Below are 55,666 nucleotides of genomic sequence, written 5' to 3'. Positions count from 1 at the left end.
CAGACGTGGGTGGTGGCTCGGCGCCCAGCCCCCACCCCCCCCGCCGACTCCTGGGCCCGGGCGTGGCCCCGGGCGCCTGTCTGCGGGCCGGGCGGGGGGGGGGGGGGGGGGGGGGGGCGCGGGGCCCCCCCCCGGCACACACCGTTAGGAACCGTTATGGACGTGCTGATCGGCCAGCTCTTCACCGGGCTGAGCCTGGGATCAATTCTGTTGCTCGCCGCGCTCGGCCTTTCGCTGACCTTCGGTCAGATGGGCGTGATCAACATGGCGCACGGCGAGTTCATCATGGCCGGCTGCTACACGACTTACGTTGTGCAGAAAGTGTTCTCGTCGGCAGGTGTCTCGCTGGTGGTGTCGCTGCTCATCGGGTTCCTCGTCGGCGGCCTGCTCGGCGCCGCACTCGAGATGGGCCTGATTCGCTGGATGTACGACCGGCCGCTGGACACCCTGCTCGTCACCTTCGGTGTCGGCCTGGTGCTGCAACAGCTGGCCCGCGACATCTTCGGCGCACCGGCCAAGAATGTGCTCGTCCCCGAATGGCTCGGCGGCGGCATCACCATCATGGGCGCGGTGGTGCCGAAGACGCGCATCTTCATCCTCGTGCTCGCGGTCGTCGCGGTGACCACACTGGCCACGGTGCTCAAGACGACACCGCTCGGCCGCCGCATCCGCGCAGTGGTGCAGAATCGCGGATTGGCCGAGACCAGCGGCGTTTCCAGTCGCGTCACCGATATCAGCACGTTCTTCATCGGCTCCGGTCTGGCCGGTGTCGCGGGTGTCGCGCTCACCCTGATCGGTTCGACCAGCCCCACCATCGGACAGAGCTATCTCATCGACGCGTTCCTCGTAGTGGTGATCGGCGGCCTCGGGCAGATCAAGGGCACGGTCATCGCGGCGTTCGCGCTCGGCCTGCTCAATTCCTACATCGAATACTCGACCACCGCGTCCATCGCCAAGGTGATCGTCTTCGTCATCATCGTGATCTTCCTGCAGGTCCGGCCGCAGGGCCTGTTCACGGTCCGGACAAGGAGCCTCGCATGACCACACTTGTGCAACGGTGGCGCGCACACTCCTCGCTGACCACACTCGGTGGGTTCGCCGTCGCCGCGATCCTCTTGTTCGCGGTCGCGCCCGCCATGCTCAGCGACTTCCGGCTGAACCTGCTCGCCAAGTTCCTGTGCTTCGCCATCGTCGCGGCGGGCATCGGATTGGCCTGGGGCCGTGGCGGAATGCTCACCCTCGGTCAGGGCGTGTTCTTCGGCATCGGCGCGTACATCATGGCGATGCATCTGCAGATGGCCGACGCGGCCAGGCTGCACAACGACGTGCCGGAGTTCATGGAGATCGCGGGCATTCGCGAATTGCCTTCGTTCTGGCAGCCTTTCGCCTCGGGTCCGGTCGCGCTGATCGGCATTCTGGTGCTGCCCGCGCTCGTCGCGGCGGCGCTCGGGTACGGCGTGTTCAAGCGCCGCGTCAAGGGCACCTACTTCGCTATCTTGAGCCAGGCGCTCGCCGCCGCGCTCGCTATCCTGCTCACCGGTCAGCAGAAGATCGGCGGCTTCACCGGCCTTTCGGACTTCCGCGCCTTCTTCGGATTCAAGCTGTCGGATCCGGCCAACCGGCAGATGCTGTTCTTCATCGCGGCGGGCACGCTGCTCGTGGTCGTCGCGCTGGTCCGCCAGCTGATGCGCAGTCGCTACGGCGAACTGCTCGTGGCCGTGCGTGATCAGGAGGAGCGGGTGCGCTTCCTCGGCTACGACCCGGCCAACGTCAAAATCGTCGCCTATGTCGTCGCGGCCTTCTTCGCGGGCATCGCGGGCGCGCTGTTCACCCCCATCGTCGGCATCATCTCACCCGCCGATATCGGGGTGGTGCCCTCCATCGCCTTCATCATCGGCGTCGCGATCGGCGGCCGGACCACCCTGCTCGGGCCGGTGCTCGGCGCGATCGGCGTCGCGTGGGCGCAGACCGCGCTTTCGGAGGAATTCCCGTCCAGCTGGACCTACCTGCAGGGCGTGCTGTTCATCGTGGTCGTCGGGTTCATTCCGGCAGGCCTGGCCGGTGTCTGGCCGATGGCGAAAGGCGCTCTGGAGGGCAGATTCCGGCGAACCGCACCGGCGACGCCCGCCGCACCGGCGCCGGTCATCGCGAGTGCCGCACTGCCCGATGACGCACTGGTCGAGGAGAAGGTGAAGTCCCGATGACCGAGACAACCCACGAACCGAAGCTCGGCGGCAATGCGGGCATGTCGAGTGAGTACCTCGAAATCCGCGGTCTTTCGGTGAGTTTCGACGGCTTCAAAGCCGTGACCGACGTGGATCTGACTGTGTTGCAAGGTGATCTGCGCTTCCTCATCGGCCCTAACGGCGCAGGCAAGACCACGCTCATCGATGCGATCACCGGACTCGTGCCCGCCACCGGGTCGGCGCAGAAGTCCGGCGTCGAACTGCTCGGCAAGAAGGTGCACCAGATCGCGCGTCTCGGCATCGGCCGAACCTTCCAGACGGCAAGCGTTTTCGAACAGCTCAGCGTCCTGCAGAACCTCGATATCGCGGCGGGCGCGGGCCGCTCGGCGCTGACCATGCTGCGGCGGCGCACCTCGGTACTGCCGAGTATCGAAGAGGCGCTGGAGATCACCGGCCTCGGCGAGCTGCGCGACAAGCCTGCCGGTGTGCTCGCCCACGGGCAGAAACAGTGGCTGGAGATCGGCATGCTGCTGGTCCAGAACGCCTCGGTGCTGCTGCTCGACGAACCGGTCGCGGGCATGAGCGCCGAAGAACGTGAGGAGACCGGAAACCTGTTGCGCCGCATCGGCGGCGAACGCATCGTCATCGTGGTCGAGCACGATATGGATTTCATGCGCGCCTTCGCCACCTCGGTGACGGTGCTCGCCGCGGGCAAGGTGCTCAGCGAAGGCACGGTCGAGCAGGTGCAGGCCGATCCGAAGGTGCAGGAGGTCTACCTCGGCACCGCGGCGGCCATCGGGCTGGACGGGACCGCCGAAAAGAGCTCCACCGCAGCGAACAAGGAGGCCGCCGATGCTTGAACTCGTCGATATCCACTCCGGCTACGGCCGGACCGAGGTGATCCACGGGGTTTCGGTGACCGTCCCGGACGACAGCGTCGTGGCGATCATGGGACACAACGGCGCGGGCAAGACCACCCTGCTGCGCACCGCCGTCGGCCTGATCGGCGCCAAATCGGGCCGGATCGAGTTCAACGGCGAGACGATCACCAAGATGTCACCGTCGCGCCGGGTGCGGCGCGGCATCGCGTATGTGCCGCAGGGACAACAGAGTTTCCCGCAGCTGACCACCGCGGAGAACCTCCAGGTCGTCGCCGATGGCCGCAAGCGCGGCAAGGCGCTGATCGATGAGTCGCTCGACCTGTTTCCTGCCCTGCGCGAGCTGCTGACCCGCAAGGCCGGCCTGCTCTCCGGCGGCCAGCGCCAACAGCTGGCGATCGCGCGGGCCCTGATCACCGAGCCGAAGCTGCTCATCCTGGACGAGCCGACCGAGGGCATCCAGCCGTCGGTGGTCGCCGAAATAGAGCGCACCATCATCGATCTCACCCGGCGCGGCGGACTGAGTGTGCTGCTCGTCGAACAGCACATCGGCTTCGCGCTGCAAGCCGCCCAGCACTACTACATCCTGCAATCCGGGCGCGTTGGCTCCGATGGTGCGGGCGGTGCGAGTGCGGAGACCGCGGTTCGCTCGGCGATGGCGATCTGAGCTGGCCGCCGTGACGCGCAGGGGCCGAGTCCCGCTGAGCGAGAGGGTGTATCACTCGCTGCGGCGGGACCTGGCCACGGGAGCGATCGTGCCGACCGAACGGCTCGGCGAGGAGCGTCTCGCCGAGATATACGGTGTGTCCCGCACCCCGGTGCGGGAGGCGCTGGCCCGCCTGCAGGCCGACGGCCTCGTCGAGCGGCACACCGACGGGCTGTACCCCTACCGGCCGCGCCTCGAGGAACTGAACAACCTGTACGAGCTGCGGATCGTCTTGGAAACCAGGGGGATTCAGCGCATCCTCGATGTCGCGCACGCCGCCGAACGAGTGGAAAGCAGGTTCGACCCGGCACCCGCACACGATCTGGCACTGGTGCGTGCGGAACTCGACACCTGGCGCCGAATGCTCGAGGATCCGCCCGAGCCGGGCCCGGCACTGGTTGCCGCCGACGAGCAGTTCCATACGACACTGCTCGCCGCGGCGGGCAATACGGCGCTGGCCGACGCGCTCACCGGCGTCTACGTCCGGGTGCGCCCGGTCCGCACCTTGGATCTGCCGACCCCCGATCGCATCGCCACCATGACCGCGGAACACATCGCCATCGCCGAACAACTCCTGTCCGGCAACCCCGGCCGGGCCCTCGGCACCCTCACCGCCCATATCGACAGTTCACGAGCCCATGTTCTCTCGCGTGCCCAGCAGGCCCTCGACCTGACCAAACTCGCTCGCGCCGTGCGCGATTGACGCTCGGCCGAGCCGATCCGGGCAGACTCGAGCGATCAGCAATCCGGCTGGAGGGGCCAGCATTCGACCGGATGATACGGCGGCGGCGAGGGTGTCGAGCTCGTCATCCCACCGCCCGGTTCGGGGTGCGCGCGACCGGAATCGTGCGCGATACCGGTGATGATCGCGCCGATGACGACGAAAATCCCGATGACCGCGAGTGCGACGACAACCCAGGAGGCAATGCTCTGGCGTCGCGTCGGCTCGCCGGGGATCGGCGCGACCCGCGGCGGTCCGGTCTCCGGCAAGCCGATCAGGTTCGGGTCGGGAAGTACCGCGTCGAACCCGTCGGCGATGAGTTCGGCGCGTGAGGGGCCGTTGTCCACGCCGAGTGCTCGGTAGGCGGCGAAGACGCGGTCAGCGGTCCAGTTGCGCGGGCCCGCGGAGAAGCCTTCCAGGTAGATGCGCAGTTCGGTCGCGTCGCGAGCATTGGCGGCGAGGACATCGATACCGGGGCGCAGGTTGGTGCGCGCCGGGCGCACAACGACGCCGCGGAACGGGACGAGCACCACCGCACCGCACACATGACCCGGGTCGAGCAGCGCCCGCTCCAGTCGGCTCTTCACCGCGTACACCGCGTGTTCCAGCTGGTCGGACGGGCTGACCGCGCCTTCGTCGTCCAAGTCGGCCCGCGCATCGCTGATCGTCCACGGCCCGTCGGCGGGAATACTGAGAATGCCGCTCTGGCGGCGCCGGAAGCCCCTGACCTCGATCACCGTGATGCCGCGTGCGGTGAAGAGCACCGCGTCGACCTGCCGGGTTCCGTTGTCGCCCACATCCAGGTCGACCACCGCCAGGCACGTCGTCGGGAAGAGTCGCAAGGACTCGACGAACTCCTGTTCGGCCCCGGAAAGGGTCGCTCCGGTCTTGATCTTCACCAGCATCGCGTTTTCCTGCCCGCCTCATTCGGATCGACCCGGTCCTCCCGCCGCACGACCGCGCCGGTACTGATGATGACGCGCTATCACCACGAAGACCACCGAAAACCCTAGAGCGGCACAAACAATGCCTTGACGCGGACCGGCCGGTCGCCTTGTTGACCCGTATCGGACGGTTGCCCGGCCCGGCTCGCGGCGCGGCGGGACGACGCCTCGGAGCCCGGACTTCCCGGACCTCACCGGCCCGCTTTAGTACGCTCGGATCGGCCCGTCCCCCTCGGGCCCCGCAATCAGGATCCCCGCAGCGCAGGCGCGCTACCGGAGATCGCGGAGGAGGAGGCGCAAGCATGGTTTCGGCGTGGCAACCACGGGTTTCACCTGGCCGGCTCCGGGAGCTGGGTCCCGTCAATTGGCTTGTCTGGCAGGTGCTCTCCCGCGCCGCGGGGACCGACGACGCCCATCTGTTCAGCACTCTCGGTCGCACCAAGGGCTTATTCCGGGGTTGGCTGCACTACTCGGGCAAGCTGATGCCGGGCGGCAGACTGCCGCGGCACGAGTCGGAACTCGTGATCCTGCGCGTCGCGCACCTGCGTGCCTGCGAATACGAGATGGACCACCACATCCGCCTCGGCAAACGCGCCGGCGTCACGTTCGAAATCCTGGATCGCCTCCGCATCGGACCGTCCGCGCCCGAATGGTCGGACAAGCACCGCGCCCTGCTGGGCGCTGTCGATCAATTGGTGGAGTCTCGCGATATCGACGATGCCGCCTGGTCGACCCTGGCCGAGCATTACGACGAGCGTCGTCTCATCGAAATCGTCCTGCTCGTCAACCAGTACGAGGGCCTGGCCTCCACCATCACCGCCCTGCGCATCCAGCGCGACGAGGTATAGCGCGGCCGATCGCGCGGACTAGCGTACGGTGCTGTCGTTCACCGGCTTTCGATCAACGTCGCCAAACCGTCCAAGACCCGGGTCAGCCCGAATTCGTAGGCGTGGTCGGCGCTGTAGGCGGCGTCGTGGGCCCGGCCCGCGGCGGCGCCGACGCGCGCGGCGAGCGGGTAGCGGTCGGCGTCGAAGACCTGCGCCAGGACCGGCGCGGCCCGGGCCCACCATTCGGAATCCGTCATGGCGCTGTCGGCCGCCGCGCGGGCGGTGTCGATGGCGATGCGGGCGACCGAGGTGACGAAGCCGAGCACGAAGGTGAGCGCGGCATCCATCTCGACGTCGCCGAGGCCGAGGCCGTCGAAGGCCCGCAGTTCGTGGTCGTATTTGGCGGCGAGACCGGGGCCGAGCGGCGGCCGAGTGGTCGGCAAGTAGGCCACCCATGGATGCAGGGCAAGCAGCGCACGGTTCTCCGCGGCGATCGTGGCGACCCGGTCACGCCAGGGCAGGTCGGTCAGATCCGCGCGCGACATCTCGCCATAGACGGTGTCCAGCATCAGGTCGATCAGCTCCGCCTTGCCGGGCACATAGGTGTAGGTGGCCATCGGTGTACGGCCGAGCCGGTTGGCGACCGCGCGCATAGTGAGAGCGCCGATCCCGTCCGCGTCGGCGATCGCGATGGCCGCGGTAACCACGGCCTCGACGCTGCTGCGCTGCTTCGGTCCACGTGCCGCGCCCTGGTCTCCTGGCGCGCGCCAGAGCAACTCCAGAGTTCGCGCGGGATCGCCCGCGCCGCTGCGTTCTTTCGACTGCTTGTCCGCCACACCTTCTCCTCGGTCGTGCGGCCCACGGCCCGAACCTCTCGATGATATCGATGTGATGCAGGTCATAGTGCGGCACGGCGGGAATCTCTCTACAAAGTAGAACGTACTTAGTACAGAGATTGAGTGCAGCCCAGAGGAGAGCCCATGAACATCACCGCTTCCGCCATCTCGCTCAATGTCGCCGACCCGCGGGCGTCGGCGAAGTTCGTCGTCGACCACCTCGGTTTCACCGAGAAGATGTCGACCGACGGATTCGTTTCGCTGGATCGGCAGGACGCGGGCCTGAACCTGATCTTCCTGCGGACCGGATTGGAAACTTTCAAGCCGAAGAGCGTGGCAGGTCACGCCGGCGAGGGCTTGCTCGTTGTATTCGTCGTTGACGACATCGACGCGGAGTACGCGCGGCTGCAAGCCGAGGGTGTGCCGATCGTGACGCCCATCGAGACCGAGGAGTGGGGTGAGCGCTACTTCCAGATGAGCGATCCGAACGGGATCATTCTGCAGTTGGTCCAGTGGGTGTGACCGATCCGAACGGTTGCAGCACCCGATAGACGGACACCCTCGCGAGTGAGCAGTGGAAATCCACTACCCCCCCCCCCCGCGAGGGTGTTCGCCCGCGCCGATCAGGCGAGACCCGCGCGGAACACCTCGACCGCGGGCGTAGAGGGGCGGCCGATCAACTTCTGCAGGTCACCGCTGTCCACATCGAGAATCCCGGAGGCGATTCCGGCGTCCGCGTCGGCCAGCGCCGCGGCGTAGCCCGCGTCCAGACCCGCCTGCCGCAGCACGGCGCTGTAGTCCGCCTGCGGCAGGTTCTCATAGCGCACCGGCTTGCCCGATGCCTCCGAGATCACCTGCGCCAGTTCGGCATAGGTGAGACGCTCGTCGCCGCCGAGTTCATAGACCTTGCCCTCGTGCCCGTCGGTGGTGAGCACGCGCGCGGCCGCCTCGGCGTAGTCGGCGCGCGCGGCGCCCGCCACTCGCCCCGCATCGGCGGCACCGTGCAGCACCCCGGTTTCGACAGCGTGGCCCAGCCCGCCGAAGTAGTTCTCCCAGTACCAGCTGTTGCGCAGCACGGCATGCGGGACCGTCGATTCCGCGAGTACGGCTTCGGTGCCCTTGTGCTCCTGCGCCAGAATCAACGGGTTTTCGGTGGCGCGCGGAATGCTGGTGTAGGCAAGCAGTTTCACACCGGCCCGCTCCGCCGCCCGAATGACGTTGGTGTGCTGGGCCACTCGTTCGCCGAACTGATTGCCGGAGATGAGCAGCACGCGGTCGACGCCGTCGAGCGCGCGGTCGAGCGCGTCCGGGTCGTCGTAACCGGCCTGCCGGACATCGACGCCGCGCTCGGCCAGGTCGGCGATCTTCTGCGGGTCGCGCACGATCGCGACGACCGGCGTCGACCCGTCGCGCAACAGCGCCTCCACCACGAGACGGCCAAGGTGCCCACTTGCTCCGGTGACTGCCACGGTCATGACTACCTCCATGTATGTACTGATCTGCAAGCACTAACTAATAGTAAGTACTATTCACTACTACACCACTATCGTCAAGTTGGGTACCATCGGATCCATGAGTACACAGCGCATCCAGTCGGCGGAGACCGACGATCCCGCGCTGGAAGCCGACGTTTTCGCTAGAAACTGCGCGTCACGTCCAGTTTTGCAGAACGTGGCCAGCCGCTGGGGCATTCTGGCCCTCGTCGCGTTGCGCGAGGGGCCGTACCGATTCAGCGCGCTACGCCGACGCGTCGACGGCGTCAGCGAGCGCATGCTGTCGCAGACCCTGCAGGCTCTCGAACGCGACGGCATGGTGCACCGCGAGGTCCACGAGACCATCCCGCCGCGCGTCGAATACACCCTCACCGATCTCGGCGCCGACGTGGCCGAGCGCCTGGAATCCTTGATCCAGGTGCTCGAAACGAACATGCCACGGGTCCGCGATGCCCAGGCGGCCTACCACCGCGAATGACCGGCGGACCTGCGATCGGTCGACGACTCGCGGGTCGGGCCGCTGCCGACACGCGGGGGAAGCACCGTCGAGGGTGACCTGTTGAGGTGTTCATGGAACTGTCCTCCGCACTCGACTTCGCGCGCGCGACCAAGCGATCGGTGCTCACCACCATCCGCCGCAACGGCCGTCGCCTACTACCGCGCGGGCTCCGGCGAACACCCCGACTGGGACGATTACCGCCGAGCCATGGTCACCGACCGCCGCGCCCTGGTCCGCCTGACCCCCACCCACGCCTACGGCATGCTCTGACCGCGCGGCCTGCCCACGAAACGAAAACGACGGTGGCCGGTCCGCCACAGCGAACCGGCCACCGTCGAGGCGCGGGGTGAACCGATCAGAAGTTGATCATGTGGCCGGCGAGGCCGTGGAACGCTTCCTGCAGCGCCTCGCTCAACGTCGGGTGGGTGTGGACGTTGCGGGTCAGCTCGTTGACCGTGAGGTCCCACTTCTGGGCGAGGGTGAGTTCCGGCAGCAGCTCGGAGACGTCCGGGCCGATGAGGTGCCCGCCGAGGAGTTCACCGTACTTGGCATCGGAGACCAGCTTGACGAAACCGGTCGGGTCGCCGAGGCCGTGGGCCTTGCCGTTGGCGGTGAAGGGGAAGGTCGCGACCTTCACGTCGTAGCCTTCGTCGCGGGCCTGCTGCTCGGTGAGGCCGAAGCTGGCGACCTGCGGCTGGCAGAAGGTGGCGCGCGGCATCATGCGGTAGTCGCCGAGAGTGACGGTCGGCGCGCCCGCGATGGTTTCGGCGGCGACCACGCCCTGTGCCTCCGCGACATGGGCGAGCTGGAGCTTCGCGGTGACGTCACCGATGGCGTAGATATGCGGCACATTGGTACGCATGTTGTCGTCGATGGCGATGGCGCCGCGCTCGAGCGCGACACCGGTGTTCTCCAAGCCGTAGCCCTCGACCCGAGGCGCGAAGCCGACGGCCTGCAGCACCTTGTCGACGGTGACGGTCTCGATCGAACCGCTCTTGTTGTCCTTGATGCTGACGGTCACCTTCGATCCGTCGTCATCAATGGACTGCACGGCCGCACCGGTGGAGATGGTGACGCCGAGCTTCTTGTACTGCTTGGTGATCTCCTTGGAGACGTCGGCGTCCTCGTTCGGCAGCGCGCGGTCCAGGAACTCCACGATGCGCACGTCGACGCCGTAGTTCTTCAGGACGTAGCCGAACTCCATGCCGATCGCGCCCGCACCGACGATCAGGATCGAGCCGGGCAGTTCCTTGGTGAGGATCTGCTCTTCGTAGGTGACCACGTTCGCGCTCAGCGAGGTGCCGGGCAGCAGCTTGGTGACGGTACCCGCGGCGATGATCGCGTTGCTGAAGGTGATCGTCTCGGTGCCGCCGTTGGACAGCGCGACCGAGAGCGTGTTCGCGTCGGTGAAGGTGCCCTTCCCGTCGAACTCGTCGATCTTGTTCTTCTTCATCAGGAAGTGGACGCCCTTGACGCGGCCGTCGGCGACCTTGCGGCTGCGATCGAACGCGACGCCGAAGTCGAAGCTCACCTCACCGGAGATGCCGAAGGTCTTGGCCTCCTTGGTGAAGATGTGCGCCAGTTCGGCATTGCGCAACAGTGCCTTGGAGGGGATACAGCCGACATTGAGGCAGACGCCGCCCCAATACTTCTGCTCGACGATCGCGGTACGGAGGCCAAGTTGTGCCGCACGGATGGCGGCGACATAACCGCCAGGACCGGCACCGAGAACGACAACGTCGTAATGGGAAGTCACGCCACCGAGCCTAACTCCGCCGCCAGGACTTCACCCACCGGTCCCCCGCAACAGTGAGAAGCACGACGCATCGACCTGCCGGATCGTCGGCGTGAACAAAATGAACGGATCAAGAGGGGTGGTCACGAGCAGCTGGCCCACAGCGCGTGCGACCCGGCCTGCGCCTGCTCATTACTGTGAACGGGTGGCTGATCGCGGAGCAGGTTTCGACGGTCCGCGCACCGCACAGCGATCGGTGCCGTTGGCGCTCGACCCGTTGGACGAGACCGCGTCGACCCATTTGATCCGGTTGGTCCTCGCGCAAGCACGGCGCGCGGGTGTCGGCGCCGAACAACTCGCGACGGTGCACGGCATCGACGACGCCGCCCTCAGCGGGGAGCTCAATCGAATTCCGCTGCGTTCGCTGATCCGGCTGTGGGAGTTGCTGGCCGCCGCGCGGCCGGGGCCGGGCGGCGGTGTCGCCGTGGCCGCGGCCGCCCCGCTCGGCACCCTCACCACCTGGGACTACCTCGTCACCACTGGGTCGACGCTCGCCGGTGCGCTGCGCGCGGCCCAGCCGTATCACCGCCTGGTGACCGCGGCGGCCGAAGGCTTCGATCTGCATCACGACGGCGACCTCACCGTCGGCTTCCGCACCACCGCAGGCGATCCGGCGGTTGCGGCCATGGTCAACGAGTATGTGCTCGCCTACTACCTGCGGCGGGCCCGTGAGGCCACCGGCCGCGCCGTCATCCCGACCTCGGTCACCTTCGGTCATGCCGCGCCGCGCGATCACACGGCGCTGACCGACGCCTTCGGCACCGACCGCATCGACTTCGACGCGCCCGCCGACACCATCACCTTCGCCGCCGCCGACGCCACCGCACCCTTGCCGCGCGCGGACCCCATGCTCGCCGACCTGCTGCGCAGCCACGCCGATCTGGTGCTGGCGACAGCTCGCCCGATCACCGGTCCGCTCGATGCCTTCCGCATCGCGGTGGCGGCCGCCATCGCCGATGACGACGCGTCGCTCGCCGCGGTCGCGCGCAGGCTGGCGGTCAGCCCGCGCACCCTGCAACGCCAGCTGTCCGAGCAGGGCACCACCTGGCGGCACGAATTCGATCTCATACGCTATGAACAGGCGAAAACCCTATTGGAAGAAGGCCGTTCGACCACCGCGACCATCGCGAAGCGGCTCGGATTCACCGATGATCGCGCGCTGCGCAAGGCTTTCCAGCGATGGGCGGGCTCGTCGCCGTCACAGCTGCGAACCTCGGGCCCGCCTTAGCCGCCGAACCGCCTGTTTCACCAGGTCACAAGGCTGGCGCGAATGGACCGGTTGGTGACACCGCAGGACCTGGGAACCCGGTCCGCGAGTCCATAACGTCTTCGGTACCGGATCGGCACGGTTCGGATCTACCGAAGAAAAGGCAGTGTCATGCAGACCATCACCGAGGACGACGTCACCACCCTCCCCCGCATCTCCCGGGAGATCCAGCTGGCCGCGCGGCCGACCGGCGCTCCGACGGCGGAGCACTTCGCGCTGGTGCAACGGCCGATTCCGGAGCTGGCCGACGGGCAGATCCTGGTGCGCAACACGTGGATGTCGGTCGACCCGTACATGCGCGGCCGGATGGACGATCGGCCGTCCTACATCCCGCCGTTCCAGCTCGACGCGGCCCTCGAGGGTTCGGCGCTGGGCGAGGTGATCGCCTCCCGCAGCCCGGCCATCCCCGTCGGCGCGACGGTCTCGCACTTCGCGGGCTGGCGCGAGTACGCGGTGCTCGATGCCGCGACCACGACTCCGATCGCGCCGGAACTGGCTGCGACGCATCACTTCTTGGGCGCGCTCGGCACCACCGGCCTCACGGCCTACGCGGCGCTGACCGACGTGGCGCCGGTCCGGCCCGGTGACACCGTGTTCATTTCCGCCGCCGCAGGCGCGGTGGGCAGCATCGCAGGACAGATCGCGAAGGCGCTCGGCGCCGCACGGGTGATCGGCTCCGCGGGCGGGCCCGCCAAGACCACGCTGCTGCTCGACGAATTCGGCTTCGACGCCGCCATCGACTACCGGGCGGGCGACCTGGCCGGACAGCTCGCGGCGGCGGCGCCGGAGGGCATCGATGTGTATCTGGACAGCGTGGGCGGCGAGCATCTGCGGGTCGCGGTGGAGGCCATGCGGCCCAAGGGCCGGATCGCGCTCGTCGGGGCCATCAGCGGCTACAACGGCGAAGCCACCGAAGCGGGGCCCGACCTGTACAAGGCCGCGACCAAGGAGGTTTCGCTGCGCGGCATGCTGGTGAACAGCTACTTCCCGATCTTCGGCGAGTACATCGGCAGGGCGGCGGCCTGGCTGGCCGACGGCACCATCCGCACCAGAGAGACCGTCTACGAGGGACTCGAGCAGGCTCCCGCCGCTTTCCTCGGCGTCCTGTCCGGCGCCAATACCGGCAAGATGCTCGTCCGCCTCGGCTGAGGAGGACCGCGGGGATGTGTGGCGCGACCGTTCGACGCTCGCGCCACACCCGGCTGCGGTCAGTCCTGCCAGACCTGCTGTGCGGCACGCGCGAAGTTGCCGCCGAAGATCGCGGCTCGGTCGGCGGCGCTGAAACCACGGCGCGCCAACAGCTCGTCGAGTCCGGGCAGTTCGCTCCGCCCGAGCAGGTCCTCGGGCGGAACCCATTGCAGTGGACCCCATTTGGTATAGGCGTCGGAGAACGCCGCTGAGTTGTTCAGCAGTTCGTTGTTGAAGTCCACGGCGTCGAACGAATAGTCCGAGCCGATGCCGATATGGTCGATACCGACCAGCTCGACGCCGTATTCGATATGCGCGGCCATTGCTTCCACTCGCTGGGCGCGTTCCCCGGGACCATTGTGCCCGAGAAAGATTCCCACGCCGTTGATGCCGATCACGCCGCCGGTGCCCGCGCACGCCATGGCCTGTTCGTCGGTGATATTGCGCGGGTGCGCCCACAGCGCGTCGAAGTTGGCGTGGCTGTAGATCATCGGCGCTTCCGTGCACGAGGCCAAGTCCAGGCCCGTGCGCCGGGAGCAGTGCGCGCCGTCGACGAACATGCCGACCGCGTTGAGCGCGCGCACCAGATCACGGCCGTAAGCGGTGAGTCCGGTGTCCTCGGTGTCCAGGCACCCGCAGGCCGCCTCGTTGGCGTGGTTGTAGGCGGGCAGCAGCGAACGGACGCCGAGGTCGTAGAACACTTCCACATTGTCGAGCTGCCCGCCCAGCGGGCCCGCGTCTTCCAGGTCGAAGGCCAGCGCGATGGTCTCCGTATCGGCGGCGACATCGTCATAGCTATGCACGAGACGAAATCGGCCATCCACCAAGGCATCCCGGCGAAACTGCCGTGCGAGCGCCAGCGAATCAGCGGTCGACTGCCTGGAGTATCCGATATTCACCGACAAATAGGAACCGACCGGGTACCTGGCCAACTCCTCGATTCGCGCCGAGGGCAGCAGCGGCAGACAGCAATGCTGTTCCCACAGAAATGGAGACAAGCTCGGGCTCCTGTTCGCTCGGTGCGGAAATGCCGATACTACGGAGCGCAATCGGGTGCGTACCTGTGGCCCGACCACCGCGTAACGACATGTCCGATTCGACCGATTTATCGAAATATTCACCCCAACTGCCGAAGGCGGTGCGGCCATGCGTCGCATAGTGCTCTTGATTGCCTCGGTCGCGACTTGCGCGGGCCTCTGGATCATTCCGGGACCGGCCGCTGCGACTCCCTCGTGCGGATATGTCTGGGGTTCGCTCGATAAAGAGAACCCCGCCATGTCCGCTGCCCCGCTCACCGACATCCGCTCCGGTCGACACGACTGCTACGACCGACTGGTATTCGATCTCGCAGGCTCGGCCATCGGCTATCGAGTCCGCTACGTCGACAAAGTCGTGATGGACGCGTCGGGCGCGCCGGTTCCCTTGCGCGGCGGCGCATTCCTGCACATCGTCGTCCTCGCGCGCGCCGACGACACCGCGGGCAACAGCACCTACCGCCCGTCGAACCGAAGCGAACTCGTCGATCTGACGAGCTACCGCACCTTCCGCCAGGCCGCGTGGGCAGGCTCGTTCGAGGGACAGACAACTGTCGGACTCGGGGTCCGCGCACGACTGCCTTTCCGGATTTTCACCCTCGAAGGCCCAGGTAGCGGGTCGCGGGTCGTGCTCGACGTCGCCCACTTCTGGTAACCGGACCACCCACCGCCGCGCCGCTCGGCAACAATGTGGACATGAGCGGTGTTGAGCAGAGTGTGAACGATCCGTATCTGTGGCTCGAAGAAGTGACCGATGAGCGGGCCCTGGACTGGGCCCGCGCGCACAACGATGTGGTCGTGGCGCGTTTTGCCGCGTCCGAGCGGTTCACCGATCTCGAACGCCGCATCCTCGACATGCTCGACACCGACACCAAGATCGCCTATCCCGGGCGGCGCGGGCGCTGGCTCTACAACTACTGGCGCGACGCCGCCCACCCGCGTGGGCTGTGGCGGCGCACCACGTTCGCCGAGTACGCCAAGGACGCACCGGACTGGGAGGTGCTGATCGACCTGGACGCGCTGGCCACCGCCGAGGACGAGAACTGGGTGTGGGGCGGCGCCGCGGTGCTTCGCCCGGAACAGTCGCGCGCCCTGATCAGCCTGTCGCGTGGCGGCGCCGACGCGAAAGTCGTGCGCGAATTCGATATCGAGAAGCGGGAATTCATCGACCCCGCCCACGGCGGTTTCCACCTGCCCGAGGCGAAATCGGAAGTGCGGTGGATCGATATCGATTCGGTGTACGTCGGCACCGATTTCGGACCCGGCTCATTGACCGATTCCGGATACCCGAGGATCGCCAAACGCTGGCAGCGCGGCACCCCGCTCGCCGCGGCGGAAACGGTGTTCGAGGGTGAAGCGGGCGACGTCGCGGTGTCGGCGGGCTACGACCGCACACCCGGCTACGAGCGGCATTTCGTCGGGCGGGCCACCGACTTCTTCAACGAAGAGGTCTACCTGATCGAAGATGACGGCAGCCTGCGCTATCTCGACGTGCCCACCGATGCCAGCGAATCCTGGTACAAGGATTGGCTGCTGATCCGGCTGAAGTCGCCGTGGCAGGTGGGCGACGCGAGCTACCCCGCGGGCGCGCTGCTGGCCATCGACTTCGAGAAATTTCTCTCCGGCGCAAGGGAATTCGAGGTGATATTCACTCCCGACGCGCACACCTCGCTGCACGGCTACGGCTGGACCGAGAACCACTTGCTGCTGATCACCCTCGAGGACGTGCAGACCAAGCTCTACGTCCTCACTCCTGGCTCCGGCGGCTGGACACGGGAGCCGCTGGCCGACACCCCGCCCATGGCCACCACCAGCGTGATGAATCTGGACCCGCTGGAGGGCGGTGACGAGTTCATGCTGACCACAAGCGGATTCACCAATCCCGCGACGTTGCTCGCCAGCGCCGTCGGCGGCCGGACCGAACAACTCAAGCAGGAACCGGGCTTCTTCGATGCCTCCGGCATCGAGACCGAGCAATTCTTCGCCGAGTCCGACGACGGCACGATGGTGCCGTACTTCGTGATCCGCCATCGGGACCGCACGGCCGGCCCCGGCCCGACCGTGATGTCCGGCTATGGCGGCTTCGAGGTGTCGCGCACCCCCGCCTACAGCGGAGCCTCCGGCATGGGCTGGCTGGAGCGCGGCGGCACCTGGGTGATGACGAATATCCGCGGTGGCGGTGAATACGGCCCCGAGTGGCACACCTCTGTGCAGAAGGCCAACCGGTACAAGGTGTACGAGGACTTCGCCGCCATCGCGAAGGATCTGGTCGCCCGCGGCATCACGACCGCCGACCAGCTCGGTGCGGTGGGCGGCAGCAATGGCGGCCTGCTCATGGGCGTGATGCTGACCCGCTACCCGGAACTGTTCGGCGCCATCGTCTGCCAGGTGCCGCTGCTGGACATGAAGCGCTATCACCTGCTGCTGGCGGGCGCCTCGTGGATGGCCGAATACGGCGACCCGGACAAGCCGGAGGAATGGGAGTACATCAGCAAGTACTCGCCGTACCAGAATGCCGACGCGGAGGTCGCCTATCCGCCGATTCTGCTGACCACGTCCACTCGCGACGACCGCGTGCATCCCGGCCATGCCCGCAAGATGGCCGCACTGCTGGAGGAGCAGGGCCATACCTTCTGGTACCACGAGAACATCGAAGGCGGCCACGGCGGCGCGGCCGACAACAAGCAGTCGGCATTCCAGGCCGGACTCATCTACGAGTTCTTCACCCAGATGCTGATGGAGCGGGGCGGATCCCGCTGACGGACACTCGGCCACCGCCGGTCGGCCCGCTCGGCGGGCGGTGGTCGTTTCCCGATCCGGGTCTACGATGTAGATGACATCTACTTTGTAGAGGAGCGGAGGAGCAAGCGTGGCCCACCGATCGCTGTCTGCGGCCCGGTTGCTGGATGCCTGCCACGGGGCGTGCGTATGAGTGACCGGAAGCGGCCGGCGCCGGGCGTCCGGACCACGTTGAACCGCGACTACATCGCCGCGGTCGCACTGACCGTCATCGATGAGGCGGGCCTCGACGGTTTCACCATGCGGAAACTGGGGGCCGCACTCGGCGCGGACCCGATGGCCGCCTACCGCCACTTCACCGACCAGCAGGACCTGTTCGACGCCATCGCCGCCGCGATGTTCGCCGAACTGGAGATGGAAACCCTTCCCTGGCAAGAGGATTGGCCCGAGTTGATGCGCACCTACGCGTATCGGCTTCGCTCGACGTTGCGACGGCACCCGAATGCGGTGCCCATCTTCGCGACTCGGCCGGTCCGCAGCGCCACGTCCGTCGAGACCGGAAACTGGATGCTGGAACGCCTGCAGGGTGTCGGCTTCCCGGCGGCCATCGCCCTCCAGCTGGCCCGATGCCTGCGCGAGTACGTGATCGGCCACATCCTCAGCCACACGGTGGCCACCGTGGCAGCGCAGCGCGGTCGCAAACCCGCTGCGGATTCCACCCACCACGCGCGCATCGCGGCCGTCGACGCGGTCACGAACACCGATCATTTCGAAATCGGCCTGACCGCCATGCTCGACGGATTCGGCAAACATCTCGATTGACCGCGCTCAGCCTCCGGTGGCCTGCTGCCAGGAGACATCCACAATCGCTGTCGCCAAGGCGAGTTCGTCCGCATCACGGGCGTGTAGACCATCACGTCGTGTCCGACCACCGGGGGCGCAACGTAGTCGGATGGGTCGGTGGGGCACCGCGAAGCGGCCGCTCGCCGACGATATGACGCGGCAATCGCGAAGGCGCATGACGCCAAGAGCGCGGAAACGCAGGCACCCGGATAGCATGAGGCGTGTGTCCAATGAGCAACGGCAGCAACTGAATCGGGAAATCATCGCGGAATTCCGCGCTAATGGCGGCGCCGTCGGAGGGCAGTTCGCGAACATGAGCTTGCTGCTGCTGACCACGACCGGCGCACGCACCGGCGAGCAGCACACCTGGCCGCTGGGCTATCTGCGCGACGGCGACCGGGTGGTGGTCTTCGCGGCCAACGGCGGGCGGTCGAACAAGCCGGGCTGGTATCACAATCTCGTGGCGAACCCCGAGGCCACGATCGAGGTCGGCACCGAATCGTGGCCGGTGGTCGCGTCGATCGTCGAGGGCGTGGAGCGGAAGCGGTTGTGGGACAGCGAGTTGGAAGTTGCGCCGTTCCTTGCCGACTTCCAGAACGCGGTGCCGTGGGAGATTCCGGTCTTGGCGCTCACCCCGGCCGACGGCAGCGCGGCAGGCTAACGATCGCGCAGCCACTTCTCGATCTGATCGACTGTGCTGCGGTACTGACGAATCCAGCCGTTGTGCCCCAGTGATTCCGGCTGATGCCAGGTCGTCACGTCGGCCTTGGGCATCTTCTCCAGCAAGTGTGCGGCGGAGCTCGGCGGTGCGAGGTCGTCGCCGGTCATCGTGATGGACAGGATCGGCAGCTTCAGTCTGCCGATCCGCTCCTCGTAGTCGATATCCGCGCCGACCGGTACGAAGCGGCCGGTGCGCGACAGGCGGGCCCAGTCGGAGATCAGCACCTTCGACTGCCTGCCGAAACCTCCGACCGAGATCCGGTCACCCGGCCAGAAGCCCGCGATGTTGGCGGTCAGCGAGATCGCCGTGGTGCCCATCAGCATCCCCGGACCCGAAAATCCACGGAAGCCACGGTGATACGGCGATCCGGAGGCGACCAGGATCAGGCCGCCGAGCCTGCCTCGGATCCGCGAGGCGTACAGCACGGCGAGCTGGCCGCCCATGCTGTGTCCGAGCAGGTACGGCGTGCTGGCCGGGAAGCGGTCGCGCACAACCTCGAAGATCGCCGGGAAATCGACCGATGCCAGCTCGTGATAGCCATAGGTGCTCGAGGAGCTCGGCCGCGGCCTGCTGTCGCCCTGGCCGCGCATCTCCCCGATCGCCACGTCGAACCCGCGCTCGGCCAATCCCGCGGCGAACAGTTCGTAGTATCCGGCCGGGACACCGAGCCCAGGGACCATCACCACGACCGGGCGCGGCGCATCCGGGGTCACCGGATGGCTGTGTGCACCGCTCGCCGGGATCAGCCGCACCGGAACGACACTGCCGTCCGGCATCTGGATGGGAACTGTCTCCATGCCGCGACGCTACCGCGCCGGAGGCCGCATAGCCGTCTCCAGCGAGGCGCTACGCGCCGACCGCGCCCATGATCACCCGGCTGAGCACTCTGATCACGTCGTCGAGCGGTGGCCGCGGGTCCGCGCCGCTCCAGGAATCGACCACGTAATTGACCGCGCCGATGATCGCCAGTACGCGCATCTCGTAGTCGCCCGTGGGGATTTCGCCGTGCATGGCGGCGTCCTCCGCGGCACTGGCCAGCAGCGAACCCCAGACCCGGCGCAATTCGAGCCGGAACTTTTCCACCTTCGGCCCCGCGCCGACCACTTCGACCAGCGCCACGCGCGCCTTGCGCGGATCGGACCCGATGGCCTCGACATAGGCGCGGACGGCCGCGTCGATGATCTCGAGTGCGGTCGCGTCGGCCTTCTTGTCCAGCGCGGCGGCGACCGCGTCGCGCGACTCCTTATCGATCTGCTGGTAGAGCTCGAGTAGTAGGGATTCGCGACCGGTGAACTCCTCGTAGAACTGCCGTGACGAGAGTCCGGCGTCCTTACAGATAGCGCCGACCGAACTATTGGCGTAGCCGTCGCGTGCAAAGACCGTAAGGCCCGATTCCAGAAAACGCGCACGCCGCTGACGCTGCCGGTCCTCTACGGGTTGCCCGGCATACATTCGTCCCGTATTCGCATCCTGTGACATTGGGGCAGACAATACCTAAGGGCCCGATCCCCTCGTCATGGATCGGGCCCTTCTGGAAAACCTACGAGCGGCCGCGTGTTAGCCGAAAGTTGGCGGCTCGGTTACTAATGCGCCGACAGGCTCGCCGAACCCGTGGCAATCAGCTGAAGAAGAGGGCCAAAGACTGCGTTAGAAAGGAAGAGGCTCAAGGTATTGCTCCGATCTCAGGCGATGCGACCACTCGGTCACTAGCTGTTTGCCGCAACGGACGATACAGAGTGCTCCGCTCCAGGGGAAGTATTTTGCAGGAATTTTTTAGAATATTTTCCGGCGGTTCGCTGCCGGATGTTCGCGCCCGGATCGACACTCTCCACGGCGACTGATTCGCCTGCCAAACCTCACATGGTCAAAGCCGACTCGCAACCCGAACGGCGGCGAAGGCGCGGGCACGGACTGTTGCCGTGACGCAATTCCGCGCCACGGCAACCACAGTGCGAAATACGTTCGGCCCGAACAATATCGACGCCGGTGCCGGAAAGGCTTGTCGAAGCGTATCTTTCGCGGTTACTTCGGCGTCACGTCAGCTGCTGCCGCCGCCGCAGCCGCTGCTGCCGCCGCCACAGCTGGACCCACCGCCACAGCTGGAACCACCGCCGCAACCACCGCTGCCGCCGCTGTCACCCCCACTGCCGCCCGCGCTCCAGGATCTCCGGCCGCGCCGCCTCGCACTCTGCCGACCTCTGCGCCGCGCATTGACGCTGAGCAGCACGATGACGGCAATGATCATCACCGCCAGCAGAATCCCGTGGTCCCCCAGCCATACAGCAGCGAACAAAACCAGTGCGATGCCGACTACAAGATCTCTCCCCATCTCCCGAGTGAACCCGATGGGGCGGCTGCCGTAAAGCAACGATTCGGTACGGCGACCGGATCGAACGCAAGCGCCGGTCCCCGAGAGCGCGGGCACGCCGAGGCAGTGCATGAGCAGGCCGGGCGCAGGCGCCCGCTCGAAGTGATTCCGGTGCCATCAGCGTTCGAGACGCGGAAGCACCATGAGCGCCAAGGCATCTCCGATGCCGGACGAGGCGGATGTGCTGCGCGCGTACACGCACGGCGTGGATTTCGCCGCGCAGCTGCCGTGACTTCCCATCAGTCCTGGAAAAAACCGGCCTCAGCGCGCCGTGTCGGCGAGCACCGCGTCCAGCAGACCGGGAAAGCGCTCCGCGAGATCGTCGCGCCGCAATTCGACGAGCCGGTTGCGCCCGGACGCGAAGGTCGTTGTGACGCCCGAGTCCCGCAGCACCTTCCAGTGGTGCGACAGCGTCGCGGCGGTGATCTCGACATCGAACTTGTCGACGCCGCAGCTGAGCGGTTCACACACCCCCGCAAGCGCCCGGACCAGCTCCAGCCGCACCGGATCGGCGAGCGCGCTCAGCACCCGGACCAGGTCCAGGTCGGCGGTGCTCGGCTGCGGTAGCTGGCGCAAATCCATTCTCCGATCGTTTGACAACAATCGAATCATATCTCAGCATACTAAGATGCTTCGACAATCATCGAACAATCTTGCTCGATCTCTCCTGCCACTCGCCGTCGGCACCTTCGTGCTCGGCACCGACCTGTTCGTGCTCAACGGCATGCTGCCGCGCATCGCCGCCGACCTGAACGTCTCCGTCGCCACCGCCGGCCAGCTGACCACGATGTTCTCCTGGACCTACGCCATCGCATCGCCGGTCATCGCGGCCGCCACGGGACCCTGGGATCGACGCTGGCTATTAGGCGGCGGCGCAGTACTTTTCGTGCTCGGCATGATCGGCCAAGCCGCGGGCGAGACGTTCACGATCATGGCGGCGGCGCGCATCGTGGCCGCGGTGGGCGCGGCGGCATTCCAGGCCAACGCCTTCGCCGTCGCAGGCGTGGTCGCCGACGACACCAACCGCGGCAAGGCGCTGTCGGTGGTCGCCGCCGGACTCACCCTGTCCAGTGTCGCGGGCGTGCCGATCGGCATCTTCGTCGAACGCTGGATCGGCTGGCGTGGCGTGCTGTGGGCGATCGCCGCCGCAGGCGCCGTCGCGGCGGTGCTCGTGTTGTTGCTGCCGCGAGTCACGCTCCCGAAAACCGGTCTGCGAGAACGCATCAGTGTGCTCGCGCGCCGACCGGTACTGCGGGTGCTCATGGTGACCACGGCCGCCACGACGGCGACGTTCACCACGTTCGTCTACCTGCCTGTCGTCGTCGCGCCGTCGGTATCCCAGCAGCTGCTCGCGTGGCTACTGCTCACCATGGGCATCGGCCAGGTCATCGGCAACGCGCAGGCAGGCCGCGCCGTCGACCGCTACGGGCCACAGCGCACGCTGATCTTCGGCATCGTCGGCACAGCGGCCGGGTTGATCCTGTTCGGTCCCGCCATCAACACCGCGTGGACCGTCTTCGCGGTGCTCGCGATCATCGGCCTGTTCGGCGCGACAATCATGGTTCCCCAGCAGACCCGCCTCTTCGGCATCGCCGCCGACGCGCCCACCGTCGCTCTCGGCCTCAATGGCTCCGCCATCTACCTCGGCAGCGGAATCGGCTCCGTAGTCGGTGGCGCGGTGCTGGATTCGTTCGGCGCGTCCTGGCTGCCGTTCGTCTCCGCTCTCATCGCGTGTGCCGCGTTGGCGATGACAGTCGCGAACCGCACGCCCCGACCCGCAAGGGCCACGGCCCCCGCAGCGGCCTGAACCGCCCGTATCCGATCGGCCGATCCACCACCGCCGCTGGATCGGCCAACTGGTGTTCAGTCCCGCCGCCCGTACGGCAGGCGGCATTCGAGCGTGGCGCCACTGATGCACGATGTCGCTCATGCACGGTGTCGCATCCGGGTAGCGATCTCCGTGCGATTCCGGGCGTCGAGCTTGCGGAGTGCACTGCGTACCTGGGTCTCCGCGTCGCGCTCCCACAGCACCGGACACTCGGCGATGTGACGGTTGAGCCGCTCGGCGCCAGATCGGCGACCTCGGTCTCGCGTAGGGTCAACGGATTCGCGCTGCGGCCCGATCGATGTCGGCAAGCAACGTGTCCGCCGCTCGCAGCCGATAGTCCAGGCCGAGCCGCCGGAACTCCTGCGCCGCTCGGGTCGCCGCAGTTCGGGCCGCACGCAGGTCGGCCTCCGTGCCGCGGTCGAGGAGGGCCCCGGCCAAGCCGAGCCTGTCGAGGGCGAGGAAGGGGCGCGCCCCGATACGGGCGTCCATGTCGATCGCATGCCGGTAGTGGTCGATCGCCGTGTCGTTGCGTCCCGCGGTGCGGGCCAGGTCGGCGATGGGACGGGCGATCGAACCGGCACAGAACACCGCACCGCTGCCGTCGCCCATGTAGTAGTCATCGGCGACGCCGAGCACCCGGTAGACACGGTCGGCGGTATCCCTGTCCTCCAGCAGAACAGCGACAACGCCGATCGTGTAGAGCAGACCGAGCCACCGCGGCCCGACCTCGAGCGTATCGGGCAGGGTCCGGAACTCCGCGAATCCGGCCCGCGCCTCGGCCATGTCCCCGGCCAGCGCGTGCATCATCGGCGAATACACCCGGACCAGTGGAATTTTCGGCGCGAACCGGAACGCGTCGAGATGCTCGGCGATCTCGGCCACGTCGAGATATCCCTGCATTACACAGAATTGGCCGCGAATCGCGTGGTCGGAGCCGATCAGTGAATAGTCGCCGATGCGCAGGGCGAGCGCGTGGGCCGCCGCGTCACTGTCCGCGGCGGCGGCGAGGTCGCCGACCAGAGCCGCGCGGGTCGCGCGGAGTCGATACAGGTGCCAGTGCGCCACCGGCAGTCGCCAGAGGTCCGCCACCTCTTCGATCCGGTCGAGTGATCTATCGACCATGCCGAGGTCACCGAGCTGAAACCCCGCGTCGGCGGTCCACAGGTGTCCCCATAGTTGAGCGAGGGGTTGCTGTGCGCGAGAGCCGATGTCGATGGCGCGGGCCGCGAGGACGCGGCGTTCGGCGAGGTAGGGCGGTGCCGACAGCGACAGGTGCCTGGCGTGGATCGCCGCCAGCAGCGCATCGGGGTCGTTGCTGCGCTCGGCCTCGGCCATCGCCGCCGCGGAAAGTTCCCTCGCTCGTTCGCATTCGGCCATATCCGCGGCGGATAGGGAACGCTGCGCCAGCAGCCGAGCGCGCAATGCGGTGTCCGCGTCGGGCGACAGTTGCCGTAAAGCGTTGACGCACAGCCGATCTACGCTTGCCATCACCCGAGGAGTCGTGATGCCGGTGACCACGAGCCCTGCCGCACCCACGAGATCGAAGCGGTCCGCCTGATCGGCGAGTTCGCCCGCGCGCACGGAATGCGCCACGCTGTCATCGATCCGCCCCGCCGCGAACTCGCTGCGCGCGAGGTCGAGCCACAACTCGGCGAGCGTTGCTGCCGGGGTGATCTGTCCGATCGTGTCGATGACCCATCGCTGGAATCGAATCGCCTCGTCGTCAGCCAGGCTTACGCGCGCGGCCGCGGCGGCTATCGCGGCCCAGTACGCACAGTTGACACCGGCGTCCCGGCCGCTCGCCTTGCGCCAGTGCGTCGCGATCGGACCCGCCGCGGCGGGATCGTCGTCGGCGTGCACGGCGAGCAGTTCGGCGGCCGCTCTGTGCAGCGCCATGCGCTCCGACGGGACGAGTTCGGCGTAGACGGCATCGCGGATCAGCGCATGGACGAACGCGAACCCGCCTTCGTCGAGCCGCCGGACCACGCCCGCGCCGATGGCCGCATCCAGCGCCGCATCGATATCGGCGCCGACGACCAGCCGCAGCAGTTCTGGTTCGATCCGCTCGCCGAGCACGCTCGCCGCACCCAGCACCGCTCGGCTCGCCGGATCCAGCCGATCCACCTGAGCGAGGGCCAGTCGGCGAAAGCCGGTATGTGACAACGGATCCAGCGGCGTGACATCGGAACCTGCTGTGCCGGAATCAGATTCGATGACCAGCCGGATGTACAGCGGATTCCCGCCGGTTCGCGCGTGCAGCCGATCCACGTCGGCATGGCCCGGGGTCGGACACGCCTGCTCCAGCCAATAGCGGATCTCCTCGACCGACAACCCGGACAGCGCCATCGACCGGGTGTGCGGCATCCGAAGCAACCACGGCAGCTGCTCGAGGTAGACCGCGGTGGCGAGATCGCGCGCAGTGGTCACCACCACCAACCGCAGCCGCGGCAGCTCCGCCGCGATATACCGCAACAGCAGCAGCGAGGTCCGGTCCGCCCAGTGCAGGTCCTCCAGGATCAGTGCGAGCCCGGCGGGCTCGGCCATCTGCTCGAGGATGTCCGCGACTGCGGCGAACATCCGGAACCGTCGTGCGGTGATATCCATGACCGGACCGACCGCCAGGTCGGCCGACAGCGATTCGGCGAGTTCCGGAATGTCGCGGATCAACCGAACCCACGGCCACAGTGGCGGCATCCCCGCATCGTCCACCGCGAATCCCCGCCCGACACGCATACCGCAGTCGGCGGCCAGTTCCACCGTTCGCTCCGCAAGCCGGGACTTGCCGATCCCGGCGGGACCGTCGATCAGGACCAGGCGTCCAGCGCCGCCTGCCGCGGACAGCACCGCGGCCCGCAGCCCGGCGACCTCGCGATGGCGACCGACGAACGCAGCCTGCATAGCCAGCAGTATCCCCGCCTGCGGTGGCATACGCCGGAGTTCGGTACCACGAGTACGCACCGGCAGCGATTCGCTCGCGCCCGCGAATTCCGGCACGGGGAACGGCATAACGCGGACCCCAATTCATGATCGACCGGCCGATCACGATCGATCCGACTGCGCTGCTCCCAACCGGCGCGGGGATAGGTAGCGGCTCGCTGGGCGGCGGGTCCGGTTATTCCGGTCGTATCGCATCGAGCAGGTCCGCGCAGCGATCGAGCAACTCCATCAGGGTTGCCCGCTCTTGCGTCGTGAAGCCTGTGGCCAGCGCGCGCTCGACTCGTACCGCTCTGGCGTCCGCATCCCGCATGACCGCCGCGCCCTTCTCGGTGAGGCGAGTCTCGAGCACGTTCTTGTGCCATTCGTGTGGCGTCCGCTCCACGAGGCCGCGGTCCTGCAGGTTGGTCAGCACCGTATTCATGGTCGGCGGGGTGACGCCGCACAGGCGGGCGAGCGCGGCGGCCGAGATACCGGGGTGCTCCGTCAGGAACAGCAGGGCCGCGTACTGCGGGACGGTCACGCCGGCGGGCTTCAACGCCGCGTTCTTGGCCGCACTGAGCGCCTGCTCAGCCCGCTTGATCGGGGATCCGATGCGCTCCGATGCGGGCATAGACGTCATGGCTGCATCGTATCCGCCCATGCTCTCATTAGTGTCTTGACGATCATTAGAGCTCTAATATACATTCGTGCTCGTTCTCAGATGTGAATACATCTGATTGATAGACCCGATGAGAGGCACGACCATGTCCCGCACGATCCGCCGCCGCCACTTTTCGACCATCGCCACCGCCGTCGCACTGACCGCCGTCGCCGCCTGTGGCACGACCACGGATGCCGCGAAAGCCACCGACCAGGCCACCGCCTCCCGGATCAGCACCGCCTACGAATTGCCGAGCGACCGCGTCTACCCCGAGGGCATCGCGATCGACACCCGCAACGGCGACACCTATGTCGGCTCATACGCCAACGGCGCGATCTACCGAGCCACGCCGGGCGCCCGCCGGGCCGAGACCTTCCTCGCAGCGGGCACCGACGGCCGCAAGACCGCCAACGGCTTGAAGGTCGATCGAGCCGGACGACTGTGGGTGACCGACTCGACCATGGGCGTCGCGGTCTACGACACCGGAACCCGCGCCCTGATCGCGCGCTTCGACGTCCCCGCCGCCAACCCGCACATGGTCAACGATGTCGCGATTGCCCAGGACGGCACCGCCTACCTGACCGACAGCCTCTCCGCCGTCGTCTACCGCGTCACCGAGGCCCAACTGGCCGACGCCGTGGCACGCGGCGGAAAAGCGGACCTGACGGCACAGTTCGATATGAATGCCAGCATCGCACCGCACAGCGCGGGCTCCATCACCCTCAACGGCATCGTGTCCGACGACTCCGGGCACTACCTGCTGGTCGTCGATATGACCTCAGGCGAGCTGTACCGCATCGCGACAGCACCGAATTCACCAGACCCGATCCGCAAGGTCACGACGCACGGCGGCGACCTCAAGCACGGCGACGGCCTGGAACTGCACGGCGACACACTGTGGGCCGCGCAGAACACCACCAACACCATCACCCGCTGGAAGATCACCGACGACGGCGCCACCGCCACCCTGGAGGACTCCATCACCGACGAATCCCTGCGCATCCCGACCACCTTGGTGCGCGCGGGTAACCAGACCCTGGTCGTGTCCTCGCAATTCGACAAGGGCGGGCCGATGGGCCCTGGCACCCCGGGCCCGTTCGCCGTCCTGACCGTCGACGGAATCTGATCACCGCCGAGGGCCGGTCCGCCACCGCGCGGACCGGTCTTCGGTCGTTTCTCGCGCGTCGCGAGCTCACCATCGCCAGGAACACCGACAGTTACCGGGCATTAGAATTTAGGTTAGCCTGCCCTGCATGACAAGAGTGGATTCGCGTGGCGCGAGTGCCCTCGAGGCACCCGGCGATCGTTCGAAGTCGTCCGGCCGGATCACGTTCGCGAACCGACCGCGTTGGCGCAAGCGGAAGCCGATTCGCCGCGTGCTGATCCGCACCCATCGCTGGTCCGCGCTGACGCTCGGGCTCCTGCTGGTGATCCAGTGCACGACCGGGGCGGTCCTGCTCTACCACAGCGAACTCTTTCGAGCGAGCCATGGATCGTTCTATCAACGGACCGATGCCGCGCCGGTCGTCACGGCCGAACAGGCCGTCGACCTCGTGCGCGCCGCCGACCCGGACTTCGACATCGGCTGGGTCGGCTCCGACGACGGCGTGATCGCCGTCGGCGACCGCGGCTTCACCACTGCCTACGCGGTGGACCCCGGCGCCGGCCGGATCAACGCGCGTGCCGGGCTCACCGACGGCGTGCTCGGCTGGCTGGTCAACCTGCACGACTGCGCATTCGGTTGCCTCCGCTATGTGGGCTCCGTCCCCGCCGTGAACGGCAAGGCGCCGATTCTCGATGTGACGTGGGCCTACCTGATTCTCGGCGGGCTCGGAATCCTGCTCGTCCTGCTCGCGGTGTCCGGCGCCGTCGTGTGGTGGCCTTCGCTGAAGCGCCTGCGCCACGGTTTTCGCGTCCGGACGAATAAAGGCCGTTTCGCCAGGGACCGCGACCTGCACAATGTCATCGGCATCCTCGCCGTCCCCTTCCTGCTCATGTGGGGGATCACCGGCATCGCGTTCGAATTTCCCGCCGTGGAGAAGGCGTGGCTCGCCGTCACCGGCGGAGACCCCGTCACCGAGATGCCCGAGGACACCTTCACTCCGCGGCCGACCGCGCCACAGCGCCCAGCGGTGTCCATCGGCGAGGCGAGCACTATCGCACTCCAGCAGGTACCGGGCCGACTCGCCTATCTGATGCTGCCCGGCGAAAAAGCCGACTACTACCGCGCCTCGATAGCAGGCGCCTATGCACCTTACGAACACCGCGCCTTCTACAGCGGCGATGTCCTGGTCTACATCAACGCCAGAGACAGCGCCGATATCAAGGTGGTCGATTCCAGTCACAACCGTCCGGTGGCCAATACGTTCTACGACAAAGTCTTCCGGCCCGCCCACTTCGGGTGGCTGGTCAACGGCTGGTGGCGCATTGCCTGGCTGCTGCTCGGCCTGACGCCCGCGGCCCTCGCCGTCACCGGCATCTCCACCTGGCTGGTCAAACGACGAACCCGACGAAACGCCCGTACCCTCCGCACCAGCAGCGCCTCGGTGGCGTAAGCTCGGCCGATCGCAGGCAAGCGAAACTGGGGTGGCGACCTCTGGTCGAGTGACATACGCTTCGCCACGGAGGAAACCGCCTCATGGAGGGACAATTGACCACTCCGAGCACGGTGAAGCAAGGCGAAGCCGGAACCAGCGTGGCGCAAAAGGTTCCACTCACGCAGCTGATCCACTTGATGGCCGAATACCAAAAGCTCGGCACGCACCGCCAGACATTTCGACCGGCGGCGCCTGCGAAAGACAACTTCGTACGCGGCTGCGGGATCGTGGCAGGCGGGTTTGCCACGATCGGCGCCATCTGCGCGGTAGTCGGCGCGTACCCGGGCAGCATTGCGGTCAGCATGCTTGCCCTCGTCCCCGCGTCGATGGCGTTCGTCTGGGGCAGGAGCAACCGGCACAACCGCGCCGCGCGCCTGGACCTGTTCGACTCCGGCATGACCGTGTACCGCTCCGGCGAGCAGATCGCCGGATTCCGCTGGGACAGCGCAGAAGTACGCCAGCAGGTGATTCCGTTCCAGAGCACCGCGCCCTCGGACTACTCGTTCACGATGAACGGCCCCGGCGACGTCGCGGCCGCATTCGACGACGGACTGTTCGGCGACGCGCGCGAGTGGGCCAAGGCGATCCAGTCGGCGATCACCGCAACCCAATTGCCCCGCGCGGTCATCGCCATCGACGACGGTGCGACCGTGAATTTCGGCGAGATCGCCCTGCACCTGGGGGCACTCATCTTCCGCGACAAAATCTTCGCGTGGGAGCAGATCCAATTGATCGACGCCCGTAGCGGATTGGTCCGTATGAAGGTCGACGGCAACTGGGTATCGCTCACCCCGGTCGGCAGGATCCCGAACTTCTACATCTTCAACGAACTCGCCGAACGACTGCGCCAGGCTGCCGCCGACGAGATGGCGGCAGCCGGGTCGACCGCCGCGGAACCGGCCGAGGCCTTGGCTGCGGCGGCTCCGAGCGCGGACGCCCGAGCCGCGGATGTCGACACGCCCACCGCCGCAGCGACAGTCGAGCAGGCCGATGCCGCGCCGGTCGCCTCGTCGCCCTCGAGCTTCAGGTCGTCGAGAGCAGGAGCCGACTGCAGCAGAGCCACGCCACCACCGGCGACGATGCCCTCTTCGACGGCGGCCTTGGCGTTGCGCACGGCATCTTCGATGCGGTGCTTGCGCTCCTTGAGCTCGACCTCGGTCGCGGCGCCTGCCTTGATGACCGCAACACCGCCGGCCAGCTTGGCCAGACGCTCCTGCAGCTTCTCACGGTCGTAGTCCGAGTCCGAGTTCTCGATCTCGGTGCGGATCTGAGCAACGCGGCCCTTGATGGCCTCCGCGTCGCCCGCGCCCTCGACGATGGTGGTCTCGTCCTTGGTGATGACGACCTTGCGGGCCTGGCCGAGCAGCTCGACGCCAGCGGTCTCCAGCGAGAGGCCGACCTCTTCGCTGATGACCTCGCCACCGGTGAGGATGGCGATGTCGGCGAGCTGAGCCTTGCGACGGTCACCGAAGCCGGGCGCCTTGACCGCGACGGACTTGAAGGTGCCGCGGATCTTGTTGACCACCAGGGTCGACAGGGCTTCGCCCTCGACATCCTCGGCGATGATCAGCAGCGGCTTGCCGGCCTGGATGACCTTCTCCAGCAGCGGCAGCAGGTCCTTGACGGTCGAGATCTTCGAGCCGACGAGCAGGATGTACGGATCCTCGAGGACCGCTTCCTGACGCTCCGGGTCGGTGACGAAGTAACCCGAGATGTAGCCCTTGTCGAAGCGCATGCCCTCGGTGAGCTCCAGCTGGAGACCGAAGGTGTTGCTCTCCTCGACGGTGATGACGCCTTCCTTGCCGACCTTGTCCATGGCCTCGGCGATCAGCTCACCGATGGACGAGTCGCCTGCGGAGATACCAGCGGTAGCAGCGATCTGCTCCTTGGTGTCGATCTCCTTGGCGGTGTCGAGCAGGCGCACGGTGACGGCCTCGACGGCCTTCTCGATGCCACGCTTCAGGCCGAGGGGGTTGGCACCGGCCGCGACGTTGCGCAGGCCCTCGCGCACCAGCGCCTGGGCGAGCACGGTGGCGGTGGTGGTGCCGTCGCCTGCGACGTCATCCGTCTTCTTGGCGACTTCCTTGACCAGCTCGGCGCCGATCTTCTCGTACGGGTCCTCCAGCTCGATCTCCTTGGCGATGGAAACACCATCGTTGGTGATCGTGGGGGCGCCCCACTTCTTCTCCAGAACGACGTTGCGACCCTTCGGGCCCAGCGTCACCTTTACCGCGTCGGCGAGGGCGTTGAGGCCCCGCTCGAGACCGCGGCGGGCCTCTTCGTCGAACGCAATCATCTTGGCCATTGCGAAGTGATCCTCCAAGTAATGAGGCTGACACGCAGGGCGACCGCTTGTCGGATCGCCCCATTTACGCTGGCCAGGTTCGGTGCCCGCGACGGACGACCGGGGGTGTCGATGGAACCCGGTCTCACCGTCCCGACCTGGCACTCACAGGTAGAGAGTGCCAAAGCCCTTTTTAGCACTCAGGGGTGTCGAGTGCAAGGTACGGCGACACCGCACCCGCTCAGTCTCGGTCGTCGACGCGCAGCACCAACGCCACGAAGGCGTCGGTACGACGCTCTTCGGGCGTGCGCGGCTCACCGCCCTCGACCGTGACGAGCTCGGCATCGTGCAACAGCAACTCTGCCTCGACCCGCATGACAGCTCGGATGAATGGCGGTGCCACCTCCGGGGGAAGATCGCCGTTGACGATGTACTCGCCGTCCGGCCCCGACTCCGTGGACACGTAGGACAGCGCATGTATCAGGTCAGCGCGCCGCTCCCCTGCCACTAGGTCGGAATCCGTGTCATCCGCCATTGCTATAGCTTAGCGGCCGTCGATCTTGACCGCCGTCCAGATCGCGCGTCGGCGCGCCGTGCCAGAGCCAAGGCACGGGCAAGAAAGACCAGGTCGCGCGGCCCGCTGTCCGGAGCCGACCGCAAAACCGCTGTCCGCCAACATCGGACGATTCCGCGCGACGCGCCGAGTGGAAGACACGGAACTAGAGTGGCGACGTGAGTGAAGCACCGGGCTGGGACGCCATCGACGGCGCCCTCGCACAGTTGTACGACGGCGTCGAACCCACCCATTGGGCGCCGGAACTGCCCTGGTCGCTCGGCGGTCCCGATCCGCTCGACGGCATCAGCGTGTATCCGCGCACCGACCCGGTCCCGCACTGGCACTACCTCAGCTATGGCATGAGCGAGCTGTACGAGAAAGAGTGGGACAACCCCGCCGAATCGGGCTGGGGATTCGAATTCACCTTCCGGCTGGTACGCCTGCCCACCGATACCGTGCCACCGGTGTGGCCCGGCGACTTCATGCAGAACCTCGCTCGCTACGTCTTCCAGTCGGGCAAGTGGTTCGAGCCCGGCCACGCCATCAAGGCGAACGGGCCCATCGCCGCCGACCGCGCGGACTCGACCGTCCACGCCGTCGGATTCGCGGTCGACCCGGAACTCGGCGGCATCGACACCCCGAACGGCAGCCTCCAGTTCCTGCAGATCGTCGGTCTGACCATGCCCGAGTACCGGGCCGCGCAGGGCGGGAACCTGCTCACCCTGCTTGCCGAGCTCGCGCCGCGACTGCCGCTGTTCGTCACCGATGTCGAGCGCGAACCGCTGATCACCGAACCGCCGCCGAAGGTGGACTGGCCACGGTGGGGCGGCGGGCTACGCGGCAGGCAGTAGCCGCGGCCGGGGGTAGATTTCGCGGCGGAGCATGATCACATTCGACTCGATCCCGAAGGGGGACGTCGATGCCCGACCTGGCGTTCGAATCGCTCTACCGGCACGGGTTCGCGCGGGTGGCGGTCGCGGTGCCACGGGTACGGGTCGCGGACCCTGCCTACAACGTCGAGCAGACGCTGCTGCTGGCCCGCCAGGCGGCTGACGCCGGCGCGGTGCTGACGGTGTTTCCCGAGCTCGGGCTGTCCTCCTATACCGCCGACGACCTTTTCCATCAGGATGCGCTGGCCGACGCGGTGGACGCGGCGCTGGCACGCCTGGTCGCGGCGAGCGCGGACATCGACACGGTGCTGGTGGTCGGGGCACCGGTCCGGGCGCAGGGCAGGTTGTTCAACTGCGCGATCGCGGTAAGCGGGGGTGTTGTGCTCGGCGTGGCGCCCAAGAGCTACCTGCCGAATTATCGCGAGTTCTACGAGAAGCGGCAGTTCGCGGCGGCGCGGGAGAACTTGGCAGACCAGATCACGATCGCCGGTCGGCGGGCGCCGTTCGGAGCCGATCTACTGTTCACCGCGACCAATCTCGACGGATTCGTCTTTCATCTGGAGATTTGTGAGGACGGCTGGGTGCCGCTGCCGCCGAGCGGGTTCGCCGCACTCGCCGGCGCGACCGTGCTCGTCAACCTCTCGGCCAGCAATATCGTCATCGGCAAGGCCGACTATCGGCGGGCGCTGTGCACCTCGCACTCGGCGCGCTATCTGGCCGCCTACCTGTATTCGGCTGCGGGACACGGTGAATCGACGACCGATATGGCGTGGGACGGACAGGCGCTGGTCTGCGAGAACGGCGATCTGCTTGCCGAAGGCGAGCGGTTCGCCGATCATCCGCAGTTGATCACCGCCGACCTCGACCTACCGCGCCTGGCCGCGGATCGATTGCGCACCACCAGTTTCGCCGACAATGTGCATGACCACCGCGACCATCTGGTTCGGCTACGGCGCATCGAGATCGAGGTGCCGGTGCCGACCGCCACCGTCGAGCTACGACGCGAAATTCCGCGCTTCCCTTACGTTCCCGCCGACCCGACGGCACGCAACGAGCGCTGCGCCGAGGTGCACCACATCCAGGTGGAGGGCCTGAGCACCCGGCTGCGGGCCACCGGAATTCAACGCGTTGTCATCGGGGTCTCCGGTGGGCTCGACTCCACTCAGGCGCTGATCGTGGCGGCCAAGACCATGGACCGGCTCGGGCTGCCGCGGACCAATGTGCTCGCCTACACCATGCCCGGCTTCGCGACCGGGGCGCGCACTCGCAACGACGCACACCGGCTGATGCGCGCACTCGGGGTGAGCGCACAGGAGATCGACATCAGGCCCTCGGCCACCCAGATGCTGCGCGACCTGAATCACCCTGCTGCCGACGGTGTTCCGCAGTACGACATCACCTACGAGAATGTGCAGGCCGGTGAGCGGACCGCACATCTGTTCCGGCTGGCCAATCAGCACCATGCGCTCGTCGTCGGCACCGGTGATCTCAGCGAACTCGCTCTCGGCTGGTGCACTTTCGGCGTCGGCGATCATATGGCGCACTACAGTGTGAACGCCTCGGTCCCCAAGACGCTGATCAAATACCTGATCGCCTGGGCCGTGGACACCGATCAGTTCGGCGCGGACGCGGGCGAGGTGCTCGCGTCGATCCTGCAGACCGAAATCTCGCCGGAACTGATTCCCACCACCGATTCCGACGCGACCGGGCCCGGTCAGAGTTCCGAGGCCACCGTCGGCCCGTACGAGTTGCAGGACCTCCACCTCTACAACCTGCTGCGCTTCGGCTACCGCCCGAGCCGCATCGCCTACCTGGCGTGGCAGGCCTGGTCGGACACCGCCCGCGGCAGCTGGCCCGATCTCATCCCCGCCGACCAGCGCAACGCCTACGACCTGCCGACCATCAAACACTGGCTCGCGGAATTCCTGCGCCGCTTCATCCAGACCAGCCAGTTCAAACGCTCGACGCTGCCGAACGCCCCCAAAGTCGGCTCCGGCGGCTCACTGTCGCCGCGCGGCGACTGGCGCGCTCCCAGCGACGCCTCGGCCGCCGCCTGGCTCGACGAACTCGCCCGCAACGTGCCCGACCGGTGATATTTCAGCCGGCCCGCAGATACCTGCCTGCGGTGTCGCACTGAGAGGCGTTCGGGAGACCGTTCGCCTGCCCGAGCCGCGATAGCTCGCGCCCGGCGGCCGCGCGACGCCGCCGAGCCGACGACCTACGCCGAACCCGTGCCTGCCCGGCGCGTGCGGCACAGGCCGCACGAAATCCCGTCAGCACCTGGTTGATTCGGCTGCGAGACCGAACCCGCACCGGACGGACGGTCATCCGGCCGCCGTGGATGTCCGCCCATCCCCTTGTCATGGCTGCTCGGTGGCGATCACCGAAAGCAGTTCGACCAGATGGGTTTCCACCTGGGGCTTGTAGACGCCGACACCGGCGAGAAGGCCGAGGCCGTTCTCCTGCTCCAGCAGTGCGAGCAGGATGTGCTCGGTGCCGACGTAGTTGTGGCCGAGCCGGAGTGCCTCGCGGAAGGTCAGTTCGAGCACCTTCTTCGCCTCCGGGCCGAATGGGATCAGCACAGGCACCTCGTCCACCCGAGCCGGTAGGCCCGCTGTCGCGACCTCGCGGACGGTCTCCAGCGAACCGCCGTGCAGGAGGATCTCCTTCGCACCGAGTCCCTCGGGTTCTGACAGCAGCCCGAGAATCAGGTGTTCGATGCCGATCTGGGCATTGCCCGCCGTGCGCGCGACTTCCTGCGAGCTCACCACGACCGCCCGCGCCCGCGGGGTGAATTTGGCGAAGCCGGCGCTGGGGTCCATGCCGGCGGCATCCTCCGCCGCACCGGGAGCCTTGGGCACGAACCGCTTCTGGGCGGCTTGCTTGGTGACGCCCATGCTGGCGCCGATATCGGTCCATGACGCGCCGGAGCGGCGGGCTTGGTCCACGAAGTGGCCGATCAGGTGATCGGCCACTTCGCCGAAGTGTCCCGCGGTGACCACCGCGTCGGAGAGCTGTTCCAGCACGTCGTCGGGGCGCGCTTTCTTGATGCCCTCGATCAGATCGTCGAGCCGTATGTTGTGTGCCATGCGTCAACCATAGGTTGACGACTATCTATCGTCAACCCTCCGTTGACGATGCCGTCCGGCGGGTGACGTAGCGCGCGACCTTGTTCGCGCCGACGATCGGACGCCGTGCCGTGTTGACGAGACCGCCGAGGCCCGAGGAGTCCTTGACGGAAACCTCGGGACCGCCGCAACGATCAGCGCGACACGTCGTCGTCCCGCTGCCTGCCGCCCGGCCTGCGCAGGCGTAAGCGGGCGCTGGACACGCGGATGGCCGGGCGGCGGATCGCGGGCATGCGCCGCTGGGCACGGCGCTGCGCACGGCGTTCGGCGGGCTTGTGCTCCCAGGTCTCCGGCCGCGCGGCGACCCAGCGCTGCGAGTGCCAGGCGAACGGAATATGACCGAGGTACAGCGCGACCAACACCAGCAGCAGCACGATCGGGTAGGTGACCAGCGCCGCCGCGGCGACCGCGACCAGCACGAGCAGGCCCGCGGCGGCCTGCGGCGCCACCGACACCGACTTCATCGCCAGCGTCGGGATGGTGCTGACCGACAGTGCGGCGGCACACAGGGTCCACAGCGCGACTTCGTAGAAGCCGACCCACCAGCCGTCGCCGAACTGCACGAACAACGCGATCGGCACCAGCGCGATGAGCGCCCCCGCGGGCGCGGGCACGCCGACGAAGTATTCGCGCGACCAATCCGGGCGGGTGTCGTCGTCCATCAGGGTGTTGAACCTGGCCAGTCGCAGCACGATGCTCACCGCGTACATCAGCGCGATGATCCAGCCCGCGCTATTGCTGTCCAGCAGCGCGATGTACAGCACGAGGGCGGGCGCGACGCCGAAAGAGATGGCGTCCGACAGTGAATCGAGCTCCGCGCCCATCTTGCTGGTGGCGTCGAGCATGCGGGCCAGCCGCCCGTCGAGAGTGTCGAGCACCGCCGCCGCGCCGACCATCGCGAGCGAGGTGTTGAGCTTGCCGTCCAGGGCGAATTTCACCGCGGACAATCCGGCGCACAGCGCCAGGATCGTCACAATGCTCGGCAGCAGCCGGATCGAGCGGCTACGCCGGGGCTTGGACACGGCGTGCTCCATCATGACTCGGCGGATGATGAGCCCAACACCGCCAGGACGGTTTCGGCCCCGATGGTGCGCTGTCCCGGCTCGACAAGCAGCTCGGTGCCCACCGGGAAGTAGGTGTCGACGCGCGAGCCGAAGCGGATCAGCCCGTAGGTGTCCCCGATGGTCAGTACGTCACCGACTTTCGCGTCGCAGACAATGCGGCGGGCGAGCAGCCCGGCGATCTGGACGACGACGACCTGCCGGCCGTCGGGGGTCTCCAAGACCATGCTGTTGCGCTCGTTCACCGAGCTGGCCTCGGGCAGGTCGGCCGAACGGAACTGGCCGGGCTGATGCGAAACGGCGCGCACGGTGCCGGAGACCGGCGTGCGCTGCACATGCACGTCGAGCACCGAGAGGAAGATGCTGACCCGGGGCAGCGGCTGGTCGCCGAGGCCCAACTCCGGTGGCGGAGAAGCGGTGTCGACGAGCGCGACCTCACCGTCGGCGGGCGCGACAACGACGCCCGTCCGATTCGGCGGCACCCGGTTCGGGTGCCGGAAGAACGTGGCGCAGGCCGCCGCGGCGAGTAGTCCGCTCCGGCGCACCCATTTGCGACGCCCGCCGAGAACCGCCACCGCGAGCGGCGCGGCCACAAAAGGCAGGCCGGCGGGGTGCAGCGGGGGAATCGCGGCCCGAACCAGATCGACGACATGGCCGACTCCGGTGGTTTCGGGCGTGCCGGGCGGGGTGGGGCGGCGTGCCACAGGCTCCTCTTTCGTGCTCGATACAGATGGAATGCGCCCCTCAACAATAGGTCGAGCGCAAGCGATCACACCCTAATCGACGCAGCCGGACATCGTCCGCCCACAGCCCGCACCGGGCCCAGCGAAGGCGAGGCACTTCCGAGCATAGGAGCTTGTGGCAGGTGTTGCCGGAATCAGGCTCGACGGCTGGTGAACAGCTTCACCAAGAACAACAGAATGGCCGCACCGCCGAGGCAGGTGAAGAAGCTGAACCAGAGGCCGCCGCCCTCGACGTCGACGCCGAGCAGCTTCAACAGGAATCCGCCGAGTAGACCTCCGACGATACCGACCACGATATTGAGGAGAATGCCTTGCTGAGCATCCGTCTTCATGATCTTGCTGGCGATCCAGCCGGCGAGTCCGCCGATGATGATCCAGCCGATAATCCCGAGTCCCAGCATGTTGTCCTCGAATCACTAGTTGGGGCATGCCGCCAACAGGAAAAAGGCGTGCTCCGAGGGTATACCCGCCGAATGTGAGAATACGCACTAGCGCGCGGCGATCCTGGGGCTAATATGAGGGGGCCTCATGTCTACGGGCACGTAGGTAGTTTGCTGATGAGGAACTCATTTACATGCTTCGGGGTACAACCCGGCGGCGCCGCCGCAGGTACATAGGAGACGCATAATGGCTGCTCGAATCGCCCAGTACACCGGGGCAGAGCACACGGCGATCCTCGGGCTCGGCGTATACCGCCCCGCCCGGATCGTCACGAACGATGAGGTGGCGGGCCCGATCGACTCGAGCGACGAGTGGATCCGGACCAGGTCGGGCATCAAGACCCGGCGGTTCGCTTCGGAAACGGAAACGATCCAGAGCATGAGCGTCGCGGCCGCCCGCGACGCGCTCGAATCCGCAGGGGTCGAGGTCGACCAAGTCGACTGCGTGATTGTTGCTACGTCCACCCATCTGCTGCTCACCCCGGCGGCCGCGCCGCGCATAGCCACCGAGCTCGGCATGAACGGCGCGGCGGCCTTCGACGTCTCCGCCGGTTGCGCGGGCTTCTGTCACGCGCTGGCGCTCGCCTCGGATCTGGTGCGCGGCGGCACCGCGCACAACGTGCTGGTGATCGGTGTCGAGAAGCTGACCAGCACCGTCAATCCGACCGACCGCTCCACCGCATTCCTGTTCGCCGATGGTGCGGGCGCCGTGGTGGTCGGGCCGTCGGACACCGTGGGAATCGGTCCGACGGTGTGGGGTTCGGACGGCACCCAGCATCACGCGATCCGGCAGGACAAGGACTGGATGGAGTTCTTCGCCGAGATCGAGGAGAAGGGGCTCGACGCGGTCCGCCCCTACATGGCGATGGAAGGCACCGCGGTGTTCCGCTGGGCCGCGCATTCCTTGGAGAAGGTCTGCCGCGACGCCATCGATCGGGCGGGGCTGTCCACCGACGATCTGGACGCGATGATTCCGCACCAGGCCAACGGCCGGATCATCGAGATCATGGCCCGCGTGCTGAAGCTGCCGGAGCACTGCGCGCTGGCCAACGACATCGAGGAGACCGGCAATACGTCGGCCGCCTCGATCCCGCTTGCCATGGAGGCACTGCTGCGCACCGGCGAGTCGAAGCCGGGCGATACCGCGCTGCTCATCGCCTTCGGCGCGGGGCTTTCCTACGCCGCCCAGGTGGTCACACTGCCGAAATGGCAGTAGTCACCGGGTAATTCAGCCGAGGCCCCAGGTGACTGTCACCGTGAAAGTCACCGTCTGGGTGCCCGGCTCCAAGGCGAAGGACTGCGCCGCCTCGTCGCGCAGGGCCTTCGGGGTGTCGTCGCGGCTGCTTGCCTCGTTGATGGTGATGACATCGGTCAGTTTCGACCCGGCAAGCACCGCGTACTGCTCGGCCCGCGACTTCGCGTCGGCGAAGGCGCGCGAGCGCGCGTCGGCGAGCAATCGCGAATCGTCGTCGAGTGCGAAAGAGACTCCGCGCAGTCGAGTTTCGTCGCCGCCCGCCTTGACCCCGCTGTCCAGGATCGCCGAAGCCTTCGACAGGTCACGGACCACGATGTGCACGGAGTTGGTCGCCCGGTAGCCGATAATGGTCTGGTTGCCGCCGTCCGGGCCGCTGGCGTATTGCGGCTGGATGGAGATCTCGGTGGTGCGCACGTCCGCACGGGCCAGGCCCGCGGCCACCATGGCGTCGGTGATCGCCTTGGCCTTGTCGTTGGCGCCGTTGATCGCCGCGGATACGTTGCCGGCGTTCACCTCCACCCCGAGATCCGCGTTCAGGGTGTCCGGGGCGCCGCGCACCTGACCGGACCCGACCACGGTGACCTCACGGGCGGGTCCCGAATCGGATTTACCACAGCCGGACAGCAGCACAACCGTCCCCGCCGCGGCCGCAATGGCCGCCGTAAAGCGTAGCTTTCGTCGCATACGACGCAAGCTACGCCTGCGCCTCGACCGCTGTCTTGATCTTGCCGAGCGTCTCGTTCATACCGCGCACGAGTTCCTCTTCGAACGGCTGCTCGCCACCGAGCGCGGCGTTGATGGCCCTGCGGGAGAACCAGGTGGTGCCGTTGGGGACATCGCGGCGTTCGATCAGCCTGGTGCCGGTCGCGGTCGGCTCCAGCGTGTAGCTCCAGATGCTGCGGTTCTCGTTGATCCGGAACGCGAAGGCCTGGTTGGGTTCGTAGCGCACGATTCGCGCGGTGGTCGGCCAGTACTTCTTGCCGTCACGATTGAGGTTGAACGTCCAGGTGCCTGCTTTCGGCGTGCCGAGCGCCAGCATCCTGACGCACTGCGGGCTGAACTCCGGCATCCGCTTCAGGTCGCCGATAACGGCCCACACCTGTTCCGGGGGTGCGGCGATATCAACCGTGACTTCGAGATTTTTCGGCAACACTGCCTCCGGGAGAACTGCGGCGACCGGACCTATTTCGGTACGGCTAGCACGATTTGACGATTACCTCGCATCCTAATATGCGCAGTCGGGCGAAGTCCGACTATCGCCGCGCGGGGCCGAGCACAGGCGAGGCAGCCGCCTGATAAACCCAGTCGGACGCAGTCCGTCCATAGCCGCGGCGGGCCGAGCGCAGGCGCGTAGGAAGCGGCAGTTGGAAGACAAACGCGTCACATTTTCGAGATTTATTCACCTGCCCGTGTAATGGCCAGCGCACAATGACGGATAGACGAAGCATCAGCCACTGCCACCAACTTTTCCGTCCAGCGTGAGGTGATCGGCCGTGAAACTGCGCTCGCTTTTACACCGTCGGGACGCGGATCAGGTTCCGCTGCTGCCCGCTGTCGAACCCCCCGAAGGATCCGCGGCGCGTGGCTCGCCCTCCTCGCACGCGGCCCGCAAGATCGCTCAGGAAGAACTGCTCGAGCGCCTGCTCACACCGGGCGAACTCGACATGGTGCGCAAGCACCGGGTGTGATGGCGGGCAAAACGCCGACGACAGCGGACCCGGCGAGGATCCATACTCGTTAGGTGACTTCACCCGCTGCTACGAAGCCGGCCATCCTCAGCGTCGACGACGACCCAGGGGTCTCCCGCGCGGTCGTGCGCGACCTGCGCCGCCGCTATGGCGCCGAGTATCGGATTCTGCGCGCGGAATCGGGCGCCGCCGCGCTCGACGCGCTTCGTGAGATGAAACTGCGCGGCCAGCCGGTCGCGGTACTGATCGCCGACTACCGGATGCCGGGCATGGACGGCATCGAATTCCTCGAGCAGGCGATGGACCTGCACCCTTATGCCCGCCGGGTGCTGCTGACCGCCTACGCCGACACCAGCGCCGCGATCGACGCGATCAATGTCGTCGATCTCGACCACTATCTGCTCAAGCCGTGGGATCCGCCGGAGGAGAAGCTGTATCCGGTGCTCGACGGGCTGTTGGAGGCCTGGCGCAGCAGCGAGCAGCGGCCGGTGACCGAGACCAAGGTGGTCGGCAACCGCTGGTCGCCACGGTCGTCGGAGGTGCGCGAGTTCCTCGCCCGCAACCAATTGCCCTACCGCTGGTATCTCGCCGACGAACCCGAAGGCGCGCGCCTGCTGGAGGCGGCGGGCGCCGATCCGGAGCGATGTCCCGTCGTCATCACCGAAGCCGGGCAGACGCTGGTGCAACCGAGCGACGGGGAGTTGGCCGAGAGCGTCGGACTGAGCACGAACCCGACCGGCGAGTTCTACGACCTCATCGTGGTCGGCGGCGGCCCTGCGGGTCTGGGCGCGGCGGTCTACGGCGCCTCCGAGGGCTTGCGCACGGTACTCGTCGAGCGCACGGCGACCGGCGGCCAGGCCGGACAGAGTTCGCGCATCGAGAACTATCTCGGCTTCCCGGATGGCGTCTCCGGAGCGCAGCTCGCGGATCGGGCGCGGCGGCAGGCAGCCAAGTTCGGCGCCGAGGTGATCACCACCCGCGAGGTGGTCGGTCTCGAGGTGAACGGGTCCGCGCGGACCGTGCGGTTCGCCGACGGTGGACGGCTCTGCGCGCACACCGTGATCATCGCGACCGGCGTCGACTATCGCCGCCACACCGCTCCGGGCGTCGACGACTTCACCGGGCGCGGTGTCTACTACGGCTCGGCGATGACCGAGGCATCCGAATGCTCCAACCACGACGTCTACATCGTCGGCGGGGCGAATTCGGCCGGCCAGGCCGCGGTCTTCCTGTCCCGCAACGCCCGCACCGTGCACCTGGTCATCCGCGCTGACTCGCTGGACAAGTCCATGTCGCACTATCTGATCCAGCAGATCGGGCAGATACCGAACATCAAGGTGCACACCCGCACCGAGGTGATCTCCGCCGAGGGCGACGATCACCTGCAGCAGATCGTGCTGCGCAATAACGAAACCGACGTCGAGGAGAAGGCCGAGGCCGAGCGGCTGTTCCTGTTCATCGGCGCGGCGCCGCAGACCGACTGGCTCGACGGCGTGATCACACGGGATCAGGCCGGATACGTGCTGGCCGGACCCGATCTGCTCGTCGACGGCGGCAGACCGGCCGGTTGGGAATTACCGAGGCCCCCACACCACTTGGAAACAAGTGTGCCCGGCGTCTTCGTGGCCGGTGATGTGCATGCCGACTCGGCCAAACGCGTGGCTTCCGCAGTCGGTGAGGGTGCTATGGCTGTCATGCTCGTGCACCGGTATCTCGCGTAATCAGGAGGCTGACATGAATTCGAAAGATACCGCCGCGCGCAGCAGCCGCCTGGTCTGCGATCCCGCGGAATTGCGCACGCTTTTCCTCTTCGAGAAGCTCGACGACGAACAGCTCGAATGGCTGTGCGCGGACGGGCGGGTGGAAACCATCGAACCAGGTCTGGTTTTTCGTGAGGGCGATCCGGCGACCTGCTTCTATGTGCTGATGGACGGCGAGGTGGTCCTCACCAAGCTTTCCAGCGGCACCGAGATCGAAATGGTCCGCACCGATCACAGGGGCGCGTACGCGGGCGCCTGGATGGCCTACATGGGCGACAAGGTCGAGCAGATCTACAACGGCTCGATGTCCGTGCCGCGGCCGTCACGGTTCTTCGTGCTCGACGCGGGCACCTTCGCCAGGATGATGCACGAGTGGTTCCCGATGGCGGTGCACATGCTGGAGGGCGCGTTCTTCGGCAACCGCAACTCCAACGAACGCATCGCCCAGCGGGAGCGGCTGCTCGCGCTCGGCTCGCTGTCGGCGGGCCTGACCCACGAGCTGAACAACCCCGCCGCCGCCGCGGTCCGCGCCACCTCGGGGCTGCGGGAACGGATCGCCGGGATGCGGCACAAGCTGGCGATGATGGCCGAGGGCAAGTTCGACACGGAATCGCTCGTCTCGCTGGTGCGCCTGCAAGAGGAGGCGGCGGCTCAGGTCGCCAAGGCGCCGGAGTTGACGCCGATGGAAGCCGCCGATCGTGAGGACCTGCTGGGCGAATGGCTGGAGGACCACGGTATCGGCGACGCCTGGAATCTCGCGCCGAATTTCGTCCAGGCCGGCTTCGACGTCGACTGGCTCGAGCGCGTGGCCGCCACCCTCGACGACTGCCCCGACCAGGTGTTCCAGGGTGCGATCCGGTGGCTGAACTACACCATCGAGACCGAGTTGTTGATGAACGAGATCGCCGACTCGACCACGCGCATCTCCTCGCTTGTCGGTGCGGCCAAACAGTATTCGCAGATGGACCGGGCGCCGTTCCAGGTGATCGACATCCACGAGCTGCTCGACAGCACCCTGGTCATGCTCAGTCGCAAGATCGGCGACGGGGTGCGGGTGGTGAAGGAGTACGACCGCTCTTTGCCGCAGGTGCCTTGCTACGCAGCGGAATTGAATCAGGTGTGGACCAACCTGATCGACAACGCGGTGTACGCGATGAACGGCCGGGGTACCCTGACGATTCGCACCAGACACGAAAACGACTGTGCCGTCGTCGAAATCGGCGATACCGGTCCCGGCGTCCCCGCCGAGGTGCGCAGCCGAATCTTCGAACCGTTCTTCACCACCAAACCGGTCGGCGAGGGCACCGGCCTCGGTCTGGACATCTCGTTCCGGATCGTGGTGAACAAACACAACGGCGATATCCAGCTCGATTCGGAGCCTGGCAACACGCGCTTCACCGTCTGGCTGCCGCTGCACCGCACCGAGGAAGACCCGGCCGAAGCGAATCCGGCCGACGACAATCGAGGCGAACCGGAATCCAACGCAGGAGGTCAACGATGACGCAGCAAGATCTGGAAGGGATAGACCCCAGCGCCGCACCGAGCGGAACCGGCTGCGTCGAATGCGAAGCAGCACAGGGCTGGTGGGTGCATCTGCGCCGCTGTGCTCAATGCGGCCACGTCGGCTGTTGTGACACCTCGCCCGCGCAGCACGCGTCCAAGCACGCCAAGGAAACCAACCACCCGTTCATCCAGAGCTTCGAGCCGGGCGAGGATTGGTTCTGGGACTTCCGCACCGAGGAGATGTACAGCGGCGGACCGGAGCTGGCCGCGCCGACCAGTCGCCCGGCCGAACAGCCGGTGCCGGGCCCACGCGGGCGGGTGCCCGCCGATTGGCAGCAGCATGTTCACTGACGTTCAGTGATCGATTGGGCGATCATAAGCCGCCCACCGCACAGTGGAGCGACAGCGCCGGAGCCAGACCCGGCGCCCGATCCACTGCGGAGCCTCCCATGACGACGACCCGATCGCACCCGGTACGCTGCACCGAACGCGCCGGAGGCTCCGGCGCCTCTAGTCACCGGGAAAAGCACGTGATGAAGCGAACTTCCGCCATCGCCCTCGCCGCAGGGGCGGTGGTTCTACTGCTGGCAGGCTGCGGCGGATCGGATGAATCCGCCGAGGCCAATGGTCTGCGCAAAGGCACGACCAGCACGAGTTCATCGGCACCACAGCCGACCGGCGCCAGCACCGGCACCAGCACCGCGCCGACCACCGGTGGCGGCGCTCCGACAACCCCCGCCAAGACTGACGACCCGTCGCTCGGCCCGGCGTCGCGCACCACCTGTGGCGAATTCAAAGCGCTCGACGGCGCGGCGGAGAAGACGCTGATCGAGCAGATACTGGCGGAGAACCCGGACAGCGCCTTCGCGGGCAGCCCGAACGTGACGCTCGGTACCGCGAAGCTGGTCTGCCTCGCGCCGAGCAACGCCGATACCCCGGTCGCCAAGGCCGCCGGGATCGTCAAGTAGGACAATGTCTCGCTGAGACAGCGCGTGCGCAGCCTGCCGGCCGCGCACGCGCGTTTTCATGCCGTCACTGCTCAGGGCTGGCCGGTGGCGAGCGCCGTCAGAGCATCGATGAACGGCTGACCACCCATGGCCGCGCCGCCCGCGAGCGCGCCGACGACGAGCCCGGTCGGCCCGGTGATGAGGCTGAAGATGCCGAAGCCGAGCAGGCCGCCGATGAATCCGCCGAGCATGCCACCGAGAATCATCCCGACAATATTCTGGCTCGCTTGCTGCACGAAGTTGTCGAAGGCGCTGATGTCCTTCAGATCGGCGATATCCTTCGGGCTCACTTCCGGTGTGAGTGTGAGGCTCCGGCCGTTGTCGTCGATCTTGTAGGCGACCGGAATGGCGTGCCCGGCGACCTCGAACGTCAGCGGCACCTCGGCGACGACCGCGCCGTTCTCCGCCTGTACCGCCACCCCCGCGCCGTTCCCGCTGAGGGCGAACTTGCCCGCGTCGAGCGTGGTGGTCACAACCTTCGCATCACGGGAAAGCGCTGTGTTGTAGCCGATTCCCTGCTCGATGCCCGAGGTGGACACGGCCTGCTCGGCGGCCACCGGCTGCGCGTTCGCAGCGCCCGCGGTGATTCCCACCGCCGCGATGGCCAGAAATGCGGTCGCGCTGAACTTTCCGAACTTCATTCGTTGAATCCCCTCCAAAAGACGGCCGTCCGATCGGATCGACCGTCGGCGACGTTACCGCGTCCGCAAGTGACTGGCACACAAGGGATTAGCGCCGACGTCGGCGGACTCCCGTGTTGTTCTCCACCGAAGTAGTCAGTTCGCCGGGATATAACTGAAATGGTTTTGTAGCACCACACCGGCGCGTGGCGAGCCGCAGAATTGTTATTGCGAACAGTGAGAAAAATATTTGCGCGACAGCGTGGATCGCCGACGTTCATTGATTGCTGCGGCGACGGCTCGACCCGAGTGGGCCTGTAGACGACCACTGGCACGCACCCACGATGCCGACGACGACGAAACCCGGCCGCATACGGTTCCGTGAAAACACTCACAATTACGTTTGCGGGCTGCCAATAGCAGTGCGAGGCGCTCACGACGGTGTTTTTCGGCGAACGCGCCCGCACCCGGGCAGAATGGCACAGTGGCAGAACTGGCTCTCACCGCTCGCTTGAACCCGTCCGCCGCCGATGCCCGCCGCGGCGTGGTGCGGCTGCATCCGGAGGCGCTCACCGCGCTCGGGCTGCGTGAGTGGGACGGCATCGCGCTGGTCGGATCGCGGCGGACCGCGGCCGTCGTCGGGGTTGCGCCCGCGGATACACCGGCGGGAGTCGCGTTGCTCGACGACGTCACGCTGTCGAATGCGGGGCTGCGCGAGGACACGACTGTGGTCGTCGCCCCCGCGACGGTGTACGGCGCGAAACAGATCTCGGTCAGCGGCTCGGTGCACGCCACCAGGACCATTCCGGCCGCGACCCTGCGGCAGGCGCTGCTCGGCAAGGTCGTGACCGTCGGTGACGCGGTCTCGCTGCTACCGCGCGACCTCGGCCCCGACATCAGTTCTTCGGCTGCCACCCAGGCGCTTTCCCGGACATTCGGCATCGCGTGGACCACCGAGCTGCTCACGGTGACCGCCATCGATCCCGGGCGCGGCCCGGTGAGTGTGCAGCCGAACACCGCCGTCTTCTGGGGCGCGGGCGTGGTCGCCGCACGCGAAGCCGCCGACCGCGCGGCGGCCGGGGCGCCGATCCCGGTGGGTGAGCAATCGCAGGCGGCGGTAGCGGCAGGCGAACTGGCGGCCATGGCCGCGACGAACGGCGAGGTAACGGGCTGGGTCGCCGGGAGCGGTCACGCCGCGGTTCCCGTCGAGGAGCTGGCGGGCGCGCACGGCCAGGCCGCGAAACTCGACGAGTGGCTCAGCCTCGCGCTCGACGAACCGGAGTTGCTCAAAACCCTCGGTGCCACACCGCATCTCGGCGTGCTGATCACCGGCCCCGCCGGTGTCGGCAAGGCCACCCTGGCTCGTTCGGTGACCGCGCCACGGCGCATCATCGAGCTGGACGGCCCGACCGTCGGAGCCGCCGAGAGCGGCGCCCGGCTGCGTGAGGTCGCCGCCGCGGTCGCCGAGACCGGCTCCGGCCGTGGCGGGATCCTGCTCGTCACCGATATCGACGCACTGCTGCCCGCGCAGGCCGAACCGGTCGCCACCCTCATCCTCGACCAGTTGCGGGCGGCGGTCGCCGAGCCCTCTGTCGCATTCCTCGCGACCACCGCGCATCCCGCCGATATCGATGCGCGGCTGCGCGCTCCCGATCTGTGCGATCGCGAACTCGCACTGGCGCTGCCGACGGCCGCGGTGCGCAAGGCGCTGCTGGAACAGCTGCTGCGCAAGGTGCCGACCGACGAACTGAAGCTGGACGACATCGCCGCGCGGACACCGGGATTCGTGGTGTCGGATCTGGCGGCCCTGTGCCGGGAGGCGGCGCTGCGCGCGGCATCCCGTGCGAGCAAACAACATTCGGACCCAGTGCTTGCCCAGGCCGATCTGCTCGGCGCGCTGGAGGTGATCCGGCCGCTCTCGCGTTCGGGTGTCGACGAACTCGCGATCGGCAGTCTCGGTCTCGACGACGTGGGCGATATGGTCGAGACCAAGCAGGCGCTCACCGAGACCGTGCTCTGGCCGCTGCGCCACCCGGATTCCTTCGCCCGCTTGGGCATCCATCCGCCGCGCGGGCTACTGCTCTACGGTCCGCCCGGCTGCGGCAAGACCTACCTGGTTCGCGCGCTGGCAGGCACCGGCCAGCTCAGCGTGCACGCGGTGAAGGGTGCCGAGCTGATGGACAAATGGGTCGGGGCCTCCGAGCGTGCGGTGCGCGAATTGTTCCAGCGCGCACGTGATTCCGCGCCCTCGCTGATCTTCCTCGATGAAGTGGACGCACTCGCGCCACGACGCGGCCAGAGTGGCGACTCCGGCGTCGGCGACCGGGTGGTCGCCGCGCTGCTGACCGAACTCGACGGTGTGGAGCCACTGCGCGATGTGGTGGTGCTCGGCGCGACGAACCGTCCGGAGCTGATCGATCCCGCACTGCTGCGCCCGGGCAGGCTGGAGCGCCTGGTGTTCGTACCGCCGCCGGACGCCGACGCCAGGCTGGAGATTCTGCGCACCGCGGGCCGGTCGGTGCCGCTGGCTGACGACGTCGACCTCGCCGCACTCGCCGCCGACCTGGACGGGTATTCCGCCGCGGATTGCGCGGCCCTGCTGCGTGAGGCCGCACTGACGGCCATGCGGCGGGATATGGACGCCGCCGACGTCACGGCCGAGGATGTCGCGGCGGCACGGGCGGTGGTGCGGCCCTCGCTCGATCCCGATCAGGTCGAGTCACTACGCCGCTACGCCGACACGCGCGGTTAGCCGTTCGCAGCCCTCGCGGCAAACTCACCGCAATCCGGGCCTTACCGGCCTTTCCGCACGTCGCATCTGACCGGGCAATGTGTCAGTAATCCCAAGGTCAACCGTCGCGCACAGGTATGTTCGCATCGTGCGAAGGATCGGCAATGCGGTCGACACCATCACGGCTTTCCTGGGGGCCGCGGTCGCCGGTGTCGCGATACTGCTGCCGATCACCTTCACCTGGACGGGCCAGAGCACGCCGTATCGGCTGACCAGCCTCATCAACAGCGTGCCGCGCGGCGCCGCGATCGGTGTGATCGTCGCGGTCGCCGTCGCCGTGCTGGTGACCACCTTCACCCGTCCGGTGACGGCGTGGGCGACGGCGCTCGGCGGCGCGCTCGGCATGTTCGTCAATCACTTTGCCGGACGCCACGTTTCCTCGCCCGACATGCTGACTACACAGAACTACCTGGACTCGGTGTGCGCGGGCGTCCTGCTCGGCGCTCTCGGCGCGGCCGTGCTGCGCAGGCCGGGTCCCGCGATCGGATTCGCGCTGGGCGGCGCGGGCGCCTTCGTCTCCGGCGACCTGGGCGACCTACTGCATATCACCGGTCACGACCCGTTCCAGATTCTGGAAACACCGCCACGGTGGCTGATCGCGGCGGCGGTGTGCTTCCTGGTGCTCAGCACCTACCGCAACCGGTCGCGGCCGATGGACGAGCGGCCACCGCGGATGACCGTCGATCTTCCGGTGACGCCGATTCTCGCGGCCATGGTGCTGGCCCTAGTCGTCCTCATGGTCACCGAATGGTTGAACCGCCAATACCAGGACGCGCCCAACGTCAGTCACGCGGTCGATATCGGACTCGCGGTCACCGCGACGGCGCTCGCCGCATTGGCCGCCGCGATGCTGCTGCCCGGGCGCGACGGTGTCGGCGTGTACCTGGCGGTGAGCCTGGTTCCGGTCTTCAGTGCCCTTGGCTACGCGCCACGGCCGGGCTGGGGCCTGCTCGCGCTGCTGGTCATTACCGCTGTCGGGCTGTTCATCGGGATCCGACTGCCGTCGACGTTCATCGCGATCACGATGATCGCCGGACTCGCCGTCTTCTCCATGTACGCCGGGAACAGCGATATCAACATCGTGGACGCAGCGGGCAGCGCCGGCCTCGCGTTGACGGCAGGCTATTGCTGTGGCACCGCACGCCCTCGCTACGCGCCCAGCGGCGTGCTGGCGATCGCGGCCCTCTACCTGCCATCGATCATCACAGCGGTCGAACTCCAGCCCGACGGCGCGACCAAAGCATCGACACCGGGGGTGACCGCACTCGCGATCGCGGCCTGTTCGGCCGTCGGATTGGCGGTGCTGCATCGCTTCCGGCAGCGCAGCCGGCCGCAACCGGACAAACCCGCCGAGGGCGAAACATTAGCGGACATATAGCCGATCCGCTCCGACATGGCCGACGCCATACCGGCTCCAGTCACTGAAAATACGCGCTCCGCGTAGGATTTACCCGCATCACGCCGCCGCCCCGACCCGACGGAGTGCAGTTTGCTCGCAATCCTGCTCGCGCATGCCATGGCCGCGCTCGCGGCGCCATTGTGCGTGCGGGCGTTGGGCCGCAATGCGTTCTATGTCCTCGCCCTGGTCCCGTTCGGCGGGTTCGGCTGGGTGATCGCGAATTGGGGGAGCACACAGCAGGTTCGGGTCGCGTGGGCGCCGAGCATCGAGATGAACATCGATCTGCGTTTCGATTCGCTCGCCGCCGTCATGTCGGCACTCGTCCTCGGCATCGGCACACTGATCCTGATCTACTGCGCCAGATATTTCGAGGACGACGAGCCACGGCTCGGAGTGTTCGCGGCCGAGATGGCCGGCTTTGCCGGGGCCATGTTCGGGCTGGTCACCAGCGACAACATGCTGCTGCTCTTCGTATTCTGGGAAACAACCACAGTGTTGTCGTTCCTGCTCGTCGGGCACAACGCCGAGCAGGCGGTCAGCCGAAGGGCGGCGATCCAAGCGCTGCTGGTGACCGGCGCGGGCGGGCTGGCGATGCTCGTCGGCCTCATCATCCTCGGCGAGGCGAGCGGCAGTTATCTGCTGTCGGACCTGCTGGCGCGGGCGGACCCGCCGACGGGCACCGCGGTGAATGTCGCCGTGGTGCTGCTGCTCGTCGGGGCGTTGAGTAAGTCGGCCATCGTGCCGCTGCACTTCTGGCTGCCCGGTGCGATGGCCGCACCGACTCCGGTCAGCGCGTACCTGCACGCCGCCGCCATGGTGAAAGCGGGCGTATATCTGGTGGCTCGGCTTGCGCCGGTGTTCGCGAGCAGCCCGCCGTGGCACCCGTTGATCCTGACCCTCGGGGTGGCGTCGATGCTGCTGGCCGGGTTGCGGTCGATCCAGGTGCACGACCTCAAACTGATGCTGGCATTCGGCACGGTGAGCCAGCTCGGCTTCCTGATCCTGATGGTCGGCCTCGGCACTCCGGACGCGGCGCTGGCCGGTGTGACGCTGATCGTCGCGCACGCGTTCTTCAAGGGCTGCCTGTTCATGGTGGTCGGCATCATCGACCACGGGGCAGGCACGCGCGATCTGCGACGACTCTCCGGCCTCGGCCGCCGCGCACCGGTGCTGTGCGGGGTCGCGACGCTGGCCGCGCTCAGCATGGCCGGGATCCCGCCGCTGCTCGGCTTTGTCGGCAAGGAAAGCGCGCTGGCCGCCATCCTGGATACCGATACGCTCGCCGGGCCCGCCACGGCCGCCGTCGCCACCGGCGTGGTGCTCGGATCGATGCTGACGGTCGGCTACAGCATCCGCTTTGTGTGGGGAGCGTTCGCGGACAAGCCGGCGCGCACGACCGTCGGGGTCGACAGCGAGTGGCGGCGCAGTCAGGAGCGGGGCACGCCTGGCGCGGCGGAGGATCACTGGCACGCGCCGGGTGCGTTGTTCCTCACAGCGCCCGCGGTGCTGGCGGTGGCGGGCCTGGCTGCGGGAGTCGCCGCGCCCTGGCTCGACGAGCTGCTGAGTCCGTACGCGAAAACCCTGCCGGGGACTCTCGATTCGCGGCTGGCACTGTGGCACGGATTCAATGACCCGCTCGCGCTGACCATCCTGATCATCGCGGTAGGCGTCGCGCTGTTCCGGCTGCGCGCCCGCATCGGCGAATCCCCGCGCCCCATGCTCGGCAACGCCGACCGGGCCTACGACGCCACCCTTGCGGCTATGGATCGGCTGTCGCTACGGATGACCGGCGCGGTGCAGCGCGGTTCGCTGCCGTTGAGCCAGGCGACCATCCTCGGCACGCTGATCATCCTGCCCATGGTGTTGCTGGCGAGCGGCACTCGCACGGGAGTCGAACTGCGCCTATGGGATTCGCCGGTGCAACTGGCCATCGGGGCGATCATGGCCGCGATGGCGCTGAGCGCGACGCTGCTGCGCAATCGGCTGGCCAGCGTTCTGGTCGTCGGCGTCACCGGCTACGGGTGTGGCGTGATCTTCGCGCTGCACGGCGCTCCGGATCTCGCGCTCACCCAATTCCTCGTCGAGACACTCACATTGGTCATCTTCGTGCTGGTGTTGCGCGCCTTCCCCGCCGAGATCGAAGACAGCCGCACAGCCGCCTTCAAGATGCGCAGGGCGGTGCTAGCCACCGGGGTCGGCGCCACGGTCGCTGCGCTCACGGCCTTCGCCACCGCGGCCCGCGGCACCGAACCGATCTGGCGCCTGATCCCCGACGCCGCCTACACATTCGGCGGCGGCAAGAACGCGGTCAACGTCCTGCTCGTGGATATCCGTGCTTGGGACACCCTCGGCGAGATCTCGGTACTCGTCGTCGCCGCGACCGGAGTGGCCTCACTGGTGTTCCGCAGCAGGCGTTTCGGCAGCGCGCCGCGCGCCGCGGACGCACCGGACTACGACCCGGACCTGGTGAGCTGGTTGCCCGCGGGCCGGCTCGTCGCGCGGCGGGACCGATCGATGGTCCTGCAGATCACCACCCGTCTGGTCTTCCCCACCATCATGGTGCTGTCGGTGTACTTCTTCTTCTCGGGCCACAATGCGCCCGGCGGCGGTTTCGCGGGCGGGCTCACCGCGGGACTCGCGTTGACCCTGCGCTATCTCGCGGGTGGTCGGTACGAACTCGGCGAGGCGCTCCCTGTCGACGCGGGCCACGTGCTCGGCGCCGGGCTGGCACTGGCCGCCGGGACCGCGGCGGGCTCGCTGCTGCTCGGCGCGCCGCCGCTGTCCTCGGCGATCCTGGAGGTGACACTGCCGGTGCTCGGGCACATCAAGCTGGTCACCGCCCTGTTCTTCGATCTCGGCGTCTATCTGATCGTGGTCGGCCTTGTCCTGGATGTGCTGCGCAGCCTCGGCGCGCGCCTGGACTACGAGTTGGCATCCGAGAAGACCGGCCCGGCGAAGGGCGGTGTCCGGTCATGACGGCGAACCTGACGTTGCTGGTCCTCATCGGGGTGCTTGTCGCCTGCGGGGTGTACCTGATCCTCGAACGCGCCGTGTCGAAGATGCTGCTCGGCATGATCCTGTTCGGCAACGCGGTGAATCTGCTGATCCTCACCGTCGGCGGACCCGGCGGCAGGCCCCCGATTCGCGGCGACGCCGACGACGCGCACGAACAAATGGCCGACCCTTTGTCCCAGGCGATGGTGCTCACCGCGATCGTGATCACCATGGGCCTCGCGGCATTCGTCCTCGCGCTCGCCTACCGGTCCTACAGCCTCACCACCACAGAGGATGTCCAGAACGACCGGGAAGACGTCGACATCGCCGCGCGGCGCGGGCGAGAGGACCCAGAGGATTGAGCCCGTCGCCGGATCTATTGCCCGCGCTGGCGCCGCTGCCGGTGCTGGTCCCGTTGCTCGGTGCCGCGGCGACCCTGGTGTTCGGCCGCAAGCCGAGCATCCAGCGTTCGATCATGGTCCTCGCGTTGGCGTCGGTCGTGGTGATCTGCGGACTGTTGTTGTATCTGGCCGACCGGGACGGGACCACCGCGGTCCAAGTCGGCGGCTGGGAAACGCCGATCGGCATCACATTGGTGGTGGACCGGCTCTCCGCGGCGATGCTGCTCGTCTCGTCCATCGTGCTGCTCGTCGTGTCCGTCTACGGTGCCGGCCAGAACATCCGCGACGGCGACGAGCGGCAGCCGACCTCGATCTATCGGCCCACGTATCTGGTGCTGACAGCGGGTGTTTCGGCGGCCTTCCTCGCCGGTGACCTGTTCAATCTGTTCGTCGGCTTCGAGATCCTGCTCGCCGCCTCGTTCGTGCTGCTGACCGTCGGCGCGACCGCGGACCGGATCCGCGCGGGCGTCGCGTATGTGATGGTCTCGATGCTGTCGTCGCTGATCTTCCTGACCGGCATCGGACTGGCCTATGCGGCCACCGGAACACTGAACCTGGCACAGCTGGCCGTCCGGATGAACGAGGTGCCCCATGGCACGCGCACCGCCATCTACGCGGTGCTGCTGGTGGCGTTCGGCATCAAGGCGGCGGTCTTCCCCCTGTCGAACTGGCTGCCGGACTCCTACCCCACCGCACCCGCGCCGGTGACCGCGGTCTTCGCCGGGCTGCTCACGAAAGTCGGTGTGTACGCGATTATTCGGACGCATACGCTGCTGTTTCCCGACGGTGGTTTCGATTCGGTGCTGCTGGTCTGCGGCCTGCTCACCATGCTGGTCGGCATTTTCGGCGCGATCGCGCAGAACGATATTCGCCGCCTGCTGTCGTTCACGCTGGTCAGCCATATCGGCTACATGGTGTTCGGGGTCGGGCTCGCCACCACGGCCGGGCTGGCGGGCGCGGTTTTCTACGTGGCGCACCACATCCTGGTGCAGACCACACTGTTCCTGGTAGTCGGTCTGATCGAGCGACAGGCCGGTTCGGTGACGCTGCGCAGGCTCGGCGGCCTGGCCGCGGCGAGTCCGCTGCTTGCCGTGCTGTTCCTGGTTCCTGCGCTCAATCTCGCCGGGATACCCCCGTTCTCGGGGTTCATCGGCAAGGTCACGCTCTTGCAGGCGGGTGCGGCGGACGGCAGTGTGCTGGCCTGGGTGCTGGTGGCGGGGTCGGTCGTCACCAGCCTGCTGACGCTGTATGTCGTCGCGCGGGTGTGGAGCAAGGCCTTCTGGCGGCCGCGGTCGGAGGCACCGGAGGGCCATCTCACGGCCGCGAAACCGCCGACGCTGATCGAGGATTCGACCGACGTGCTCTACGACGAACGCACCGACCCCGGCCGCATGCCCGTGCTGATGGTGCTCTCGACGACGGCGCTTGTCGCGGTCGGCCTCAGCCTCACCGTGCTGGCCGGGCCCATCCTCGGCATCGCCGACCGCGCCGCGACGGATCTGCGCGATCCCGCCGTGTATATCCGTGCGGTACTGGGCAATTCGCAGAGGGCAGCGCCGGGGGGAGTCCGATGAGGCTCGGTAGCGCTGCGATCAACAGGGAGCGGGCGGTCCGCGTCGGCATTCTGGTGTGGCTGACCGCCGTCTACATGGTCCTGTGGGGTGACCTGAGCGTCGCCAATCTGCTGGCCGGGCTCGCGGTGGCCGCGCTGATCATGGTGACACTGCCGCTGCCCCGGGTCCCGGTCGCCGGTCGACTGCATCCGCTGTCGCTGGCCGAACTCATCGTGGTGAGCGTGTACTACGCCCTCGAATCCAGCCTCCAGGTCGCTTGGTTCGCGATCCGGCCCGCACCGCCGCCGGTCTCCGGTGTGCTGCGACTGCGCATGGAGATCAAATCCGATCTGGTGCTCGCATTGTGCGCGGACCTGCTCAATCTGATTCCGGGAACCATGGTGCTCGAGATCGAGAAAGAACGCCGCGTCGTCTTCGTGCACGTGCTCGACGTGAGCAGCGACGCGGCCGTCGACAAGTTCTATCGGACCACCCGGCGGCTGGAACGACTGCTGATCGCCTCGTTCGAGCGCCCCGCCGAATGGC

50 protein-coding genes and 2 pseudogenes (1 of these 52 only partly in view) are annotated in these 55,666 nt (G+C 67.3%); 32 read left to right on the top strand and 20 right to left on the bottom strand.

The features are described 5' to 3' along the window. The first annotated feature begins 156 nt into the window (after positions 1–156). From urtB to ACFU4Z_RS06200, 5 genes are read left to right on the top strand one after another with little or no spacing between them, the layout of a single operon-like run. Positions 157–1,041: an urea ABC transporter permease subunit UrtB gene (urtB, locus tag ACFU4Z_RS06220; protein WP_379060190.1), complete on the top strand. Its 885-nt coding sequence runs from the start codon at positions 157–159 to the stop codon at positions 1,039–1,041. Continuing rightward, positions 1,038–2,204 (top strand): urea ABC transporter permease subunit UrtC, encoded by a 1,167-nt coding sequence (urtC, locus tag ACFU4Z_RS06215; RefSeq protein ID WP_379060189.1) that lies wholly within the window; start codon positions 1,038–1,040, stop codon positions 2,202–2,204. Before urtB ends, urtC begins: the two co-directional genes overlap by 4 nt. After that, complete coding sequence (urtD, locus tag ACFU4Z_RS06210; protein ID WP_379060188.1) at positions 2,201–3,046, top strand: urea ABC transporter ATP-binding protein UrtD; 846 nt, start codon at positions 2,201–2,203, stop codon at positions 3,044–3,046. The genes urtC and urtD overlap by 4 nt, the downstream gene beginning before the upstream one ends. After that, positions 3,039–3,731 (top strand): urea ABC transporter ATP-binding subunit UrtE, encoded by a 693-nt coding sequence (gene urtE / locus ACFU4Z_RS06205; protein WP_379060187.1) that lies wholly within the window; start codon positions 3,039–3,041, stop codon positions 3,729–3,731. Before urtD ends, urtE begins: the two co-directional genes overlap by 8 nt. 10 nt (positions 3,732–3,741) lie before the next feature. Further along, a complete protein-coding gene (locus ACFU4Z_RS06200) occupies positions 3,742–4,473 on the top strand; it encodes a GntR family transcriptional regulator (protein ID WP_379060186.1) in 732 nt (243 codons plus the stop codon). 35 nt (positions 4,474–4,508) lie between these two features. On the opposite strand, the gene ACFU4Z_RS06195 is transcribed toward ACFU4Z_RS06200, so the two are convergent. Then, positions 4,509–5,396 (bottom strand): nuclease-related domain-containing protein, encoded by an 888-nt coding sequence (locus ACFU4Z_RS06195; RefSeq protein ID WP_379060185.1) that lies wholly within the window; start codon positions 5,394–5,396, stop codon positions 4,509–4,511. A gap of 341 nt (positions 5,397–5,737) precedes the next feature. Between ACFU4Z_RS06195 and ACFU4Z_RS06190 the strand changes: the two genes are divergently transcribed. Then, the gene (locus tag ACFU4Z_RS06190) at positions 5,738–6,283 is read left to right on the top strand and encodes a carboxymuconolactone decarboxylase family protein (protein ID WP_379060184.1); all 546 of its coding nucleotides are present in this window, start codon (positions 5,738–5,740) and stop codon (positions 6,281–6,283) included. A 38-nt stretch (positions 6,284–6,321) separates the two neighbouring features. Here ACFU4Z_RS06190 and ACFU4Z_RS06185 read toward each other — a convergent pair whose 3' ends face one another. Continuing rightward, complete coding sequence (locus tag ACFU4Z_RS06185) at positions 6,322–7,098, bottom strand: TetR/AcrR family transcriptional regulator (RefSeq protein ID WP_379060183.1); 777 nt, start codon at positions 7,096–7,098, stop codon at positions 6,322–6,324. Between the two features lie 144 nt (positions 7,099–7,242). Between ACFU4Z_RS06185 and ACFU4Z_RS06180 the strand changes: the two genes are divergently transcribed. Beyond that, on the top strand, positions 7,243–7,620 hold the full coding sequence (locus tag ACFU4Z_RS06180; protein ID WP_379060182.1) for a VOC family protein: 378 nt from the start codon (positions 7,243–7,245) through the stop codon (positions 7,618–7,620). Positions 7,621–7,721: 101 nt separating this feature from the next. Here ACFU4Z_RS06180 and ACFU4Z_RS06175 read toward each other — a convergent pair whose 3' ends face one another. Further along, the gene (locus ACFU4Z_RS06175) at positions 7,722–8,573 is read right to left on the bottom strand and encodes an SDR family oxidoreductase (RefSeq protein WP_379060181.1); all 852 of its coding nucleotides are present in this window, start codon (positions 8,571–8,573) and stop codon (positions 7,722–7,724) included. A 97-nt stretch (positions 8,574–8,670) separates the two neighbouring features. Between ACFU4Z_RS06175 and ACFU4Z_RS06170 the strand changes: the two genes are divergently transcribed. Next, on the top strand, positions 8,671–9,069 hold the full coding sequence (locus ACFU4Z_RS06170; RefSeq protein WP_379060180.1) for a winged helix-turn-helix transcriptional regulator: 399 nt from the start codon (positions 8,671–8,673) through the stop codon (positions 9,067–9,069). Between the two features lie 376 nt (positions 9,070–9,445). Here ACFU4Z_RS06170 and lpdA read toward each other — a convergent pair whose 3' ends face one another. Then, positions 9,446–10,846, bottom strand: coding sequence for a dihydrolipoyl dehydrogenase (gene lpdA / locus ACFU4Z_RS06165; RefSeq protein WP_379060179.1), 1,401 nt, complete (start codon positions 10,844–10,846; stop codon positions 9,446–9,448). Between the two features lie 184 nt (positions 10,847–11,030). Between lpdA and ACFU4Z_RS06160 the strand changes: the two genes are divergently transcribed. Further along, positions 11,031–12,113 carry an AraC family transcriptional regulator ligand-binding domain-containing protein gene (locus ACFU4Z_RS06160; RefSeq protein WP_379060178.1) on the top strand — a complete coding sequence of 361 codons (1,083 nt, stop codon included), beginning with the start codon at positions 11,031–11,033 and terminating at the stop codon, positions 12,111–12,113. A 150-nt stretch (positions 12,114–12,263) separates the two neighbouring features. Next, the gene (locus ACFU4Z_RS06155; RefSeq protein WP_379060175.1) at positions 12,264–13,301 is read left to right on the top strand and encodes an NADP-dependent oxidoreductase; all 1,038 of its coding nucleotides are present in this window, start codon (positions 12,264–12,266) and stop codon (positions 13,299–13,301) included. 59 nt (positions 13,302–13,360) lie between these two features. Here ACFU4Z_RS06155 and ACFU4Z_RS06150 read toward each other — a convergent pair whose 3' ends face one another. Next, a complete protein-coding gene (locus ACFU4Z_RS06150) occupies positions 13,361–14,338 on the bottom strand; it encodes a dipeptidase (protein ID WP_379060173.1) in 978 nt (325 codons plus the stop codon). Positions 14,339–14,615: 277 nt separating this feature from the next. Between ACFU4Z_RS06150 and ACFU4Z_RS06145 the strand changes: the two genes are divergently transcribed. From ACFU4Z_RS06145 to ACFU4Z_RS06130, 4 genes are all read left to right on the top strand, one after another. Next, positions 14,616–15,029 carry a hypothetical protein gene (locus ACFU4Z_RS06145; protein ID WP_379060170.1) on the top strand — a complete coding sequence of 138 codons (414 nt, stop codon included), beginning with the start codon at positions 14,616–14,618 and terminating at the stop codon, positions 15,027–15,029. A gap of 41 nt (positions 15,030–15,070) precedes the next feature. After that, positions 15,071–17,134: a prolyl oligopeptidase family protein gene (locus tag ACFU4Z_RS06140; RefSeq protein WP_379060168.1), complete on the top strand. Its 2,064-nt coding sequence runs from the start codon at positions 15,071–15,073 to the stop codon at positions 17,132–17,134. Positions 17,135–17,302: 168 nt separating this feature from the next. After that, on the top strand, positions 17,303–17,935 hold the full coding sequence (locus ACFU4Z_RS06135; protein WP_379060166.1) for a TetR/AcrR family transcriptional regulator C-terminal domain-containing protein: 633 nt from the start codon (positions 17,303–17,305) through the stop codon (positions 17,933–17,935). Between the two features lie 244 nt (positions 17,936–18,179). Beyond that, complete coding sequence (locus ACFU4Z_RS06130; protein WP_379060164.1) at positions 18,180–18,617, top strand: nitroreductase family deazaflavin-dependent oxidoreductase; 438 nt, start codon at positions 18,180–18,182, stop codon at positions 18,615–18,617. Here ACFU4Z_RS06130 and ACFU4Z_RS06125 read toward each other — a convergent pair. The 4 genes from ACFU4Z_RS06125 to ACFU4Z_RS06110 form a co-directional block, all read right to left on the bottom strand. Continuing rightward, positions 18,614–19,474 (bottom strand): alpha/beta fold hydrolase, encoded by an 861-nt coding sequence (locus tag ACFU4Z_RS06125; protein ID WP_379060162.1) that lies wholly within the window; start codon positions 19,472–19,474, stop codon positions 18,614–18,616. The genes ACFU4Z_RS06130 and ACFU4Z_RS06125 overlap by 4 nt on opposite strands. 49 nt (positions 19,475–19,523) lie before the next feature. Next, complete coding sequence (locus ACFU4Z_RS06120) at positions 19,524–20,156, bottom strand: TetR/AcrR family transcriptional regulator (protein ID WP_379060160.1); 633 nt, start codon at positions 20,154–20,156, stop codon at positions 19,524–19,526. Positions 20,157–20,715: 559 nt separating this feature from the next. Further along, positions 20,716–21,006: a hypothetical protein gene (locus tag ACFU4Z_RS06115; protein WP_379060159.1), complete on the bottom strand. Its 291-nt coding sequence runs from the start codon at positions 21,004–21,006 to the stop codon at positions 20,716–20,718. 300 nt (positions 21,007–21,306) lie between these two features. Then, a complete protein-coding gene (locus tag ACFU4Z_RS06110) occupies positions 21,307–21,627 on the bottom strand; it encodes an ArsR/SmtB family transcription factor (RefSeq protein WP_379060158.1) in 321 nt (106 codons plus the stop codon). A gap of 46 nt (positions 21,628–21,673) precedes the next feature. Between ACFU4Z_RS06110 and ACFU4Z_RS06105 the strand changes: the two genes are divergently transcribed. Continuing rightward, complete coding sequence (locus ACFU4Z_RS06105) at positions 21,674–22,852, top strand: MFS transporter (RefSeq protein ID WP_379060157.1); 1,179 nt, start codon at positions 21,674–21,676, stop codon at positions 22,850–22,852. A gap of 291 nt (positions 22,853–23,143) precedes the next feature. Here ACFU4Z_RS06105 and ACFU4Z_RS06100 read toward each other — a convergent pair whose 3' ends face one another. After that, entirely contained in the window at positions 23,144–25,879 is a 2,736-nt protein-coding gene (locus ACFU4Z_RS06100; RefSeq protein ID WP_379060155.1) for an ATP-binding protein, read from the bottom strand. A gap of 106 nt (positions 25,880–25,985) precedes the next feature. Continuing rightward, positions 25,986–26,429 carry a MarR family winged helix-turn-helix transcriptional regulator gene (locus ACFU4Z_RS06095; protein WP_379060153.1) on the bottom strand — a complete coding sequence of 148 codons (444 nt, stop codon included), beginning with the start codon at positions 26,427–26,429 and terminating at the stop codon, positions 25,986–25,988. A 124-nt stretch (positions 26,430–26,553) separates the two neighbouring features. Here ACFU4Z_RS06095 and ACFU4Z_RS06090 point away from each other — a divergent pair, with 124 nt between their 5' ends. The 3 genes and pseudogenes from ACFU4Z_RS06090 to ACFU4Z_RS06080 form a co-directional block, all read left to right on the top strand. Then, entirely contained in the window at positions 26,554–27,576 is a 1,023-nt protein-coding gene (locus ACFU4Z_RS06090; protein ID WP_379060151.1) for an SMP-30/gluconolactonase/LRE family protein, read from the top strand. Positions 27,577–27,703: 127 nt separating this feature from the next. After that, positions 27,704–29,005 (top strand): PepSY-associated TM helix domain-containing protein, encoded by a 1,302-nt coding sequence (locus tag ACFU4Z_RS06085; RefSeq protein WP_379060149.1) that lies wholly within the window; start codon positions 27,704–27,706, stop codon positions 29,003–29,005. 83 nt (positions 29,006–29,088) lie between these two features. After that, positions 29,089–29,841 (top strand): annotated as a pseudogene (locus ACFU4Z_RS06080) (DUF6585 family protein); the annotation flags it as partial. Positions 29,842–30,041: 200 nt separating this feature from the next. Here ACFU4Z_RS06080 and groL read toward each other — a convergent pair. Both groL and ACFU4Z_RS06070 read right to left on the bottom strand, forming a co-directional pair. Beyond that, a pseudogene (gene groL, locus ACFU4Z_RS06075) lies at positions 30,042–31,352 on the bottom strand (chaperonin GroEL); the annotation flags it as partial. Between the two features lie 220 nt (positions 31,353–31,572). Further along, the gene (locus ACFU4Z_RS06070; protein WP_328406807.1) at positions 31,573–31,866 is read right to left on the bottom strand and encodes a hypothetical protein; all 294 of its coding nucleotides are present in this window, start codon (positions 31,864–31,866) and stop codon (positions 31,573–31,575) included. A gap of 197 nt (positions 31,867–32,063) precedes the next feature. Between ACFU4Z_RS06070 and ACFU4Z_RS06065 the strand changes: the two genes are divergently transcribed. Continuing rightward, positions 32,064–32,738 carry a suppressor of fused domain protein gene (locus tag ACFU4Z_RS06065; protein ID WP_379060147.1) on the top strand — a complete coding sequence of 225 codons (675 nt, stop codon included), beginning with the start codon at positions 32,064–32,066 and terminating at the stop codon, positions 32,736–32,738. 68 nt (positions 32,739–32,806) lie between these two features. Then, on the top strand, positions 32,807–34,870 hold the full coding sequence (locus ACFU4Z_RS06060; RefSeq protein ID WP_379060145.1) for an NAD(+) synthase: 2,064 nt from the start codon (positions 32,807–32,809) through the stop codon (positions 34,868–34,870). 267 nt (positions 34,871–35,137) lie between these two features. Here ACFU4Z_RS06060 and ACFU4Z_RS06055 read toward each other — a convergent pair whose 3' ends face one another. From ACFU4Z_RS06055 to ACFU4Z_RS06040, 4 genes are all read right to left on the bottom strand, one after another. After that, a complete protein-coding gene (locus ACFU4Z_RS06055) occupies positions 35,138–35,866 on the bottom strand; it encodes a Clp protease N-terminal domain-containing protein (RefSeq protein ID WP_379060143.1) in 729 nt (242 codons plus the stop codon). A gap of 173 nt (positions 35,867–36,039) precedes the next feature. Beyond that, the gene (locus ACFU4Z_RS06050; RefSeq protein ID WP_379060356.1) at positions 36,040–36,939 is read right to left on the bottom strand and encodes a CDP-alcohol phosphatidyltransferase family protein; all 900 of its coding nucleotides are present in this window, start codon (positions 36,937–36,939) and stop codon (positions 36,040–36,042) included. Further along, the gene (locus ACFU4Z_RS06045; RefSeq protein WP_379060142.1) at positions 36,939–37,670 is read right to left on the bottom strand and encodes a phosphatidylserine decarboxylase; all 732 of its coding nucleotides are present in this window, start codon (positions 37,668–37,670) and stop codon (positions 36,939–36,941) included. The genes ACFU4Z_RS06050 and ACFU4Z_RS06045 overlap by 1 nt, the downstream gene beginning before the upstream one ends. A 173-nt stretch (positions 37,671–37,843) precedes the next feature. Next, positions 37,844–38,110, bottom strand: coding sequence for a GlsB/YeaQ/YmgE family stress response membrane protein (locus ACFU4Z_RS06040; protein WP_379060141.1), 267 nt, complete (start codon positions 38,108–38,110; stop codon positions 37,844–37,846). 226 nt (positions 38,111–38,336) lie between these two features. On the opposite strand from ACFU4Z_RS06040, the gene ACFU4Z_RS06035 reads away from it, so the two are divergent. After that, positions 38,337–39,365, top strand: a complete 1,029-nt coding sequence (locus ACFU4Z_RS06035; RefSeq protein WP_379060140.1) for a beta-ketoacyl-ACP synthase III — start codon at positions 38,337–38,339, stop codon at positions 39,363–39,365. A gap of 12 nt (positions 39,366–39,377) precedes the next feature. On the opposite strand, the gene ACFU4Z_RS06030 is transcribed toward ACFU4Z_RS06035, so the two are convergent. Continuing rightward, complete coding sequence (locus ACFU4Z_RS06030; protein ID WP_379060137.1) at positions 39,378–40,097, bottom strand: SIMPL domain-containing protein; 720 nt, start codon at positions 40,095–40,097, stop codon at positions 39,378–39,380. A gap of 1 nt (position 40,098) precedes the next feature. Continuing rightward, positions 40,099–40,554, bottom strand: coding sequence for an SRPBCC family protein (locus tag ACFU4Z_RS06025; RefSeq protein ID WP_379060135.1), 456 nt, complete (start codon positions 40,552–40,554; stop codon positions 40,099–40,101). A 343-nt stretch (positions 40,555–40,897) separates the two neighbouring features. On the opposite strand from ACFU4Z_RS06025, the gene ACFU4Z_RS06020 reads away from it, so the two are divergent. The 5 genes from ACFU4Z_RS06020 (at position 40,898) to ACFU4Z_RS06000 (ending at position 45,323) form a co-directional block, all read left to right on the top strand. After that, positions 40,898–41,092 (top strand): hypothetical protein, encoded by a 195-nt coding sequence (locus ACFU4Z_RS06020; RefSeq protein WP_379060133.1) that lies wholly within the window; start codon positions 40,898–40,900, stop codon positions 41,090–41,092. 53 nt (positions 41,093–41,145) lie between these two features. Continuing rightward, complete coding sequence (locus tag ACFU4Z_RS06015; RefSeq protein ID WP_379060132.1) at positions 41,146–42,813, top strand: FAD-dependent oxidoreductase; 1,668 nt, start codon at positions 41,146–41,148, stop codon at positions 42,811–42,813. A gap of 13 nt (positions 42,814–42,826) precedes the next feature. Then, entirely contained in the window at positions 42,827–44,353 is a 1,527-nt protein-coding gene (locus ACFU4Z_RS06010; protein ID WP_379060130.1) for an ATP-binding protein, read from the top strand. Next, on the top strand, positions 44,350–44,706 hold the full coding sequence (locus ACFU4Z_RS06005; RefSeq protein ID WP_379060129.1) for a UBP-type zinc finger domain-containing protein: 357 nt from the start codon (positions 44,350–44,352) through the stop codon (positions 44,704–44,706). Before ACFU4Z_RS06010 ends, ACFU4Z_RS06005 begins: the two co-directional genes overlap by 4 nt. Before the next feature lie 98 nt (positions 44,707–44,804). Further along, positions 44,805–45,323, top strand: a complete 519-nt coding sequence (locus ACFU4Z_RS06000; RefSeq protein WP_379060127.1) for a hypothetical protein — start codon at positions 44,805–44,807, stop codon at positions 45,321–45,323. 71 nt (positions 45,324–45,394) lie between these two features. Here the strand turns inward: ACFU4Z_RS06000 and ACFU4Z_RS05995 are convergent, their stop codons facing one another. Further along, a complete protein-coding gene (locus tag ACFU4Z_RS05995; RefSeq protein ID WP_379060125.1) occupies positions 45,395–46,003 on the bottom strand; it encodes a hypothetical protein in 609 nt (202 codons plus the stop codon). A 463-nt stretch (positions 46,004–46,466) separates the two neighbouring features. Here ACFU4Z_RS05995 and ACFU4Z_RS05990 point away from each other — a divergent pair, with 463 nt between their 5' ends. The 6 genes from ACFU4Z_RS05990 to ACFU4Z_RS05965 form a co-directional block, all read left to right on the top strand. Then, entirely contained in the window at positions 46,467–48,734 is a 2,268-nt protein-coding gene (locus ACFU4Z_RS05990) for an AAA family ATPase (RefSeq protein WP_379060123.1), read from the top strand. A gap of 127 nt (positions 48,735–48,861) precedes the next feature. Continuing rightward, positions 48,862–50,151 carry a hypothetical protein gene (locus ACFU4Z_RS05985; protein ID WP_379060121.1) on the top strand — a complete coding sequence of 430 codons (1,290 nt, stop codon included), beginning with the start codon at positions 48,862–48,864 and terminating at the stop codon, positions 50,149–50,151. Between the two features lie 111 nt (positions 50,152–50,262). Further along, entirely contained in the window at positions 50,263–53,148 is a 2,886-nt protein-coding gene (locus ACFU4Z_RS05980) for a Na+/H+ antiporter subunit A (protein ID WP_379060118.1), read from the top strand. Then, on the top strand, positions 53,145–53,528 hold the full coding sequence (locus tag ACFU4Z_RS05975) for a Na(+)/H(+) antiporter subunit C (protein ID WP_379060116.1): 384 nt from the start codon (positions 53,145–53,147) through the stop codon (positions 53,526–53,528). Before ACFU4Z_RS05980 ends, ACFU4Z_RS05975 begins: the two co-directional genes overlap by 4 nt. Next, a complete protein-coding gene (locus ACFU4Z_RS05970; RefSeq protein WP_379060115.1) occupies positions 53,525–55,141 on the top strand; it encodes a Na+/H+ antiporter subunit D in 1,617 nt (538 codons plus the stop codon). Before ACFU4Z_RS05975 ends, ACFU4Z_RS05970 begins: the two co-directional genes overlap by 4 nt. Beyond that, positions 55,138–55,666, top strand: the 5' portion of a protein-coding gene (locus ACFU4Z_RS05965; protein WP_379060114.1) for a Na+/H+ antiporter subunit E. It continues 32 nt past the right edge of the window; the window shows 529 of its 561 coding nt (coding positions 1–529); its start codon is at positions 55,138–55,140; its stop codon lies off the right edge, out of view. The genes ACFU4Z_RS05970 and ACFU4Z_RS05965 overlap by 4 nt, the downstream gene beginning before the upstream one ends.

The organism is Nocardia sp. NPDC057440 (assembly GCF_042802915.1).
Lineage (GTDB): Bacteria > Actinomycetota > Actinomycetes > Mycobacteriales > Mycobacteriaceae > Nocardia.
This window is presented reverse-complemented; position numbering and strand designations above follow the sequence as displayed.

What these genes read in the sequence shown, in the direction of transcription:
- urtB (WP_379060190.1), top strand. Translation starts at nt 157, where the DNA reads ATGGACGTGCTGATCGGCCAGCTCTTCACCGGGCTGAGCCTGGGATCA.
- urtC (WP_379060189.1), top strand. Translation starts at nt 1,038, where the DNA reads ATGACCACACTTGTGCAACGGTGGCGCGCACACTCCTCGCTGACCACA.
- urtD (WP_379060188.1), top strand. Translation starts at nt 2,201, where the DNA reads ATGACCGAGACAACCCACGAACCGAAGCTCGGCGGCAATGCGGGCATG.
- urtE (WP_379060187.1), top strand. Translation starts at nt 3,039, where the DNA reads ATGCTTGAACTCGTCGATATCCACTCCGGCTACGGCCGGACCGAGGTG.
- ACFU4Z_RS06195 (WP_379060185.1), bottom strand. Translation starts at nt 5,396, where the DNA reads ATGCTGGTGAAGATCAAGACCGGAGCGACCCTTTCCGGGGCCGAACAG.
- ACFU4Z_RS06190 (WP_379060184.1), top strand. Translation starts at nt 5,738, where the DNA reads ATGGTTTCGGCGTGGCAACCACGGGTTTCACCTGGCCGGCTCCGGGAG.
- ACFU4Z_RS06180 (WP_379060182.1), top strand. Translation starts at nt 7,243, where the DNA reads ATGAACATCACCGCTTCCGCCATCTCGCTCAATGTCGCCGACCCGCGG.
- ACFU4Z_RS06175 (WP_379060181.1), bottom strand. Translation starts at nt 8,573, where the DNA reads ATGACCGTGGCAGTCACCGGAGCAAGTGGGCACCTTGGCCGTCTCGTG.
- ACFU4Z_RS06170 (WP_379060180.1), top strand. Translation starts at nt 8,671, where the DNA reads ATGAGTACACAGCGCATCCAGTCGGCGGAGACCGACGATCCCGCGCTG.
- ACFU4Z_RS06155 (WP_379060175.1), top strand. Translation starts at nt 12,264, where the DNA reads ATGCAGACCATCACCGAGGACGACGTCACCACCCTCCCCCGCATCTCC.
- ACFU4Z_RS06145 (WP_379060170.1), top strand. Translation starts at nt 14,616, where the DNA reads ATGTCCGCTGCCCCGCTCACCGACATCCGCTCCGGTCGACACGACTGC.
- ACFU4Z_RS06140 (WP_379060168.1), top strand. Translation starts at nt 15,071, where the DNA reads ATGAGCGGTGTTGAGCAGAGTGTGAACGATCCGTATCTGTGGCTCGAA.
- ACFU4Z_RS06135 (WP_379060166.1), top strand. Translation starts at nt 17,303, where the DNA reads ATGAGTGACCGGAAGCGGCCGGCGCCGGGCGTCCGGACCACGTTGAAC.
- ACFU4Z_RS06125 (WP_379060162.1), bottom strand. Translation starts at nt 19,474, where the DNA reads ATGGAGACAGTTCCCATCCAGATGCCGGACGGCAGTGTCGTTCCGGTG.
- ACFU4Z_RS06120 (WP_379060160.1), bottom strand. Translation starts at nt 20,156, where the DNA reads ATGTCACAGGATGCGAATACGGGACGAATGTATGCCGGGCAACCCGTA.
- ACFU4Z_RS06115 (WP_379060159.1), bottom strand. Translation starts at nt 21,006, where the DNA reads ATGGGGAGAGATCTTGTAGTCGGCATCGCACTGGTTTTGTTCGCTGCT.
- ACFU4Z_RS06110 (WP_379060158.1), bottom strand. Translation starts at nt 21,627, where the DNA reads ATGGATTTGCGCCAGCTACCGCAGCCGAGCACCGCCGACCTGGACCTG.
- ACFU4Z_RS06105 (WP_379060157.1), top strand. Translation starts at nt 21,674, where the DNA reads ATGCTTCGACAATCATCGAACAATCTTGCTCGATCTCTCCTGCCACTC.
- ACFU4Z_RS06100 (WP_379060155.1), bottom strand. Translation starts at nt 25,879, where the DNA reads ATGCCGTTCCCCGTGCCGGAATTCGCGGGCGCGAGCGAATCGCTGCCG.
- ACFU4Z_RS06095 (WP_379060153.1), bottom strand. Translation starts at nt 26,429, where the DNA reads ATGACGTCTATGCCCGCATCGGAGCGCATCGGATCCCCGATCAAGCGG.
- ACFU4Z_RS06090 (WP_379060151.1), top strand. Translation starts at nt 26,554, where the DNA reads ATGTCCCGCACGATCCGCCGCCGCCACTTTTCGACCATCGCCACCGCC.
- ACFU4Z_RS06085 (WP_379060149.1), top strand. Translation starts at nt 27,704, where the DNA reads ATGACAAGAGTGGATTCGCGTGGCGCGAGTGCCCTCGAGGCACCCGGC.
- ACFU4Z_RS06070 (WP_328406807.1), bottom strand. Translation starts at nt 31,866, where the DNA reads ATGGCGGATGACACGGATTCCGACCTAGTGGCAGGGGAGCGGCGCGCT.
- ACFU4Z_RS06060 (WP_379060145.1), top strand. Translation starts at nt 32,807, where the DNA reads ATGCCCGACCTGGCGTTCGAATCGCTCTACCGGCACGGGTTCGCGCGG.
- ACFU4Z_RS06055 (WP_379060143.1), bottom strand. Translation starts at nt 35,866, where the DNA reads ATGGCACACAACATACGGCTCGACGATCTGATCGAGGGCATCAAGAAA.
- ACFU4Z_RS06050 (WP_379060356.1), bottom strand. Translation starts at nt 36,939, where the DNA reads ATGGAGCACGCCGTGTCCAAGCCCCGGCGTAGCCGCTCGATCCGGCTG.
- ACFU4Z_RS06040 (WP_379060141.1), bottom strand. Translation starts at nt 38,110, where the DNA reads ATGCTGGGACTCGGGATTATCGGCTGGATCATCATCGGCGGACTCGCC.
- ACFU4Z_RS06035 (WP_379060140.1), top strand. Translation starts at nt 38,337, where the DNA reads ATGGCTGCTCGAATCGCCCAGTACACCGGGGCAGAGCACACGGCGATC.
- ACFU4Z_RS06010 (WP_379060130.1), top strand. Translation starts at nt 42,827, where the DNA reads ATGAATTCGAAAGATACCGCCGCGCGCAGCAGCCGCCTGGTCTGCGAT.
- ACFU4Z_RS06005 (WP_379060129.1), top strand. Translation starts at nt 44,350, where the DNA reads ATGACGCAGCAAGATCTGGAAGGGATAGACCCCAGCGCCGCACCGAGC.
- ACFU4Z_RS06000 (WP_379060127.1), top strand. Translation starts at nt 44,805, where the DNA reads ATGACGACGACCCGATCGCACCCGGTACGCTGCACCGAACGCGCCGGA.
- ACFU4Z_RS05995 (WP_379060125.1), bottom strand. Translation starts at nt 46,003, where the DNA reads ATGAAGTTCGGAAAGTTCAGCGCGACCGCATTTCTGGCCATCGCGGCG.
- ACFU4Z_RS05975 (WP_379060116.1), top strand. Translation starts at nt 53,145, where the DNA reads ATGACGGCGAACCTGACGTTGCTGGTCCTCATCGGGGTGCTTGTCGCC.